Source organism: Vibrio sp. B1REV9, assembly GCF_905175395.2.
Classification (GTDB): Bacteria; Pseudomonadota; Gammaproteobacteria; order Enterobacterales; family Vibrionaceae; genus Vibrio; species Vibrio alfacsensis.
The window spans coordinates 1-57,671 of record NZ_CAJIMW020000663.1; the positions used below are offsets into that span (position 1 = coordinate 1).

46 protein-coding genes, 4 pseudogenes and 1 other annotated feature (1 of these 51 running past the window's edge) are annotated in these 57,671 nt (G+C 44.2%); of the genes and pseudogenes, 18 read left to right on the top strand and 32 right to left on the bottom strand.

Going from position 1 to position 57,671, the window contains the following annotated elements; all coding sequences use genetic code 11:
• Nucleotides 1-411: 411 nt before the first annotated feature.
• From clpB to rluD, 3 genes are all read right to left on the bottom strand, one after another.
• The gene (clpB, locus tag KHN78_RS04860; RefSeq protein ID WP_211920048.1) at nt 412-2,985 is read right to left on the bottom strand and encodes an ATP-dependent chaperone ClpB; all 2,574 of its coding nucleotides are present in this window, start codon (nt 2,983-2,985) and stop codon (nt 412-414) included.
• Between the two features lie 142 nt (nt 2,986-3,127).
• Nucleotides 3,128-3,856, bottom strand: coding sequence for a peptidoglycan editing factor PgeF (pgeF, locus tag KHN78_RS04865; protein WP_211920049.1), 729 nt, complete (start codon nt 3,854-3,856; stop codon nt 3,128-3,130).
• Between the two features lies 1 nt (nt 3,857).
• A complete protein-coding gene (gene rluD, locus KHN78_RS04870) occupies nt 3,858-4,835 on the bottom strand; it encodes a 23S rRNA pseudouridine(1911/1915/1917) synthase RluD (protein ID WP_128811585.1) in 978 nt (325 codons plus the stop codon).
• 136 nt (nt 4,836-4,971) lie between these two features.
• On the opposite strand from rluD, the gene bamD reads away from it, so the two are divergent.
• The 5 genes and pseudogenes from bamD (at nt 4,972) to yjjX (ending at nt 10,089) form a co-directional block, all read left to right on the top strand.
• A complete protein-coding gene (bamD, locus tag KHN78_RS04875; RefSeq protein ID WP_128811586.1) occupies nt 4,972-5,700 on the top strand; it encodes an outer membrane protein assembly factor BamD in 729 nt (242 codons plus the stop codon).
• A 118-nt stretch (nt 5,701-5,818) separates the two neighbouring features.
• Nucleotides 5,819-7,313, top strand: a pseudogene (locus KHN78_RS04880) (transglycosylase SLT domain-containing protein).
• A gap of 434 nt (nt 7,314-7,747) precedes the next feature.
• Nucleotides 7,748-8,074: a ribosome hibernation-promoting factor, HPF/YfiA family gene (gene hpf, locus KHN78_RS04885; RefSeq protein ID WP_128811587.1), complete on the top strand. Its 327-nt coding sequence runs from the start codon at nt 7,748-7,750 to the stop codon at nt 8,072-8,074.
• Nucleotides 8,075-8,181: 107 nt separating this feature from the next.
• Nucleotides 8,182-8,303 (top strand) — a sequence feature (Phe leader region).
• A 13-nt stretch (nt 8,304-8,316) separates the two neighbouring features.
• Nucleotides 8,317-9,495: a prephenate dehydratase gene (pheA, locus tag KHN78_RS04890; RefSeq protein WP_211920050.1), complete on the top strand. Its 1,179-nt coding sequence runs from the start codon at nt 8,317-8,319 to the stop codon at nt 9,493-9,495.
• A 60-nt stretch (nt 9,496-9,555) separates the two neighbouring features.
• The gene (gene yjjX / locus KHN78_RS04895) at nt 9,556-10,089 is read left to right on the top strand and encodes an inosine/xanthosine triphosphatase (RefSeq protein WP_211920051.1); all 534 of its coding nucleotides are present in this window, start codon (nt 9,556-9,558) and stop codon (nt 10,087-10,089) included.
• An 82-nt stretch (nt 10,090-10,171) separates the two neighbouring features.
• On the opposite strand, the gene trpR is transcribed toward yjjX, so the two are convergent.
• Nucleotides 10,172-10,474 carry a trp operon repressor gene (gene trpR / locus KHN78_RS04900; RefSeq protein WP_128811590.1) on the bottom strand — a complete coding sequence of 101 codons (303 nt, stop codon included), beginning with the start codon at nt 10,472-10,474 and terminating at the stop codon, nt 10,172-10,174.
• 13 nt (nt 10,475-10,487) lie between these two features.
• Nucleotides 10,488-12,434, bottom strand: a complete 1,947-nt coding sequence (sltY, locus tag KHN78_RS04905; RefSeq protein WP_211920052.1) for a murein transglycosylase — start codon at nt 12,432-12,434, stop codon at nt 10,488-10,490.
• A 383-nt stretch (nt 12,435-12,817) separates the two neighbouring features.
• On the opposite strand from sltY, the gene ettA reads away from it, so the two are divergent.
• From ettA to KHN78_RS04920, 3 genes are all read left to right on the top strand, one after another.
• Nucleotides 12,818-14,485 carry an energy-dependent translational throttle protein EttA gene (gene ettA / locus KHN78_RS04910; RefSeq protein WP_211920053.1) on the top strand — a complete coding sequence of 556 codons (1,668 nt, stop codon included), beginning with the start codon at nt 12,818-12,820 and terminating at the stop codon, nt 14,483-14,485.
• A gap of 256 nt (nt 14,486-14,741) precedes the next feature.
• Nucleotides 14,742-15,119 (top strand): PilZ domain-containing protein, encoded by a 378-nt coding sequence (locus KHN78_RS04915; RefSeq protein WP_211920054.1) that lies wholly within the window; start codon nt 14,742-14,744, stop codon nt 15,117-15,119.
• 19 nt (nt 15,120-15,138) lie between these two features.
• The gene (locus KHN78_RS04920; RefSeq protein ID WP_211920055.1) at nt 15,139-16,140 is read left to right on the top strand and encodes a M23 family metallopeptidase; all 1,002 of its coding nucleotides are present in this window, start codon (nt 15,139-15,141) and stop codon (nt 16,138-16,140) included.
• A gap of 85 nt (nt 16,141-16,225) precedes the next feature.
• On the opposite strand, the gene tyrA is transcribed toward KHN78_RS04920, so the two are convergent.
• The 3 genes from tyrA to nagZ form a co-directional block, all read right to left on the bottom strand.
• Nucleotides 16,226-17,353 (bottom strand): bifunctional chorismate mutase/prephenate dehydrogenase, encoded by a 1,128-nt coding sequence (gene tyrA / locus KHN78_RS04925; protein WP_128811594.1) that lies wholly within the window; start codon nt 17,351-17,353, stop codon nt 16,226-16,228.
• Nucleotides 17,354-17,377: 24 nt separating this feature from the next.
• Nucleotides 17,378-18,451, bottom strand: coding sequence for a 3-deoxy-7-phosphoheptulonate synthase (locus tag KHN78_RS04930; protein ID WP_211920056.1), 1,074 nt, complete (start codon nt 18,449-18,451; stop codon nt 17,378-17,380).
• Between the two features lie 238 nt (nt 18,452-18,689).
• On the bottom strand, nt 18,690-19,673 hold the full coding sequence (gene nagZ, locus KHN78_RS04935) for a beta-N-acetylhexosaminidase (protein ID WP_211920057.1): 984 nt from the start codon (nt 19,671-19,673) through the stop codon (nt 18,690-18,692).
• A 100-nt stretch (nt 19,674-19,773) separates the two neighbouring features.
• Between nagZ and KHN78_RS04940 the strand changes: the two genes are divergently transcribed.
• Nucleotides 19,774-20,886 (top strand): anhydro-N-acetylmuramic acid kinase, encoded by a 1,113-nt coding sequence (locus KHN78_RS04940; RefSeq protein ID WP_211920058.1) that lies wholly within the window; start codon nt 19,774-19,776, stop codon nt 20,884-20,886.
• A 64-nt stretch (nt 20,887-20,950) separates the two neighbouring features.
• On the top strand, nt 20,951-21,877 hold the full coding sequence (gene murQ, locus KHN78_RS04945; RefSeq protein ID WP_211920059.1) for an N-acetylmuramic acid 6-phosphate etherase: 927 nt from the start codon (nt 20,951-20,953) through the stop codon (nt 21,875-21,877).
• A 96-nt stretch (nt 21,878-21,973) separates the two neighbouring features.
• Here murQ and KHN78_RS04950 read toward each other — a convergent pair whose 3' ends face one another.
• Nucleotides 21,974-22,303: a hypothetical protein gene (locus KHN78_RS04950; RefSeq protein ID WP_211920060.1), complete on the bottom strand. Its 330-nt coding sequence runs from the start codon at nt 22,301-22,303 to the stop codon at nt 21,974-21,976.
• Between the two features lie 110 nt (nt 22,304-22,413).
• Nucleotides 22,414-22,755, bottom strand: coding sequence for a DUF2799 domain-containing protein (locus KHN78_RS04955; RefSeq protein WP_128811600.1), 342 nt, complete (start codon nt 22,753-22,755; stop codon nt 22,414-22,416).
• 302 nt (nt 22,756-23,057) lie between these two features.
• Here KHN78_RS04955 and KHN78_RS04960 point away from each other — a divergent pair, with 302 nt between their 5' ends.
• The 3 genes and pseudogenes from KHN78_RS04960 (at nt 23,058) to btsR (ending at nt 27,100) form a co-directional block, all read left to right on the top strand.
• The gene (locus KHN78_RS04960; RefSeq protein WP_211920061.1) at nt 23,058-24,542 is read left to right on the top strand and encodes a carbon starvation protein A; all 1,485 of its coding nucleotides are present in this window, start codon (nt 23,058-23,060) and stop codon (nt 24,540-24,542) included.
• A 127-nt stretch (nt 24,543-24,669) separates the two neighbouring features.
• Nucleotides 24,670-26,348: pseudogene (locus KHN78_RS04965) on the top strand (LytS/YhcK type 5TM receptor domain-containing protein).
• A 23-nt stretch (nt 26,349-26,371) separates the two neighbouring features.
• A complete protein-coding gene (gene btsR, locus KHN78_RS04970; RefSeq protein WP_211920062.1) occupies nt 26,372-27,100 on the top strand; it encodes a two-component system response regulator BtsR in 729 nt (242 codons plus the stop codon).
• A 136-nt stretch (nt 27,101-27,236) separates the two neighbouring features.
• Here btsR and ispH read toward each other — a convergent pair whose 3' ends face one another.
• The 6 genes and pseudogenes from ispH to murJ all read right to left on the bottom strand — a co-directional run bounded on the left by ispH (nt 27,237) and on the right by murJ (nt 34,847).
• Complete coding sequence (ispH, locus tag KHN78_RS04975; RefSeq protein WP_164837217.1) at nt 27,237-28,202, bottom strand: 4-hydroxy-3-methylbut-2-enyl diphosphate reductase; 966 nt, start codon at nt 28,200-28,202, stop codon at nt 27,237-27,239.
• Between the two features lie 24 nt (nt 28,203-28,226).
• Nucleotides 28,227-28,657: pseudogene (fkpB, locus tag KHN78_RS04980) on the bottom strand (FKBP-type peptidyl-prolyl cis-trans isomerase).
• 131 nt (nt 28,658-28,788) lie between these two features.
• Nucleotides 28,789-29,295, bottom strand: a complete 507-nt coding sequence (gene lspA / locus KHN78_RS04985) for a signal peptidase II (protein ID WP_128811606.1) — start codon at nt 29,293-29,295, stop codon at nt 28,789-28,791.
• A 73-nt stretch (nt 29,296-29,368) separates the two neighbouring features.
• A complete protein-coding gene (gene ileS / locus KHN78_RS04990) occupies nt 29,369-32,215 on the bottom strand; it encodes an isoleucine--tRNA ligase (protein ID WP_211920063.1) in 2,847 nt (948 codons plus the stop codon).
• Between the two features lie 64 nt (nt 32,216-32,279).
• The gene (ribF, locus tag KHN78_RS04995; RefSeq protein ID WP_211920064.1) at nt 32,280-33,215 is read right to left on the bottom strand and encodes a bifunctional riboflavin kinase/FAD synthetase; all 936 of its coding nucleotides are present in this window, start codon (nt 33,213-33,215) and stop codon (nt 32,280-32,282) included.
• Nucleotides 33,216-33,284: 69 nt separating this feature from the next.
• Nucleotides 33,285-34,847 (bottom strand): murein biosynthesis integral membrane protein MurJ, encoded by a 1,563-nt coding sequence (gene murJ / locus KHN78_RS05000; protein WP_211920065.1) that lies wholly within the window; start codon nt 34,845-34,847, stop codon nt 33,285-33,287.
• A gap of 293 nt (nt 34,848-35,140) precedes the next feature.
• On the opposite strand from murJ, the gene rpsT reads away from it, so the two are divergent.
• Nucleotides 35,141-35,401, top strand: a complete 261-nt coding sequence (rpsT, locus tag KHN78_RS05005; RefSeq protein ID WP_128811610.1) for a 30S ribosomal protein S20 — start codon at nt 35,141-35,143, stop codon at nt 35,399-35,401.
• Between the two features lie 163 nt (nt 35,402-35,564).
• Here the strand turns inward: rpsT and KHN78_RS05010 are convergent, their stop codons facing one another.
• Together KHN78_RS05010 and nhaR are read right to left on the bottom strand one after the other, a co-directional pair.
• Nucleotides 35,565-35,864 carry an ArsR/SmtB family transcription factor gene (locus KHN78_RS05010; protein WP_211920066.1) on the bottom strand — a complete coding sequence of 100 codons (300 nt, stop codon included), beginning with the start codon at nt 35,862-35,864 and terminating at the stop codon, nt 35,565-35,567.
• A gap of 112 nt (nt 35,865-35,976) precedes the next feature.
• Complete coding sequence (gene nhaR, locus KHN78_RS05015; RefSeq protein WP_211920067.1) at nt 35,977-36,867, bottom strand: transcriptional activator NhaR; 891 nt, start codon at nt 36,865-36,867, stop codon at nt 35,977-35,979.
• A 387-nt stretch (nt 36,868-37,254) separates the two neighbouring features.
• Here nhaR and KHN78_RS05020 point away from each other — a divergent pair, with 387 nt between their 5' ends.
• Nucleotides 37,255-38,400 (top strand): Na/Pi symporter, encoded by a 1,146-nt coding sequence (locus tag KHN78_RS05020; protein WP_211920082.1) that lies wholly within the window; start codon nt 37,255-37,257, stop codon nt 38,398-38,400.
• Nucleotides 38,401-38,623: 223 nt separating this feature from the next.
• Here the strand turns inward: KHN78_RS05020 and KHN78_RS05025 are convergent, their stop codons facing one another.
• The 5 genes and pseudogenes from KHN78_RS05025 to rppH all read right to left on the bottom strand — a co-directional run bounded on the left by KHN78_RS05025 (nt 38,624) and on the right by rppH (nt 43,990).
• Nucleotides 38,624-39,475, bottom strand: a complete 852-nt coding sequence (locus tag KHN78_RS05025; protein WP_211920068.1) for a thymidylate synthase — start codon at nt 39,473-39,475, stop codon at nt 38,624-38,626.
• Nucleotides 39,476-39,484: 9 nt separating this feature from the next.
• Nucleotides 39,485-40,306 carry a prolipoprotein diacylglyceryl transferase gene (gene lgt, locus KHN78_RS05030; RefSeq protein ID WP_128811615.1) on the bottom strand — a complete coding sequence of 274 codons (822 nt, stop codon included), beginning with the start codon at nt 40,304-40,306 and terminating at the stop codon, nt 39,485-39,487.
• A gap of 112 nt (nt 40,307-40,418) precedes the next feature.
• Entirely contained in the window at nt 40,419-41,210 is a 792-nt protein-coding gene (locus tag KHN78_RS05035; protein WP_211920069.1) for a sulfite exporter TauE/SafE family protein, read from the bottom strand.
• Nucleotides 41,211-41,216: 6 nt separating this feature from the next.
• Nucleotides 41,217-43,462, bottom strand: a pseudogene (gene ptsP, locus KHN78_RS05040) (phosphoenolpyruvate--protein phosphotransferase).
• Nucleotides 43,463-43,471: 9 nt separating this feature from the next.
• Nucleotides 43,472-43,990 carry an RNA pyrophosphohydrolase gene (gene rppH / locus KHN78_RS05045; RefSeq protein WP_128811618.1) on the bottom strand — a complete coding sequence of 173 codons (519 nt, stop codon included), beginning with the start codon at nt 43,988-43,990 and terminating at the stop codon, nt 43,472-43,474.
• Nucleotides 43,991-44,608: 618 nt separating this feature from the next.
• Between rppH and mutH the strand changes: the two genes are divergently transcribed.
• Nucleotides 44,609-45,289 carry a DNA mismatch repair endonuclease MutH gene (gene mutH / locus KHN78_RS05050; protein ID WP_211920070.1) on the top strand — a complete coding sequence of 227 codons (681 nt, stop codon included), beginning with the start codon at nt 44,609-44,611 and terminating at the stop codon, nt 45,287-45,289.
• Nucleotides 45,290-45,348: 59 nt separating this feature from the next.
• On the opposite strand, the gene KHN78_RS05055 is transcribed toward mutH, so the two are convergent.
• The gene (locus KHN78_RS05055) at nt 45,349-45,660 is read right to left on the bottom strand and encodes a DUF6482 family protein (protein WP_128811621.1); all 312 of its coding nucleotides are present in this window, start codon (nt 45,658-45,660) and stop codon (nt 45,349-45,351) included.
• 252 nt (nt 45,661-45,912) lie between these two features.
• Here KHN78_RS05055 and KHN78_RS05060 point away from each other — a divergent pair, with 252 nt between their 5' ends.
• Nucleotides 45,913-46,947 (top strand): NADP(H)-dependent aldo-keto reductase, encoded by a 1,035-nt coding sequence (locus tag KHN78_RS05060; protein WP_211920071.1) that lies wholly within the window; start codon nt 45,913-45,915, stop codon nt 46,945-46,947.
• A gap of 92 nt (nt 46,948-47,039) precedes the next feature.
• Here KHN78_RS05060 and KHN78_RS05065 read toward each other — a convergent pair whose 3' ends face one another.
• The 7 genes from KHN78_RS05065 to xerD all read right to left on the bottom strand — a co-directional run bounded on the left by KHN78_RS05065 (nt 47,040) and on the right by xerD (nt 56,032).
• On the bottom strand, nt 47,040-47,291 hold the full coding sequence (locus KHN78_RS05065; protein WP_211920072.1) for a DUF1127 domain-containing protein: 252 nt from the start codon (nt 47,289-47,291) through the stop codon (nt 47,040-47,042).
• 764 nt (nt 47,292-48,055) lie between these two features.
• A complete protein-coding gene (vpsR, locus tag KHN78_RS05070; protein WP_211920073.1) occupies nt 48,056-49,390 on the bottom strand; it encodes a sigma-54-dependent transcriptional regulator in 1,335 nt (444 codons plus the stop codon).
• A 247-nt stretch (nt 49,391-49,637) separates the two neighbouring features.
• Nucleotides 49,638-51,170, bottom strand: coding sequence for a lysine--tRNA ligase (lysS, locus tag KHN78_RS05075; protein WP_128811625.1), 1,533 nt, complete (start codon nt 51,168-51,170; stop codon nt 49,638-49,640).
• Between the two features lie 34 nt (nt 51,171-51,204).
• A protein-coding gene (prfB, locus tag KHN78_RS05080; protein WP_211920074.1) for a peptide chain release factor 2 occupies nt 51,205-52,303 on the bottom strand; the annotation gives its coding sequence in 2 pieces (ribosomal slippage) (nt 51,205-52,227 and nt 52,229-52,303; 1,098 coding nt in all).
• A gap of 171 nt (nt 52,304-52,474) precedes the next feature.
• Entirely contained in the window at nt 52,475-54,214 is a 1,740-nt protein-coding gene (gene recJ, locus KHN78_RS05085; RefSeq protein ID WP_211920075.1) for a single-stranded-DNA-specific exonuclease RecJ, read from the bottom strand.
• A gap of 46 nt (nt 54,215-54,260) precedes the next feature.
• On the bottom strand, nt 54,261-55,049 hold the full coding sequence (gene dsbC / locus KHN78_RS05090) for a bifunctional protein-disulfide isomerase/oxidoreductase DsbC (protein ID WP_211920076.1): 789 nt from the start codon (nt 55,047-55,049) through the stop codon (nt 54,261-54,263).
• Between the two features lie 65 nt (nt 55,050-55,114).
• Nucleotides 55,115-56,032: a site-specific tyrosine recombinase XerD gene (xerD, locus tag KHN78_RS05095; RefSeq protein ID WP_211920077.1), complete on the bottom strand. Its 918-nt coding sequence runs from the start codon at nt 56,030-56,032 to the stop codon at nt 55,115-55,117.
• A 157-nt stretch (nt 56,033-56,189) separates the two neighbouring features.
• Between xerD and fldB the strand changes: the two genes are divergently transcribed.
• Nucleotides 56,190-56,708 (top strand): flavodoxin FldB, encoded by a 519-nt coding sequence (gene fldB / locus KHN78_RS05100; protein WP_211920078.1) that lies wholly within the window; start codon nt 56,190-56,192, stop codon nt 56,706-56,708.
• A gap of 124 nt (nt 56,709-56,832) precedes the next feature.
• Here the strand turns inward: fldB and brnQ are convergent, their stop codons facing one another.
• Nucleotides 56,833-57,671, bottom strand: partial view of a branched-chain amino acid transport system II carrier protein gene (gene brnQ / locus KHN78_RS05105; RefSeq protein WP_211920079.1) — the 3' portion only. 475 nt of this gene lie beyond the right edge of the window; the window shows 839 of its 1,314 coding nt (coding positions 476-1,314); its start codon lies off the right edge, out of view — the gene reads right to left on this strand; its stop codon occupies nt 56,833-56,835.

Sequence of the window (57,671 nt, forward strand, 5' to 3'; positions counted from 1 at the left end):
TACTGCTTTCCGTTAAGAAAAGAAATATCTAATTGGATTATCATCAACGAGTGCCCACACAGATTGATAGGTCTATATTTTTAAAGAGCACACTCTGAAGTTCTCTTCAAAGTGGACGGCCATTTTAGCGAGATAACTTATCGTGTCAAACACTTTTTTAAGTTATTTCTCTGTGAGTTACTTCCTAACTCACTGACCTTGTTATCTCGGCTTCGCTTTGTTTGCTTTCCCGTGACAACGGAGGCGCATTATAGGGAGTTCGTTTAGGAACACAACCCTATTTTTCAAAAAAACTTATCTTTTTAGTTTGTTCGTATAGAAAACAATCAAAACCCGATAAAAGCGCATCAAAAAGGGGCTACCGCCCCCTAAACCTTGAACTTCGTCTCACTTTTCAGTGCATTGATACAATTACTGGTGAGCAATGATTTGGTCATTGTTCACAATCAACTGTACTTTCTTGTCTGGCAAGATTTGGCCAGCCAAGATTGATTTCGCTAATGGGTTCTCAACATTCTGTTGAATTGCACGTTTTAAAGGTCGCGCACCATACACGGGATCGAAACCAACTTGAGCAATCAAATCGAGTGCTTTCTCGGACACCTCTAACTGATAACCTTTTTCTTCTAGGCGTTTCGCTAGACGCTCTAGCTGAATAGAAGCAATCGACTTAATGTGCTCTTGGCCAAGAGGATGGAAGACCACGCTTTCATCAACACGATTTAAAAACTCTGGGCGGAAGTGTTTACTGACCACGTCCATCACTTCATTCTTAATACCTTGGTAATCCAGAGTAGCAAAGTTCTCTTGGATGCGAGCTGAACCTAAGTTCGATGTCATGATCACTACAGTATTACGGAAATCAACCGTTCTGCCCTGACCATCTGTTAGCCGACCATCATCCAATACTTGCAGCAGAATATTGAACACATCTGGATGTGCCTTCTCTACTTCATCTAATAGGATGACAGAATAAGGTTTACGGCGAACGGCTTCTGTTAAATAGCCACCTTCTTCATAGCCAACATACCCCGGAGGCGCACCAACCAATCTCGCCACAGAGTGTTTCTCCATGAACTCGGACATATCGATACGTACCATGGCATCTTCACTATCAAACATGAAGCTAGCGAGTGTCTTACATAGTTCAGTTTTACCCACGCCTGTTGGACCTAAGAATAAGAAGGAGCCAATCGGTTTGTTAGGATCGGATAAGCCAGCTCGACTACGACGAATTGCGTTAGACACCACTTCAACCGCTTCTGCCTGACCAATCACACGTTTGTGCAGCACCTCTTCCATGCGAAGCAGTTTTTCTTTTTCTGCTTCGAGCATTTTAGAGACGGGAATACCCGTTTGCTTAGAGAGTACTTCTGCAATCTCGTTGTCAGTAACCTTATTACGCAGTAGCGTCATCTCTTGCATTTCAGCTTGAGTAGCAAGATCGAGCTGTTTTTCAAGTTCAGGAATACGGCCATATTGCAGCTCCGACATGCGGTTTAGATCACCGGCTCGGCGTGCAAAATCCATATCCATTCGGGCTTGCTCTAACTCACTTTTAATATGTTGAGTGCCAGATAGTGCTGCTTTTTCAGCATTCCACACTTCTTCCAGCTCTGCATATTCACGTTCTTTCTCGTTCAACTCGTCGTTAAGCACGTCTAAGCGTTTTTCACTTGCTTCATCATGCTCGTTGCTCAGCGCTTGCTGCTCGATCTTAAGTTGGATGATTTTACGTTCGAGTTTGTCTAAAGACTCTGGCTTGGAGTCGATCTGTAGACGAATGCTAGAGGCTGCTTCATCAATAAGGTCGATCGCTTTATCGGGTAACTGGCGATCCGAAACATAACGATGCGACAAACTTGCGGCAGCAACGATCGCAGGATCGGTAATCTCTACATGATGGTGAAGCTCATAGCGCTCTTTCAAACCACGCAGAATGGCAATCGTGTCTTCTACTGTTGGTTCATCCACCAGCACTTTTTGGAAACGACGCTCAAGTGCGGCGTCTTTCTCTATATATTGACGGTATTCATCTAAGGTTGTTGCACCCACACAGTGAAGCTCACCACGAGCTAGTGCAGGTTTTAGCATGTTACCTGCATCCATAGAGCCCTCGCCCTTACCAGCACCAACCATGGTATGAAGCTCGTCGATAAACAGAATGACGTTACCTTCTTCTTTAGCGAGTTCATTCAATACCGATTTCAAACGCTCTTCAAACTCACCACGATACTTAGCTCCGGCAACAAGTGCCCCCATATCTAATGACAACACACGGCGACCACGCAGCCCCTCGGGAACTTCATTGTTGATAATGCGCTGAGCCAACCCCTCGACGATAGCGGTTTTACCCACACCTGGTTCACCAATGATCACAGGGTTGTTTTTCGTGCGGCGTTGCAACACTTGAATAGTACGACGGATTTCATCATCACGGCCGATTACCGGATCCAACTTCCCCTGCTCTGCGCGTTCGGTAAGGTCTATGGTGAATTTTTCCAATGCTTGGCGTAGCTCTTCTGCATTCGGGTCATTGACCTTTTGACCACCTCTGATCTTTTCGATCGCTTGGCTGACTTTTTGCTCGCTCAAGCCCATCTCTTTTAACAACTGACCAAGTGGGCCGCGATCTTCTAGTGCAGCCAGCAAAAAGACTTCAGACGAGATGTAGGAGTCCTGACGCTTTTGAGCTACTTTGTCACATAAATTGAAAAGTGTCCCCATAGAGCTAGACAACTGAACATCACCACCGATACCACTGACTTTAGGCAGTCGGTCTAGCATTTCGCTTAACTTAGAGCGTAAATGAGTCACGTCGACGTCTAACATCGTTAGCAGTGGACGAATTGGGCTACCGTTCTGATCAAGCAGTGCCACCATTAGGTGCACGGGTTCGATATATTGATGATCGCGCCCTAACGCTAGTGACTGAGCATCAGAGATAGCGATTTGAAACTTACTTGTAAATCTATCAAGACGCATATCTTCTTTCCTAACCTCAACTGGAGAAAATTCTTTTGACACTTAGAAAGATGGATACACAACGGAGGAATTTCAAGGGGAGAATAAATAAAGATAGCTTTGCAAAAATGACGCTATTCATCTCTGCCATTTTGCGGTGTAGTTAGTCTTCGATCCAAATAAAAGTCGCTTGTCGACCTGTCACCCCATCTCGACGATATGAGTAAAAGTCTTCTCTGTTTTGGAAAGTGCATAATCCGGAATCAAATACTTGAGTGACACCAGCTTTGTTAAGACGTTGAGTTGCAAGCTTAGACATATCAGCTAACCACTTACTTTCAACACCGCGGCTAGTGAATGCCTGATGAGCCTGAGAGTCGACATCCACAAAAGCTTGCAAAACATCCTCGCCAACTTCGAATGCGTACGGCCCAATTGCTGGACCAAGCCAAGCCATAACGTTACCTGAAAATAGATCTAACGCATTTTCTACAATACCATTTGCTAAACCTCGCCAACCTGCATGCACTGCCGCCACTTGAGTACCTTGAACGTTCGTCAGTAGCACTGGCAAGCAATCTGCTGTCATTGCAGAACACACCACATAACTTGACGAAGTGAACACCCCGTCAGCATCAAGTACTCGTTGAGTTGGAGCGTTCACTTGAGCAACAACAGTAGAATGGGTTTGGTTTAACCAAATTGGCGCAGTAGGCATATTAGCCTGTTGCACCAACCCGTCTCGGTTCTTTTCAACGATAGACAGATCATCCCCAACATGTGCACCAAGGTTTAACCCTTTATAAGGGCCACTCGAAAAACCTCCTACTCTTGTAGAGGAGAAGGCTTTTACGTGTTTCGGTGCAGACCAGTTAGGAACAATCGCTTTCATATTAGAACTCGTCAGGCAGACCGTATTCTTCTGTATCTTTACGCAATGCTTCTGTCATGATGACCATATCATCTGGAACTGGAGCGTGGAACTCTAGCTGCTCACCAGTAATTGGATGTTCAAAACGCAACATTACCGCGTGTAGAGCTTGACGATCAAAACCACGGATCATCGCCGTCAACTCTTCAGAAGCACCGGTAGGGATACGAGCGCGACCACCATATGCCGTATCACCTAGCAGCGGATGCTGTAGGTAAGACATGTGCACACGGATTTGGTGCGTACGACCCGTTTCGAGACGTAGACGAATACGCGTATGCTCACGGAAATGCTCCGCAACACGGTAATGCGTCACTGCTTCTTTCCCCATAGGGCTTACTGCCATCAAAGTACGTTTAGTAGAGTGACGACCAATAGGTTGCGCCACCTTACCACCCGCAGTCATACGACCGATCGCAATCGCTTCGTACTCACGCGTAATGTTACGCTTTTGCAACGCACGTACTAAACGAGTTTGAGCTGGTACTGTTTTCGCAACCACCATTAAACCGGTGGTGTCCTTATCCAAACGGTGTACGATACCTGCACGAGGCACTTCTGCAATGTCTGGGTAATGGTGCAATAATGCGTTAAGTACCGTACCGTCTGGCGTGCCTGCACCAGGGTGTACAACAAAATCACGAGGTTTATTGATGACGATGATGTCTTCATCTTCGTACACGATATCAAGAGGAATATCTTGCGCTTCCCAGCGCTGCTCATCTTCTAACTCGGCTTGCAAGGTAATTTCCTCGCCACCCATTACTTTGGTGCGAGGTTTAGTGACAATTTCACCATTCACTTGTACTTTCCCATCAAGCAACCATTCTTTCAGGCGCGAGCGAGAGAAGTCAGCGAATAATTCGGCGATAGCTTGGTCTAAACGTTGACCTAACTGGCTATCTTTTACTGTGTTGGTTAAAACAATCTGCTGAGCCATATCGAACTTTTTTAAAAACTGTGAGACTAATGCTCACGACTGTGGAAAAATAGACTATTACATCATTGTATCTGTTACTGGAAAGAAAGTAACGGCAGCTTAAGAAATATTTAGATTCAAGGAACAGACTCCTGATATGAAACGTCAGACTTTAATAGGCCTTTTAGCGGTATCCTTTCTGTTTGGTTGTGCAAGCAAAGAAGAAATCGTTCCTGATGTGCCACCATCTGAACTCTATGCAGATGCGCAAACTTCTCTGCAAAGCGGTAACTGGCTATCTGCCATTGAACAGTTGGAAGCACTAGACTCTCGCTACCCATTTGGTGCCTACTCTGAACAGGTACAACTTGATCTTATTTACGCGTACTACAAAAACGATGATCTTGCGTTAGGTTTAGCCACCATCTCTCGTTTTATGCGTTTAAACCCAACGCATTCTAAAATGGACTGGGTATTGTATATGCGCGGTTTAACCCACATGGCACAAGATCGCAATTTCATGCACGATCTATTCAGTGTCGATCGTAGTGACCGAGACCCTGAACCGGTAAAAAAAGCATTTGATGACTTCAAAAAGCTACTTGAGCGCTACCCGAATAGTCCATATGCAGAAGATTCACAAAAACGTATGGTGGCTTTGAAAAACCGTTTAGCAGAATACGACCTTGCAACCGCAGACTTTTACCTGCGTCGCGAAGCATGGATTGCTGCAATAAACCGCACGCAAGAGCTTCAAAAGGCATACCCTAATACTGAAGCCGCTCGCAAGTCTCTAAAAATCCAACTTGAAGCTTATAAACAACTTAAGCTCGATGATGCCATTGCTCACACAGAAGAGCTCATCAAGTTAAACCCTGTAAAATAAGCCTTACCGCCGCAGCTCAAACTGCGGCGGTTTCATTTTGTCTCCGCATTCAATTCCCCCGATAACTTGATGGTTTTTAAAGCACTACTTATGCTTAAAGTTCTCATTCACCGCCAACATGGACGTGAGCGTGGCACTATCAAAGTTATGGGTAAGTCTGATACTTCTCCTCTCCGCAACGGCTTTTTCATTAGAGCTGTCTCCTTTGAGACAACCGCCATACACCGGCGATCTCGATGTCATTAAAGAAAAAAATGTATTGCGGGTGTTAGTCTCTGCCGATTTAGGTTTTTATTATATTGAGGGTGGTGAACCAAAAGGCATTGGTGCCGAACTCTTAGCTCATTTTGAAAAAGAGTTACGCAAGATAAAGCCAAAACTCAACGTTCAAATTATCCCTGTATCAAGAGATGAATTACTTCCGTCATTGGAACAAGGTTTAGGGGATCTTGTCGTTGCAAATCTAACCATAACAAATGCACGTAAAGATAAAGTCGATTTTAGTGACCCTATTATGACGGGTATTGATGAATGGATCATCACGAATAAAGCAACTCCTGTCATGACTAATATAGACCAACTCAGTGGGAAAGAAATTTGGTTACGTGCCAGCTCCAGTTACTTCGAGAGTATTCAGGCTTTAAATAAGAAGCTCAACAAAAAGGGGTTAGCGCCTGTTGTTGTTCATTTCATCGAAGAAACACTCCAAGACTATGAGCTTGTCGGAATGCTCAATAATGGCTACGTAAAAGCCATCGTTCTCGACAGTCACAAAGCAAAGCTATGGATGAACGTCATGAATGACATACGTGCCCAAACAAAAATCCCGATCCGTACCGGAGGCAAAATTGCATGGGCAATGCGTCACGATAGCCCAGAGCTAATGAAAATAGTGAACAAATTCATTCGAACGTCTAAATCTGGCACGCTACTTGGCAACGTCATTTACGGTAAGTACATCAGCAACACAAACTGGCTCAATAAAGCGCTTAACCCTAAAAAAATCGCCCAGCTTGAAAAGCTCTCTTCACTATTCTCTCGCTATGCCGACAAATATGATTTTGATTATTTAATGGTTGCGGCGGTTGCTTATCAAGAATCAGGATTTGATAACAGTCTTGTTTCAAGTCGAGGTGCTGTGGGGGTCATGCAGATTCTGCCGAGCACTGCCAGTGATCCTAACGTCAATATAAAAAAATGTTCGTAACTTAGAAAATAATGTCCATGCAGGTGTGAAATACATGGCTTTTCTACGTCGATATTATTTTAGCGATGACGCCATCACTAAGCAGAACAAAATGTACTTTACGCTTGCGGCATACAACGCGGGGCCGGGTAATGTCGAAAGGATGCGTAAGCGCGCCGCGCAACGAGGGTATGATCCCAACATATGGTTTCACAATGTAGAAGTAGTCATGCGAAGTGGCTTAGGTGAAACAGTGAGGTACGTAACTAACGTAAATCGATATTACGTGATCTACAAACAGCTTGAGAGCCTAGATTTGGCTAAAAGCTTGGATAACGTACTGCTCGTACCTGACGATCCTGTTTTTATGACACCGTTGCGCAGGATTAGTCAAACGCCAAATACAAAAACATCGCTCTCTAATTGAGCGGCATCAAAAATGCTAATTTTCACAGAGACTTGGTTTCAAAGAAAATCTGTTTCAAAGAGAATGTGTTTCAAAGGGACTGAACTTCAAAAAACTATGCTTTGATATTAGCAGCCTTGGTATTAGCAACTACCCGAACAGATCGAGATGTGCATCACATTTTTATACTGGTCATTTTTTAACTAACGAAAATAACAGGTCGTATAAAGTCCCTAAAAACGGGGGAGTTTTCAGCTAAGTACTCTACTCAATGTAATGATTCTGCACTCGATAACAAGTACTTTTCACATTAATCACAATAGTTCTTGAGTGAGATCACATTCATTTTTTAACTCAAAAAATCAAACCAAAATAGTGATGCAGATCACATTATTTTCCTCTCAGAGCGGTAATCTGAATTCAACCCATGAGGGATGAAACAGAGGAAAATATTTATGACAATGAACATTACTGGTAAAAACATCGAAATCACCTCTGCAATCCGCGCTCATATTGAGAGCAAATTTAAAAAGCTGGAGAAATGGCAAGTCGACATCATCGGATGCCAAGCAACATTCAGTGAGGAACCAAATAAACAGAAGAAATTCGAAGCGGTTATTAAAGTACCTAAAGGACAACTAATCGCCTCAGCGACTCATGAAGACCTTTACGCAGCGATCAACGAAGTGGAGCAAAAATTAGAACGACAGCTAAACAAGCTAACCCACAAACCTGAAGCTCGCCGCGCAAGCAAACCTGAGCTAGTGGAAGAAGAAGAGTAAACTGACCAGATTGAGGAAATAGCGCCGAAAGGCGCTATTTTTTTGCTTGACGCTCTTCATCGGCTTGCTTATTGTGTTTAAACACTCACAAACTAAGCACTATTTATGCTATCAACCAACCTGTTTATTTTTGACTTCTTTTTCCTCCCATAGTTGGAGGGGCGAACTCGTTTGTGAAAGAAAAGTCAAAAACAAACAGAAAGCCTCCCGAAATGGGGGGCTTTTTTATAAGGAAAGAATTGATGACTGACCAACCTATTTCCCTAGAAGAAATTCGTTTACGTTTGAATGAACTTGATGACCAACTTCTTAGCTTATTATCAGAACGCCGCAAGCTCAGTATTGAGGTCGCCAAAAGCAAAGTTCAAACATCAAAACCGGTTCGTGATGCTGTTCGTGAACAGCAGCTTCTAGTAAAACTGATCACCAATGGCCGTGATAAATACGAACTCGACGCACAGTACATCACCAAACTTTTCCATACGATTATTGAAGATTCCGTTCTTCTACAACAAAGCTACTTACAAAACCTTGTTAATCCTCAGCAAAGTCGAAAGCCATTAGCTCGTGTCGCTTTCCTAGGGGCAAAAGGCTCATATTCTCATCTCGCAAGCCGTGAATATTTCAGTCGTAAAAACACCGAACTGATTGAACTCAACTGTGACCACTTCAAAGAAGTCACCCAAACGGTGGAGTCGGGTCATGCCGACTACGGCGTTCTGCCAATTGAAAACACCAGCTCAGGCTCTATCAATGAAGTCTACGACCTACTACAGCACACTACGCTATACATCGTTGGTGAGTTGACTCAACCAATCGAGCACTGCCTCGTGGCAACCAAAGACATTCGGCTTGAGAACATCAAAACGCTTTACTCACACCCTCAACCCCACCAGCAATGCAGCGAGTTTTTAAGCCGCATGAAAGGAGTGAAGCTCGAGTCTTGCGCAAGTACTGCAGATGCGATGCAAAAAGTCCAAGAATTGAATCGAGATGATGTTGCAGCCATTGGAAATGCGTCTAGTGGTAAGCTTTATGGACTACAAGCCATACAAGGTAACATTGCAAACCAGACCGAAAACCATACGCGTTTTATCGTGGTTGCCCGTAAACCGGTAGAAGTGTCAACGCAAATTCCAGCCAAGACGACACTTATCATGTCGACTTCGCAAGAGGCAGGCTCGTTGGTTCAAACACTATTAGTGCTTCAGCGCTACGGCATCAACATGACCAAGCTAGAATCACGTCCAATCATGGGTAACCCATGGGAGGAAATGTTCTATGTGGATCTCGAATCACACCTCGGTTCTACTGAAATGCAGCACGTTTTAGATGAGTTAACCAAGATCACTAAGCACTTGAAAGTATTGGGTTGTTACCCTAGTGAAAACATCAAACCAACCCAAGTAAAACTGAGTTAATTTACGGTGGTCGGTAAAAAGGACAAGCTAAGCAAAAAGAACATAGTAGGTAAAAAGATCATGGCAACCCAAAAAGTCGTAATTGCTTCCTTAAACCCTGCAAAAATCAAAGCGGTAGAAAGTGCTTTTCAAAGCGCTTTTCCAGAGCAAAGCTTTGAGTTTGTTGGTGTCAGTGTACCTAGTGAAGTCGCCGATCAGCCGATGTCGAATGAGGACACTCACCTTGGCGCATTGAATCGAGTTCGCAATGCCAAAGCTAAAATGCCAAATGCTGACTTCTATGTAGGCTTGGAAGCTGGGATTGAGGAAAACGTTACTTTTGCTTGGATGGTGATAGAGTCTGAAACTCATCGCGGAGAATCTCGATCTGCAAGCCTGATGTTGCCACCAGAAGTACTACAGAAGCTTAAGCATGCCAATGAACTTGGGGATGTGATGGATGAGGTATTTGGCACCGACAACATCAAACAAAAAGGTGGGGCGATTAGCCTGCTGACTCAAAACCAACTGACGCGCAGTTCGGTGTATCATCAAGCTTTGATTTTAGCGTTGATTCCATTTACGAACCCAGAGCACTTCCCTACCAACCTGTAACGAAACTAAAAAGAAAGTATTAAAAAGGGCGGAAAACTCCGCCCTTTCTGCTGTCTGTAACTCAGAAAGTTCGACTCAAAAATTATTGAGCGCCCTGCTCTAATAATGTCTTGAGTTTGTCTTTGTCGTCATCGGACTTCGACTTTAACTCATTCGAACCACGAGTGATGGTAGCAATCCCCACTCCAAGCATTTGACTGATTTGACGCTGAGAAAGCTCACCCTTTAGCAATTCACTAAGAATATTCACGCGTGCAATTAATGATTCTCTTTCATCCGGCGTCATTAGCATGGTCAACAACATCTCATGCTGATGATCGTTGGCACTAGAACGGATTAATTCGACAATCTGTTGCCAGTCTTTGTACTCTGGTTCGTGTGACATCAAGTTACCTCTTTCAATACTTGGTATTGATCTCTTGTTGGGTCAGAAACGAACCATCGACGCCCAAAAGATCACGGTAGTAGGTTTCAAACATCAAAATGTTTTGTACATAACCCCGCGTCTCTTTAAATGGAATGGCCTCAATAAAGGAATAAGCATCCACTTTTCCTTGCGTTCGCTCTCGCCATGTTTTTACTCTGTTTGGTCCTGCATTATAAGCAGCAAGCGCAAAAATACGATTATTATCGTAATCTTCCATCAAACCTTGCAGATAGTGACTTCCAATTTCTATGTTCTTACCCACATTATAGAGTTCTTCGGTACCTTGATATTTCAGCTTGTATTTACGCGCAGTATATTTCGCCGTTGCAGGCATGATTTGCATAAGGCCTCTCGCCCCTACGGGTGAACGCGCTTCTGAATCTAACGCACTTTCTTGTCTTGCTAACGACATCATCGTGATTGGATCAATATCATGTTTCTCCGCATAGAAGTTAAACCACCAACGGTGCGCTATTGGGAATCGCAGTGGAATATTGTCCCACATTTTAGCTTGAATACTCGCCGTTACCGTCAGATTGTGCCAACGCTTTGAAGAAGCATAAGCGGCCAACATAGCTTTTTCTTCTTTTGACACGCGTCTTAGTAAATGCGCCCACTCACTTTTAGCTGCGGCAATTTTGTCCGTTTCGATCAACTCCTCAATACGTCCTAACGACCGTTGATAGGGTTGGATAACGTTCTTATCTAACTTAAGAGTACTGGATGGGTATTTTATGGATTGACCAATTGCATTTGCCGCAGCCACGCTGTAAAAATTCCGCTCACCAACCAATTTAGCGAGGCGTTGTTTACCCGTAACCTCATCCCCCAAAGCTATCTCGCTTCGTCCTTGCCAATATTGCCATTTCAATGATGCTTGATGTTTATCATCGAGCACTTCGATCCACTTCTGTACACCACGCCAATCCCCATTTTGAATCGACAGACGAATACGGCTTTCAACTAATGGTAAATGTTGGCTCGTTTTGATTTTGTCATCACGCCATTTCGCCAATGAATCAGACTCGGTACGAATCAAACGAATTGCGATGTAATCGGCCAGTGCTTGTGCTTTCTCAGGGGAAAACTTCTGACCTTTCACAACATCAGCGTAAGCTTCTTGCGCCCTTTTGGTATCCTTACGCGCTAATTTTTCTAACGCGTATTCACTCTGAGCACGGTTGAATTCATTCGCTGGTTGCTTCTTGGCAAATGCAGCGACCGTTTCTGGCTTATCGAACAGCGCTTTCATTGCCTTGGCCTGCTGTTTCGCTTTAGCTGATTCGGGTAATTTCTGCAGATAACTCATCAAACCGCCGTTACGCGCATCAAACGCCAGCAACATTCGTTGAAGAATCAATTCGTCAGTGCGTTCACCCGCTTTGTCCCACGCGGAAAACAACGGGTCACATTCGTCAGCAATGCTCTTGCCACGTAACCACATGTGCTCAGCCCCTTTAAAGGCCGCAACTTGTTTCCCTTGTTCTAGCTGAGCGACATAAAAGATACATTGATAACGCTCACCACTAGGTTCCACTTTCTGGAACTCTGTAATGGTTTCCCAGTCTTTTTGACGATAGAGATTATTTAAGTAAGGAGCGCGAATCCGGCGAGAGAATGGAAACGCGTCATGCTCACTGATAAATTCATCAACTTGTTGTGGTGATTTACTCGAGAGTTGCCTCAGAAATACCCGATAGTCCACATAAGGCGTCAGTGGGTAATTGGCGATTTGAGATCGAATGGATAAATAACCATCGATATCATTCTTATCTAATAGGCTTTGTGCTTGCTCATACACTTGGCGTTGTTTTTCCAAACTTGGCGCAGCATTCGTTGTCACGCTAACCGCACACAAAGCGGCTGCATAACATACTTTCTTAGCCAATTCAGGGACGTTGAATTTCATGTGCGTCATTTTCCTCAGACGTTATTTTATATCTCTATTACAGGCTTTACTAAAAAGGCGGTGTAAGCCAGATAGATAATTCCTTATATGCATCTATTTACATCGTATCTGCCTCTGATTGTAAAGCGACTTGATGTAATAAATGTTGTACTCGTAAAACTTTAGAGCCCTTAAACTCAAATAGATTCCCATCAATTCAACCATCAAAATGAACGATTGGCTTTGATTTAAAGGCGAACAAGAAAAGTGTATACCCTAACGTTGTGAGTTTCCGGTCAGCAATGAATAAGAAATCACACTCGGTAGGAATTTCTTGCAATGCGGTAACAAAACTCAGGGAGTTGGTATAAAATGGTGGCTTTGATTGACAGTTAATTTAGGAACGATCGGCAATGGCTGAATACGTATATACCATGTCGCGGGTGAGCAAAATCGTGCCACCTAAGCGTCAAATTCTTAAAGACATCTCTCTAAGCTTTTTCCCTGGTGCAAAAATCGGTGTTCTAGGTCTGAACGGCGCAGGTAAATCAACGCTGCTACGAATCATGGCGGGTATCGACACTGATATCGATGGTGAAGCACGCCCACAACCAGGTCTTAACGTCGGTTACCTTCCACAAGAACCGGTTCTCGATGAGTCTAAAACGGTTCGTGAAGTGGTTGAAGAAGCCGTTGCGGATGTTGCTGGCGCACTTAAGCGTTTAGATGCGGTATATGCGGCATACGCTGAGCCTGACGCTGACTTCGATGCTCTTGCAAAAGAGCAAGGCGAGCTAGAAGCGCTGATCCAAGTAAAAGATGGCCACAATCTAGACAACGCGCTAGAGCGCGCGGCTGATGCTCTTCGTCTTCCTGAATGGGATCAAAAAATCGCGAACCTTTCAGGTGGTGAACGTCGCCGTGTAGCAATCTGTCGTCTTCTTCTAGAAAAGCCAGATATGCTACTACTCGACGAACCAACCAACCACTTGGATGCGGAATCTGTTGCATGGCTAGAGCGCTTCTTGGTGGACTACACTGGTACTGTCGTTGCGATTACCCACGACCGTTACTTCCTAGATAACGCAGCAGGTTGGATCCTAGAACTTGACCGTGGTGAGGGTATTCCATGGGAAGGTAACTACACCTCATGGCTAGAGCAAAAAGATGCGCGTCTACAACAAGAAGCGTCTCAAGAAAAAGCTCGTCAGAAAACTATCGAGAAAGAACTTGAGTGGGTTCGTCAAAACCCTAAAGGTCGCCAAGCAAAATCTAAAGCTCGTATGGCACGCTTTGAAGAGCTGCAAAATACTGAGCACCAGAAACGTAACGAAACCAACGAGCTGTTCATCCCGCCAGGTGAGCGTTTAGGTGATAAAGTTATCGAAGTGAAGAACCTAACTAAGTCATTCGACGGCCGCGTTCTTATTGATGACCTATCATTCAACATGCCTAAAGGTGCGATCGTGGGTATCATCGGTGCCAACGGTGCGGGTAAGTCTACGCTATTCAAGATGCTAAGTGGCACTGAGCAACCAGATTCAGGTACGATTGAACTGGGTGAAACAGTGAAACTGGCGTCTGTTGAGCAGTTCCGTGACTCAATGAACGACAAAAACACCGTATTCCAAGAGATTTCTGAAGGCGCTGACATCATCAAGATCAACAACTTCGAAATCCCAGCTCGTGCTTACTGTTCACGCTTCAACTTCAAGGGCTCAGATCAACAGAAGATCATCGGTGAGCTATCTGGTGGTGAGCGTAACCGTGTGCACCTTGCTAAACTGCTTAAAGCTGGCGGTAACGTACTGTTACTCGATGAGCCAACCAACGACCTTGACGTTGAAACACTGCGTGCACTAGAAGAAGCTCTACTAGAATTCCCTGGCTGTGCAATGGTTATCTCGCATGACCGCTGGTTCCTAGACCGAATTGCTACGCACATCATCGACTACCGCGATGAAGGTCAAGTTAACTTCTACGAAGGTAACTACAACGAGTACATGGAATGGCTGAAGAAGACCCTTGGTCCTGAAGCCGCTGAACCACACCGCATCAAATACAAGCGCGTATCGAAGTAATATCGTTTATACGGTAGGTGTGCGGTATATCACCTTACACTTACCTGTGCTTGTAATTCGTACAAAGGTCGCTATCATAGCGACCTTTGTTGTATATGTTGCATAAATGACTCAGATTGATATTTTTTCAATATTAAATTTGACCTTTCGCGAACGTTACCTTGTGCTTCCTCGACATTTTCAGAACAATAATTGAACAATTTTTATTCTGTTTGATATAGTCTTCAGCTTCTTTGATGACTTATGAGATAGCTCTATGACAGAGAAACGACGCTTTTCACGTATTATCTATCAAGTTCCTGCTCTCATAGAGCAAAATGACTTAGCTCTAGAGGCGACGATTCAAGACCTTTCATTGCACGGCTTACTGCTAAAAGTGACAAAGGTAACTGAACTTGATACGTCTCATCCGGTAGGTATTCGTTTCTCATTTATTCAATCTGAACAAGTAATTCAACTGATTGCTAGTATCGTTTCAATAAATAGTCATGAAGTTCGATTAAAGATTATCAACATAGACATCAATAGTATTAGCCAATTAAAACGATTTATAGAATTGAATATAGGCAATAACGAGCTCCTGAATCGAGAGTTAGAGCATCTTTCAGATTTAGGGGAAACAATAAAAAATTGAATGCCTAGTAACAATAACCATGTCTAAACAAAATACCACGCAAACCCCAACCACAGACGGGCGTAAGCAATTTAAATTGGGTCGCCTTTCGACCCTTACAATTTGTGTCTCTTTCATTGCATTACCTGCCGTTATTGGTGGGGCTTGGCATATGAACCAACAGCAAGTTCAAAATGCAGAAACACTCAATCAAGCAATAGCAAAACTTGAAAGCGAAAAAGCACAAATCACTGCGCTGTATGAGGAGCAATTGGATACCAACCACACGCTTTCTCAATCTCTCACTGACAAGAACAATCAAATTCAATTACTTGGGAAGCGAGTTTTTGATGTGGAATCCGTTCTAGGTTTAGCTGATGAAGAATTAGCCAGTGAAGAAAATAGCCTCGCATTGGAAGAACGCATTGATGCCGCAGCGATAGATTCAGCAGTTCGTGCGACCATGTTCCGATTAATTCCAAACGATAGCCCGATGACTTACCAACGAATTTCATCTTCCTATGGCAGTCGTGTCAATCCAATATCAGGGAAGCGCCATGTCCATACTGGTATTGACCTCACCTGTAAACGTGGTGAACAGATCCTTGCTCCTGCAGATGGCGTAATCGAGACCGTTCGTCCTAGCAACAAAGGTTATGGTAACTATTTAACTCTGCGTCATTCATTCGGATTTTCAAGCTCTTACGCACATTTGAGCAAGTTTAACGTTAAGAGTGGACAGTTTGTTAGTAAAGGGGATGTGATCGCACAATGTGGTAACTCTGGAAATTCAACTGGTCCACACCTTCACTATGAAGTCCGTTTTTTAGGGCGAGCTCTAAATCCTCAATATTTGATGGATTGGACGCCAGAAAACTTTAACTACGTGTTTGAAAAAGAAAAGAAAGTGAAATGGGGTCCATTGGTGCAGTTGATTGATAATGTCGTTCGCCTGCAAATCAGCCTAACCAATTCACCTTACCGTGATACCAGCATCAGCACAGTATCCAGCGAAGAGAAGACCGAAACCGCGACCAACTGAGTCCGCTCTTTGGTGCTTTTTACTAAACCTCAAACATAAAAAAGAGCAGCGAATAAGCTGCTCTTTTTACATTCAAAATCTGTTCTTATCCACGATGGATATTGTCATTTGCCTGTTTGAGCAAGTTCTGACTTTCGTTCATGAATTGCTGCGAGTAATCACCAAACCAGTCACTCACTTGTTCGAAACTTTCGACAAACTCAGCCTTATCTTGACTGTCTAAAACAGACAAAGCTTCACCAAAGCGTTGGTGGAACCGCTTAATCATGTCGATGTTCTCTTGCGATGAAAGAATGATATCACCGTAAAGATTGGGATCCTGACCGAACAGACGCCCTACCATTGCTAGCTCCAAACGATAAATCGGCGAGCTCAGCTTTAATAGTTGTTCGATGTTCGGATTCTCTTTGCTTAGGTGCATGCCGTAAGCAAAGGAAGTAAAGTGACGCAGCGCCTGAATCAAAGTCATACCATGATCGTGCTCTTGCGCATCGATTTGGCACAAGCTTGCGCCCCAAATTCCAAACTGTTGCAGTAGCCATTGGTATTGCTCGCTACCACGACCGTCACAGTAGACAATCACCTGCTTAGCTAGGCTCGGTACATCTGGGCCAAACATTGGGTGCAAACCAACAACCGGACCTTGGTGCACATTCAACATTGCTTGCAGCGGCTTAGACTTGATAGAAGTCAGGTCACACAAAATGCAGTCTTTTGGCAGGTTACCGAGCTTCTCAATCACACCTTCTGTTAGGTGAATCGGCACAGTAACCACTACCAGACCCGCATCTTTTAGAATGTCATCAGCATGATCCCAGTCTTTGCTGCCTAGCACTTTGACTTGGTAGCCAGATAGTTTGAACATTCGGCCAAACAGACCACCTAATTGACCATTACCACCAATAATGACCACAGAGCGCAATTCTGGGTTCAAACACTTAAAACCGGAATCTTTCTCGCTGGCATAAGACTCACGCATTGTTCGACGAAGAATGTCTTCAATCAGCTGTGGAGGGATCCCCATCTTTTCAGCTTCAGCTCGTCGTGATGCCAGCATTGCTGCTTCACGATCTGGGGCATAAATTGGCAAACCGTGTTCGCTTTTTACTTCACCCACTTTCTCTACTAGCGCTAAACGCTGAGCGAGTAGCTCTAGCATTTGCTTGTCGACTGCATCAATCTGATCGCGTAATGCGTTAAGTTCAACTGCCATTGATGTTCCTTAAATCCCGTGTTGTTAGCCTTTTAGACGATTCTCTAAGAAAGGCACCAGCTCTTCGTGTGCATGACGTAATAGTGCCTCAGTTGAATCCCAATTGATACATGCGTCGGTGATCGATACGCCGTATTTCATCTCTTCAAGAGCTAGGTCAGAAGATTGATTACCTTCATTGATATGGCTCTCAATCATCAAGCCGATAATCGACTTATTACCTTCACGAATTTGATGAATCACGTCTTCTGCAACTAATGGCTGGCGGCGGTAATCTTTACGTGAGTTTGCGTGGCTACAGTCCACCATCAATGAAGCGTCAAGACCAGACTTCGCCATCTCTTGTTCACACTCATTAACCGATACTGAATCGTAGTTAGTTTGTTTACCGCCACGCAGAATCACGTGACCATTCGGGTTACCTTGCGTTGTCAGAAGCGCAACTTGGCCTTCACGGTTAATACCCATGAAACGGTGGCTAGAAGAAGCCGCTTGCATCGCGTTGACAGCGGTTGCCAAACTGCCGTCCGTACCATTCTTAAAGCCGATAGGCATAGAAAGACCACTTGCCATCTCACGGTGTGTTTGTGACTCAGTCGTACGAGCACCGATCGCAGCCCAGCTAAAGGTATCCGCAAGGTATTGCGGGCTGATTGGATCAAGCGCTTCTGTTGCCAGCGGGATTTCCATCTCTGCCAATTCAACCAGCAGTTCACGACCAACATGCAGGCCGTGTTCAATGTCGAAGCTGCCATCTAGGTGTGGGTCATTGATCAGGCCTTTCCAACCAACCGTGGTTCGAGGTTTCTCAAAGTAAACACGCATTACAATATACAGTTGATCGCTTAGTTGTTCTGAAAGCGCTTTTAGACGCTTAGCGTAATCCTTCGCTGCCTCTACGTCATGGATAGAACATGGTCCACATACAATGAGTAGACGATGATCTTTTTTGTGAATGATGTCAGCGATGGTTTGACGAGACTCTTGAATAAAACGACGCGCTTTTTCACTAAGAGGAAGCTTCACTTTTAGCTCCTCTGGTGTGATCAGAACTTGTTCTTCGCTGATGTTGATGTTGCTCAATTCACTTCTTTGCATAACTTTGACCTGTATATTTATGTTTACGACCAACCAATCCCTTGGTGAGACAACTAAGCCTTATCAACAAGATAACAGGCCATAAAAGAATTACAACCGTACACAATAAAAAACATTTACTGTAAATTTAAATTTACACACAAAGAAAAACCGAAATGCAGAGCACTTCGGCTTTAAATGGATGTTTTAGAAAGTTTACGTCTCACCCTGAACAAACCATTATTCAGGGGTGAGATAACTAGCCAATCAATCGCTTCATAGCTTCAGAGGCATCTTTCCACTCTTGCGAAAGTTTTAGCTCGCTTAGAGAAAAGCTCTGTTTCTTCAACAAGGCATCAGCTAGGGGAACAGAAGTGATTGGTAGATTATCAAGCACCTCAACTTGCGCATCGCGCTTATTACAAACCAACAGCATATCGCAGCCAGCGTTTAATGCTTGTGCGCCACGTTCGGCAGGGCCACCCATAATTGCAGCCCCTTCCATGGTCAAATCATCAGAGAAGATCAAGCCTTTAAAACCCAGTTGCTGGCGCAGGATTTGTTTGAGCCAGTATTCAGATCCACTCGCTGGTTGGTCATCATAGTTTGGAAAAATGACATGAGCAGGCATCATCGCATCCAAGATGCCGGCTTCAATTTGCGCTTTGAAGATAGCCATGTCTTGCTCAAAGATATCGCTACGCTCGTCGTATGGTGTTTCTAAGTGTGAATCAGCAATCACACCACCATGACCTGGGAAATGTTTGCCCGTAGTCGCCATGCCGACACTCTTCATGCCCTGCATGTAAGCGGAACTGTGACGCAAAATTGTGTCCATATCCTCACCAAAAGCTCGGCTGCCGATCGCTTTGCATTGATGACCTTTATCCAGCACTGGTGCGAAGCTCAGGTCAATGTCATGAGCAATCAGCTCTGCTGCCATCAACCAACCGCCCATGCGTGCTAACTCTTCACTATTTTGATGTTTGGCATATTCGTCTGCCGCTGGAATAAGTGAGAAGCCATCACGGAAACGCTGAACACGTCCACCTTCTTGGTCAACACCAATCAAAATCGGACGTTTCGCCGCTTTACGGATCGATTGGGTGAGGGCTTGAAGCTGCTTACTGTCGTGGTAGTTGCGTGTAAATAAAATCAAGCCACCAACCGTTGGATGTTCCAAAATTTCTCTGTCTTCTGCAGTCAGTTCGTAGCCTGCAACATCAACCCATAACGGTCCCATTGTTTCTCCTCAAAATCGGCTGAATATCTCGTATTCGATGAGGTTATTCGCTTCAGAATTGCTTTACAATAAGTGAATCGAAGAATTGACGGAATCGGCTGTGAATCTTAACAATCTGTACATTGGCGTGATGTCTGGAACCAGCATGGATGGCGTAGATACCGCACTAGTTGAAATTGAAAATAACCATGTTCGCTTGATCGCACACGATGATTACCCAATGCCCGCTCATATTAAGCAAACTCTATTATCGGTTTGTACTGGGCAAGACACGAACCTTAAAGCCATTGGTGAACTCGACCACCAACTTGGGCACCTGTTTGCTGATGCAGTCTTACAACTATTAGATAAATCTGGCTATTCCGCTGAGCAAATCCGAGCCATTGGCAATCATGGTCAAACCGTGTTCCACCAGCCAACTGGCGATCTTCCCTTCACCACCCAACTGGGCGATGCCAACATCATTGCGGCTAAGACTAGCATTGATACCGTGGCAGATTTTCGTCGTAAAGACATGGCATTGGGCGGTCAAGGCGCACCACTCGTCCCTGCTTTCCATAAAAGCATTTTTGCCATGCAAGATTCCACCACCGTGGTGCTTAACATCGGTGGTATTGCCAACATCTCAGTACTGCACCCGGAACAAGCAGTGATTGGCTACGATACTGGTCCAGGTAATATGTTGATGGACGCATGGTGTGAACGACACACTGGACAAAGCTTCGACAAAGACGCGCTATTTGCTCTGCAAGGCAATATTGATGCGGCTTTACTGGCTCAATTCTTAACAGAACCTTACCTTACCATGCCGGCACCAAAGAGCACTGGCCGAGAGCTGTTCAATACCGATTGGTTGAATAAACAGATAGCACTTCACAATGCCTCTGCGCAAGATGTACAACGCACACTTTGTGAGTATTCGGCGGTGACTATTGCAAACGAGGTTGAAAAGTTCACTCATGGTCAAACGCCTCAGCTATTAGTGTGTGGTGGTGGTGCGAGAAACCCACTACTCATGCAACGCTTGATAGAACTCCTACCTCAGTGGCAAGTCGCAACAACGAACGACAAAGGTGTGGATAGCGACTATATGGAAGCCATGGCGTTTGCTTGGCTTGCTCAGCGACACATCAACGGATTGCCGAGCAATTTACCGGAAGTGACTGGTGCAAGCCGTCTTGCTTCCCTCGGTGTGCTTTATCCTAAAAACTAAATGCGTTGTTCCAGATACAGCGACAAAAATAATCGAAATCAGTATTCAAAAGGCTTAAACCACTATGACAAATGACGCGCTTATTGCTGCTCTTGCCCACCTTGTATCAGAGGGGCGTAACCCAGATACAATGGACATCGACTTGCTGCCATCTTTAGACATTGTTCAACGTCTTAACCAACAAGATAAACTCGTTCCGCTCGCGGTGGAAAAAGTGCTGCCAGAAATCGCCCTCGCGGTGGACAACATTACCGACGCATTTAAAGCTGGAGGTCGTTTGGTTTATATGGGAGCTGGTACCAGTGGCCGCTTAGGCGTGCTCGATGCATCGGAATGCCCGCCAACGTTTGGCGTGTCTGACAAAATGGTGATTGGTCTAATCGCTGGCGGACCAGAGGCCATCCTCAAAGCGAAAGAGGGCGCGGAAGACTCTCCGATGTTAGGCGAGCAAGATTTGAAAGACATCGAGTTCACCAATCGCGACGTCGTGGTCGGCATTGCCGCCAGTGGTCGCACACCTTATGTAATTGGCGGTTTGGAGTACGCCAATGAGATTGGCGCGACAACGGTAGCGCTATCTTGTAATCCAGATTCTCCAATTGCAGACATTGCTAAAATCGCTATTTGCCCAGTAGTCGGGCCTGAAGCATTGACGGGCTCAACACGTTTGAAATCAGGCACTGCGCAAAAACTGGTTCTGAACATGCTGACCACAGCAAGTATGATCCGTTTAGGTAAGAGCTATCAAAACCTGATGGTGGATGTCAAAGCAACCAACAACAAGCTCGTCGCACGAGCAGCGCGTATTGTGATGCAAGCGACCGATTGCAGCAAAGAGCAAGCAACTGAAGTACTTAAACAGACTGATTACGAAGTGAAGTTAGCGATTTTAATGATCCTGACCGATCTTGATATCGATTCCGCTCGGACACATCTACATCATCAAGACGGTTTCCTACGTAAAGCGGTAGAAAGCCACCAGCCCAAATAACTGAGTCGAACTTATCTAACCTCAACTTGGGATAACCTAAGCCATTCAAAACCAAAAGGAGACAACAAGGTCTCCTTTTTCATTTAATATCAATCATTAGTCTTCATACAACCACTCATCAAACTCTTGATTGAGCTTGTCATTCGCTTTACGTTTGATGCGATCGGGATTGGTCATGTTCTTAACATTGTCGACTTTATTGGTGTACTTGCGCGTAGTTTGGTTCACTTCACGCTTCACCTGATTTTCCACATAAGTGCCATCGGTGATCTCCTTGATATTGCGCTTCGTGTGATTAATTGTGTTGGTAATACGATGCTTGTTGTGGTCGTAATTCCGCTTCATTTTTATCGACTCTTTCAGCACATTCGTCGCACCAACGGTTAAAGGGAGCAATGCCAATCCGACCAATAAGACTTTCTTCATGTTTTCATTTCACTTGCGATTCAATCTCATACCATTAGTACATCAAATCAATAAAATTCAAATGTCAGAAGATTAACAAAGCCTAACGTTGTCTTGATTATGAAACAGCACTAATTATTGTACTCGTTCCAACCACGCTGCCATTCCATACGGAACTTTTGCGCTTGGGGCGTACCTTCACATACTCCCTCGTAATACTGACCGGAGAGGCCCATTTGATAAGCAAAATCGGGATTACAATATTCCGCAACACCCTCAAGGTAACCTTGATCATAATCGCCTTGTTTAACATCCCCCAATGCACGTAGTTCTTTCACTGAACGTGACGTGTGGCCTGCAACGCCATCTTGGTAACCGACTTGATACCAATCACCAGACTGCGCCAATTCTTCCGTTGTTGCCGCACACCCAGCAAGTAAAACTAACGCCAACCCTAACGCTGCTTTTTTCATTGTTATTCCTTAACTGATTGTTTTAAAAACAAGCTTACCACTATTCTATTATCTTTACCGCTTATCTCATTGAAACAACCGTTGAGCATCAGCCACAACCACTAAATATCGAATACCACCACTCATACAGGGCACCTCTCCACTCAAGCAAACGTTAAAACCACTTAATCACCATAGCGACCACTCGTTTCTCTATTCGACCACTCACCCACTAAGCAAATGCACAGAACAACAGAGGCGAATACCATGCACCTTGAGATTTTAAAATTACTCTTTCAAACCATAACCCAAGGACTATTGTTATGATGTGGTTTTTAACCTGTGTCGCGGCCCTCATCGGCGGATACTTCATCTACGGCGCTTTCGTTGAGAAAGTTTTTGGCATCAACGAGAATCGTAAAACACCTGCGCATACTAAAGCGGATGGTGTTGATTACGTTCGCATGCCAACTAAAAAAGTTTACCTTGTTCAGCTACTTAACATTGCTGGTGTCGGCCCAATCTTCGGCCCAATCATGGGTGCGCTATACGGTCCTGCGGCAATGCTTTGGATTGTAGTTGGCTGTATCTTTGCAGGTGCCGTCCACGATTATTTCTCGGGCATGCTTTCTATTCGTAATGGCGGTGCTTCTGTACCAACTATTACGGGTCGCTACTTAGGTAATGGCGCAAAACACTTTATGAACATCTTTGCCATTGTCCTACTGCTTCTTGTTGGTGTGGTTTTTGTTTCTGCTCCTGCAGGCATGATCACGAACCTAATCAACGAACAAACCAGCCTAACCGTTAGTATGACGACGATGGTTGTATTAATTTTTGGTTACTACATTCTGGCGACTATCGTTCCTGTCGATAAAATCATTGGCCGTTTCTACCCTCTATTTGGTGCGCTACTGATCTTTATGTCTGTCGGCCTAATGACAGCGGTTGCTTTCTCTGGCGAGCATACGGTAATGAGTGATTTCCAAGTGAGTGATATGTTCACTAACTTGAACCCGAACGATATGCCTCTATGGCCTGCCCTGTTTATCACTATTGCATGTGGTGCGATCTCTGGCTTCCACGCGACTCAATCTCCTTTGATGGCACGTTGTATGGAAAACGAAAAAAATGGCCGTTTCGTTTTCTACGGAGCAATGATTGGTGAGGGTGTTATTGCCCTAATCTGGTGTGCTATCGCTCTGTCTTTCTTCGGTTCACTAGACGCGTTATCTGAAGCGGTGAAAAATGGTGGTCCTGGTAACGTGGTATACAGTGCATCATTTGGACTTCTTGGTACGTTTGGTGGCGTACTGGCTTTCCTTGGCGTAGTTATCTTACCAATCACATCGGGTGATACCGCGTTCCGCTCTAGCCGCTTGATCCTAGCTGAATACTTCAACATGGAACAAAAAACACTGCGTAACCGTCTACTTATGGCAGTACCTCTGTTCGTTATCGGCGGCATTCTCACACAAGTTGATTTCGGAATTATCTGGCGTTACTTCGGCTTTGCTAACCAAACTACAGCCGTCATGATGCTTTGGACTGCTTCAGCTTACCTACTACGTCATAACAAACTGCACTGGATTACAACAGTACCTGCAGTATTTATGACAACGGTGTGTGTGACGTTTATCCTCAACAACAGCACGCTAGGTTTTGGTCTGCCAATTCAAGTTTCAACTATCGCTGGGATCTTGTTCTCACTTGCAGTAGCAGGCTATGTAATCAAGACTTCTAAAGGTAAAGGGGAAACTGATCTGGCCGATGAAGACAAACCACAAGCAGCCTCAGAAACCGCATAATGCATATCGTTGCTCGCTAACCCATTCATTATTATGACTGGAAGAAACCAAGAGCCTGCACATCGCAGGCTCTTTTTGTTTCTCTTCTACGTTACAATAACCGCATCATTTTTAGGTTAGGTTCACTATGGAACTGGTCATTTCCCTATTACAGCAAATGTGTGTTTACTTAGTGCTGGCTTACATGCTGAGTAAAACACCGATCATTTTGCCACTACTGAGCATCTCTTCTCGTCTTAGTCATCGGCTTATTTGCTACGTACTCTTTTCTGGATTTTGTATCTTAGGCACCTACTTTGGCTTACAAATCAACGATGCAATCGCCAATACACGAGCCATTGGCGCGGTGATGGGCGGGCTGTTTGGAGGACCGGTTGTTGGCTTTGCCGTTGGTTTAACTGGCGGGATTCATCGCTATACCTTGGGTGGATTTACTGACCTAGCCTGCGCGATCTCTACAACCGCAGAGGGGTTAATTGGCGGCTTATTACATGTCTACTTAATCAAGCGCAACAAAGGAGCGATGCTGTTTAACCCTAGCGTGGTATTCAGCATTACCTTTATCGCCGAAATCGTACAAATGGCATTATTGCTCGCAGTAGCAAAACCATTCAGCCAAGCTTATGAACTTGTTTCAGCCATTGCAGCACCAATGATCATCGCCAACTCGGTCGGCGCCGCTTTGTTTATGAGTATCCTACAAGATCGTAAAACCATCTTTGAAAAGTACTCCGCCACATTCTCTCGACGAGCTCTGAGTATTGCTGATCGCTCAGTCGGTATTTTAAGTACCGGATTTAATAGTGAAAACGCCGATAAAATCGCTCGTATTATTTATGAAGAAACCAAGGTTGGTGCTGTTGCGATCACCGATCAACAAAAGATACTCGCATTCGTTGGTATTGGGGATGACCACCATAAGCCAAATACGCCGATCTCCTCGCAAAGTACGTTAGATTCAATGGAAAAAATGACATCATTTATCTCGATGGCAGCGAACATCCATATCAATGCTCTCTCGCAAAAGACTGTAAATTGGGCTCAGCGTTGATCATCCCATTACGCGCAGGCAAAGAGGTGGTGGGCACTATTAAGCTTTACGAGCCAAAACGAAAGCTTTTCTCAACCGCAAATATGTCCATGGCTGAGGGGATCGCTCAATTATTATCGAGCCAAATCCTATATGGGGATTACCAGCAACAGCAAGCATTGTTAGCTCAAGCAGAAATCAAACTACTGCACGCTCAGGTGAATCCGCACTTTCTGTTCAATGCGCTCAACACCATCAGTGCGATCACACGCCGTGACCCTGATAAAGCGCGAGAGTTGATTCAGAGCTTATCGCACTTCTTTCGCAGTAACTTGAAGCAAAATATCAATACCGTCACGCTCAAAGAGGAACTTGCGCATGTCAACGCTTACTTGAGCATAGAAAAAGCCCGCTTTACCGACCGCTTAGAAGTAGATATTAATATTGACCCAGAATTACTTGATATCAAGTTACCCAGCTTTACGTTACAACCTCTGGTAGAGAACGCGATAAAACATGGTATCTCCAATATGCTCGAGGGGGGGAAAGTGCAAATCTATAGCCGCACTCACCCACAAGGTTACCTCATTACCGTAGAAGACAACGCGGGCAGTTATAAAGCACCGCAAGAGAATCATTCTGGTTTGGGGATGGAAATTGTCGATAAACGGTTATCAAATCAATTTGGGCGTGATTCAGCGCTAAAAATTACTCATCAGCAGGACCAATTTACCAGAATGAGCTTTATCATTCCGTCTTTAAGCCGCGTACAATAAATTGAACACTAAGGTAGCCCTGGATGTTAACCGCCCTCATCATTGATGATGAACAATTTGCTCGTGAAGAGCTGGCAGAATTATTAAATGAAACTGGTCAAATTGATGTCATTGGCGATGCAGCTAACGCCATTGTCGGACTAAAAAAAATCAATGAACTAAAACCGGACGTAGTATTTCTCGACATACAAATGCCACAGGTTACTGGTATTGAGCTTTTAGGTATGCTTGATCCTGACACCATGCCATACGTGGTATTCGTCACTGCCTATGACCAATACGCAGTTCAGGCGTTTGAAGATAATGCCTTTGATTACCTGCTTAAACCCGTCGATCCATGTCGCCTCAATAAGACGGTGGCACGCCTCCACAAAGCTTTCAACCAATCGTCACTGACTCAACAACTCTCCAGTATTGCGCCTAATAGCTTGGATCAAATCCCTTGCATTGGACATAACCGCATTGTGATCATGTCTACCGAAACGGTCGAGTGTGCCTACAGTGACATCAGTGGTGTACATGTACGCTCTTTAAGCCAAACGGCCAGTACACAACTCACCCTCAAAACCATAGAAGAGAAAACTCCGCTAGTACGCTGTCATCGCCAGTACTTAGTCAGTATCAAGGCCATCAGTGAGATTAAGCTACTAGAAAATGGACTGGCAGAAATCATTACCAAAACAGGCTTTGAGATCCCTGTGAGCCGTCGTTACCTCAAAGTGCTTAAAGAAATGCTTGGCATTAGCCATTAATACCGTACGATAATCATTACTATTCGCTCATGAATGCTGTGCGATCATCAATACTGTCACTCTCATCAACACCAAGAACCAACCGAACAAAAAAGGCGACACCATGGTCGCCTCTCTTCTATTTAATTAAGCTGTATTAATCAACTTGCTTGATTTGTAGCTCTTTTGGTACTTCGAAGAACATGTTCTCTTCGCGGCCAAGAACTTCATCCACTGAGCGAGCACCGACCAACTCTTTGATGCGCTCAAGGATCTGATTTACCAACTCTTCAGGTGCCGATGCTCCAGCGGTCACTCCCACTTTAGATTTGCTTTCAAACCATTCTGGCTTAATGTCTTCAGGGCAATCCGTTAGGTAACCTGGCGTACCTAGCTTTTCAGCCAACTCTTTTAAGCGCGTTGAGTTTGAGGAATTCTTAGAGCCCACAACAATCATGACATCCACATCACTAGAAAGCTCACGCACGGCATCTTGACGATTTTGCGTTGCATAGCAGATGTCGTCTTTACGCGGGCCTTGAATGCCTGGAAATACACGGCGTAGCTCTTCAATCACATCCGCCGTTTCATCAACAGACAAAGTCGTTTGGCTTACATAGTGCAGATCCGATGGATCTTTCACGATCGATTTGAGCTTCTCGACATCGGCTGGCGTTTCCACAAGGTACATGCCACCCGTCTCGCTGGAGTACTGGCCCATAGTACCCTCCACTTCTGGGTGACCAGCATGACCAATCAGCACCACTTCCATATTACGACGGCTCGCACGCGCGACTTCCATATGTACTTTGGTTACCAGCGGACAGGTCGCATCAAACACCGTTAGATCACGAGACTTCGCTTCTTGGCGAACGGCTTGTGACACACCATGAGCGGAGAAAATCACAATGTTGTTGTCTGGCACTTCGCTTAACTCTTCAACAAAGATTGCCCCACGCTGCTTTAAGCCCTCGACGACAAAACGATTGTGCACGACTTCATGACGAACATAGATTGGTGGCTGATACATCTCTAGCGCACGTTCTACGATGCTAATCGCACGGTCAACACCAGCACAAAAACCACGTGGGTTAGCTAACAGGATTTTCATTTCATTGCTCATGGAAGTTATCTTTTATTTGGTTCGCTATTCTACTGACAAAATTTCGACTTCGAAAGTCACGTCTTGCCCCGCGAGTGGATGGTTAAAGTCCACCGTTACTGAATCTCCGGCAATTTCAGTAATGATCCCTGGAATTTCCATACCATCTGGGCCACTAAACGCCATGATCGTACCCACTTCCACTTCTGCATCGCCGACAAACTTGGTGCGTTCCATATGATGAATATGATCAGGGTTAGGCATGCCAAATGCATCTTCCGCTTTTAGTTCAATTGCCTTTTGCTCACCAGATTTCAAACCTAACAAACACTGCTCAAAGTTTACACTTAGGCTGCCATCCCCATCGCGAACTTCGCTGGTTTCCCCATATTATGCGTGCTGTCTGCAACCGACCCATCTTTCATCTTGATGGTGAAATGCAAAGTTACTGCCGAATCACTCTTTATTATTGTCACGTTACTGCTTCCTTGTTCTCGGGTTATCCAACGTTCTATTTAAAGTACACGCTGATTGGCTCCAACATAATAAAAAGCGCCGCCCGAATCAACGGACGGCGCCTAGGGTTATTCGCTATATCGCAAAAAGATTATGACTCAGCATCCTTTTTACGGAAACCATCAAGGATGATCATTGCCGCGCCGATAACAATTGCCATATCCGCTAAATTAAACGCAGGCCAGTGATAACTGCCCCAGAAAAAGTCTAGATAATCAACGACAAAACCATGTACAACACGGTCAAATACGTTACCGACAGCGCCACCAATGATCATAGCATACGCAATGTTATTCCACTTTTCTTTCGCAGGCAGTTTGCTCATCCAGTAAGTTAACAGGCCAGTCACGACAAAAGCAATGCCTGTAAAGAGCCATCGCTGCCAGCCCGCTTGATCGCTCAGAAAACTAAATGCTGCACCATAATTATGAACATACAATAAGTTAAAGAATGGCAGTACCTCAATACGGTTTGCCCACCCATAACCCATGTTATCCATCACTACCAACTTGATACTAATATCAGCAATAAAGATCAGAATCGCAAGCCATAACCAGCGAACTCCAGATTGCTTTAACGTCAGTGCTTTTTCACTCATTACTTTACCTACAAACAGCCCCAGTAAATACTGGGGCTGTCAATTTTAATAAAAGTTCAATCGCTCTAGGCAATTATGCGAATTTACGCTGTTCGCCTTCACCATCAACGTTAGACACACAACGACCACAAACTTTCTCGTGACCTTCGATTGTGCCTACATCAGCGGTATGGTGCCAACAACGGTCACACTTCTCGCCTTCTGCTGCTGTCACTTCAACGAACAAACCTTCAATGTCCGTTGCTTGTGCTGCGTCAGACTTCTCGCTTAGTGATTTCACTTTCGCGCCAGAAGTTAGCAATACGAAACGTAGTTCGTCTTCTAGTTTGTTGATTTTCGCAGCAAGTGCATCATCAGCAAATAGCGTCACTTCCGCTTGAAGGGCACCACCAATGATTTTCTCTTTACGAGCATCTTCTAGAAGTTTGTTCACTGCACCACGAACTGCTTGGATTTCAGTCCAGAATTCGTTGTTTAGCTCTTCGCCTTCAGCAAGACCAAATAGCCCATCGAACCATTCACCCGTAAATACAAACTTGTCACGGTTCTCTCCAGATGGAAGCAACGCTGGCATTTCGTTCCAAATTTCGTCTGCAGTAAACGACATAATTGGCGCCATCCAACGCACTAGTGCTTCTACAATGTAGTAAAGCGCAGTTTGACAGCTACGTTGAGCGTGGCCACCACGTTTTGCTGTGTACTGACGGTCTTTAATTACATCTAGGTAGAAAGAACCCATTTCGATTGAACAGAATTGCATCAAACGTTGAGTTACCGCGTGAATGTTGTATTCACCGTATGCTTTTACAATTTCTTCTTGTGCTGCTAGTGCACGACCAACTGCCCAGCGATCTAGTGCCACCATTTCCTCTGCAGGAACGATGTCTGTTGCAGGATTGAAGCCACTTAGGTTCGCAAGGAAGAAACGTGCTGTGTTACGGATACGACGGTACGCATCTGCGCTGCGTTTTAGGATTTCATCAGAAACCGCAACTTCACCAGTGTAGTCTGTAGAAGCAACCCATAGACGAAGAATGTCAGCACCTAGCTTGTTGGTTACGTCTTTTGGCGCAACCACGTTACCGATAGATTTCGACATCTTACGGCCGTGACCATCAACCACGAAACCGTGTGTTAGTACTTGTTTATAAGGCGCTTCGTCTTTCATCGCGATAGATGAAATGAGAGAAGACTGGAACCAACCACGGTGTTGGTCAGAACCTTCTAGGTATAGATCTGCACTATTGCCGTTGTACTCTTCACGAGCATCAACAACAGAGAAGTGTGTTACACCTGAATCGAACCATACATCTAACGTATCAAGTACTTTTTCGTACTGTTCTGCGTCGTCACCTAGCAATTCGACAGAATCAATATCCCACCATGCTTGGATGCCTTTTTCTTCCACTACCTGAGCCACTTTCTCGATGAGCTCTAGTGTATTTGGATGAAGTTCTGCTGTTTCTTTGTGAACAAACAGAGCAATTGGCACACCCCAAGTACGCTGGCGAGAGATACACCACTCAGGGCGACCTTCGATCATACCCTCGATACGGCTTTGACCCCACTCAGGCATCCACTCAACACTCTTGATAGACTCTAGTGCTTTAGCACGCAGGCCTGCTTGGTCCATCGATACGAACCATTGAGGTGTTGCACGGAAGATGATTGGAGTCTTATGACGCCAACAGTGTGGGTAGCTGTGCTCGTATGCGTGATGGTGTAGCAGTGCACCTTTTTCTTTTAGCACTTCTACGACTGCATCGTTCGCTTTAAATACGTGCTGACCAGCAAATAGCTCTGTATCAGGTAGGTAAACGCCGTTTGAGCCAACTGGGTTAGCTACTTCTAGGTTGTACTTGTTACCAACCGCGAAGTCTTCTTGACCGTGACCAGGTGCAGTGTGAACAACACCAGTACCTGAATCAGTCGTAACGTGATCACCAAGGATCGCCGGTACCGTGAAATCGTAGAATGGATGTTGGAACTGACAAAGTTCAAGATCCGCACCTTTCGCAAAACCTAGGTTGTGGAAGTGCTCAATACCTGCGCGATCCATTACGTCTTTCGCCAATTCAGCAGCAACGATGATGCGCTCAGCGTTGTCACCTTCTGTCTGGATAAGTACGTACTCTAGATCATCACGTAGACATACCGCACGGTTTGCTGGCAGTGTCCAAGGTGTTGTTGTCCAGATAACGATAGATACGTCACCTTGACCTTCATGACCTTCTGTCAGTTCAAACTTAGATAGCAGCGCTGCTTCGTCAGCCGCTTTAAAGCGAACGTCGATAGACGGTGATACTTTATCTTTGTATTCAACTTCCGCTTCAGCCAGTGCTGAACCACAATCTGTACACCAGTGAACAGGTTTGAAACCTTTCAATAGGTGGCCTTTGCTTGCGATCTTACCAAGTGCGCGAATGATGTTTGCTTCTGTTGCGAAATCCATAGTGCGGTATGGTTTGTCCCACTCGCCCATGATGCCAAGACGCTTAAAGCTCTCTTTTTGACCTTCAACTTGACCTGCCGCGTATTCACGACATTTTTCACGGAATTCAGCTGCCGTCACTTTTTGACCCGGCTTACCGACTTTCTTTTCTACCATCAATTCGATTGGTAGACCGTGACAGTCCCAGCCTGGGATGTATGGTGCGTCAAAACCTGAAAGTGTTTTGGATTTAATAATAATGTCTTTAAGAATCTTGTTTAGTGCGTGACCAATGTGAATGTCACCGTTCGCATAAGGAGGGCCATCGTGCAGTACGAATGACTTTTTGCCTTTCTTAGCTTTACGGATTTCACCGTAAAGATCTTCTTTGTACCAACGCTCAAGCATTTCTGGCTCACGATTGGCCAGGTTGCCGCGCATTGGAAACCCTGTTTCAGGTAAATTCAGGGTATCTTTATACTCACTCATCGATTCTTAATTCCGTTATATTGGGCGAAAATTAGACATTATGTTTCACGGTGGAATAAACCGCTCAACGCTTAAGCTGACGCAGCCACACCCTTGCTGCTTCAGCATCCAATTCAATCTGTTGTTTAAGTGCTTCAAACGACTCAAACTTTTGCTCATTTCTAAGTTTATGCAAAAGTTTTACTTCTAGCTGCTTGCCATACAAATTAGCATGAAAGTCGAATAAGTGTACTTCTAACTGCTGACGAACGCCATTTACTGTTGGTCTTTGACCAATGTTAGCGACGCCACCAATCGGCTTATCTCCTAAACCAAGCGCTTGAACAACATAAACTCCGGAAACCGGAGATACACAGCGCTTCAACGGAATATTTGCTGTCGGGAACCCTATGGTTCGACCTAACTTTCTTCCGTGTGAAACGCGCCCGCTGATGCTGTAATCTCTTCCAAGCATCTCTTGGGCAGAATGCAAATCATCACAAGCCAATGCTTTTCGAATAGCCGTGCTACTGACTCGTAATTGTTGCAAACAAAAGCTTTGGGTACTGACGACTTTAAAACCGTACTTTTCCCCCGCCTCTTGTAACATAGAAAAGCTTCCTGAGCGGCCCTTGCCGAAACAGAAATCATCACCTACGACAAGAAACTTAACACCCAATCGAACCACCAACAAGTCACGGATAAATTCCTCCGCGGTCAAATCGGCAAAATGACGATTGAAGTTAACGCAAAGCAAGCGATCTATGTCGAGCTTACTCAGCTGAACAAACTTATCTCGCAAGCGAGTCAACCTTGCTGGCGCTTTTTTTCGAGCAAACAGCTCCATTGGCTGAGGTTCAAAGGTCATCACAACCGATGGTAACGCAAGTTTCTTCGCTTGGTCAGACACTTGCTGCAATACTTGTTGATGGCCTCTATGTACGCCATCGAAATTGCCAATAGTCAACACACAACCATGATGCTGTGTCTTGATATTGTGAATGCCTCTGATCAGTTCCATTGGATACTGCTTTATGCCTCTGTTTAACTTTGCACTGTGTGAAACTGACGGATTATATACCAATCAACCTTATTCTGTCCCAGCTTTTAGGTCTTTAAAACGTATACCGAGTAAAAACACGACCGCGAGATAGACCGCAGCGCCCAGCGCAACCAGCATTCCTAATACGCCACTGCGATGAGCAAAACTCCAGTTTAACCATACGGACATGTCTTCAAGCTGCCACAAGATCGCAGCGACCATTGCGCCCCCAGCAATCACAAGGCGAGCAATAAATAAGACTGTACGTTTAGAGACTTGATACACACCAGCAATATGCAGCCCACGATACAACAGGGCCATATTCACAAATGCCGATAACGCCGTCGCGATAGCCAATCCAACATAACCGTAGAAATAGGCAAAAATAGCGTTAAAAACCATATTTGTTACCATCGCAACAATGCCGTACTTCACTGGTGTTTTGGTGTCTTGTCGTGAGTAGTAACCCGGCGCAAGCACTTTAATCAACATAAAGTTGAGCAAACCTGATGCATAGGCTAGTAACGAGAGAGACGCTTGATGAACATCTTGTGGTGAAAACTCACCACGCATAAACAGCACCATCAACATTGGTTTCGCAAGCACCATCAAACCAAGCATCGCTGGGATGCCTAGCAAAGTGACCATTCGCACCCCCCAATCCATCGTATCGGAGAAACCCTCACTGTGTGCATCTACGTGTTTACGTGACAATGCTGGCAAAATAACCGTCGCGATAGCAATACCAAAAAGACCTAATGGGAATTCCAACAAGCGATCTGAATAATACAACCAACTGATCGAACCGGTTTGTAGAAAGCTGGCAATAAAGGTATCGAACAACAAGTTGATTTGGCTGACCGAAACACCAAATAAAGCAGGAATCATTAGGGTACGGATCTTAACTACACCAGGATCGCGCCAACCCCATTTCGGTTTCACCATCACTCCCGCTTTAATAAGGAAAGGAATTTGGAATAGAAACTGAACCAAACCTCCAAGGAATACCCCTATCGCAAGGCCGATCTCAGGTTGTGACATTTGCGGTGAAATAAACCAAGCCGCAAAGATGATCATCACGTTGAGGAAAACAGGTGTAAAAGAAGAGACGGCAAACTTACCTAAAGTATTAAGAATGGCTCCGGATAACGCGACAAAAGTAATGAACCATAAATAAGGAAAGGTAATTTTTAGCATAACGCTGGCAAGCTCGAACTTCTCAGCCGATGGACCACCATTCATCCAATCAAGGAACCAACCAAAACCAAATAGCGCCGTAACCACACCTGAGCCAAGAACACCAAACAAAGTAACAATAGAGACAATGACCCCTAGTGTACCTGCGGCGCGAGCAATCAGTTCACGGGTTTTATCCATGTCACCTTGAGCATGACTTTCCGTTAATACGGGTACAAACGCTTGAGAAAATGCACCTTCTGCAAACAGTCGGCGTAGAAAGTTAGGGATCTTATTTGCAAAAAAGAAGACATCAGCACTCGCGCCTGCGCCCATTAAATTTGCAACCACTACATCACGAACTAAGCCTAGAACGCGAGATATTAATGTCATAGCACTGACGATCATGCCAGACTTGAGCAGTCGTTTACTCACTTTAACCTCGGTATATCACCATTAGATAACCAACCCTATTCCTCTAAGCCTTTGAAAGCTCCAAATCGGAGTTAAAAATATATCCGCTTATTGTTAGATCTAGCGGATAATTATTAGCATTGGTCTAAAAATACTGTTAGAATCCCCGCCATCTTAACCGCGATAACCTTTCTTACCAAAACTTGTTTTGGTTTCGATGGGTTTTTGCACAAATCATTTGACATTTAAGCGCAAATAGGGGATATTCCTCGCCCTTAAATTGTCATAGAAATAAGTTTTTGGGAGTTAGACCCTTGGCAAATAGTAAATCTGCTAAGAAGCGCGCTATCCAAGCTGAGAAACGTCGTCAGCACAATGCTAGCCGTCGCTCAATGATGCGTACTTACATGAAGAAAACTGTTGCTGCTATCGAAGCAGGCGACAAAGAAGCTGCAACTGCTGCATTCGCTGTAGTTACACCTATCCTAGACCGCATGGCGACTAAAGGCCTTGTTCACAAGAACAAAGCTGCACGTCATAAGTCTCGTTTCGCTGCACAAATCAAAGCTCTATAATAGAAATTTGATTTTACAGTGAAGAAAAAACCGGCTTTTGCCGGTTTTTTTATATCCAAATTTCACTCAACCTCAAACGTTCGGCACTAAAAAAGCCAGCAGTGCCAGCTTTTCACATTTCTCGAAGTCAAACATCTGCGTTTTCGCTTCAGTTTCTTTCCTATTAATTTTCTTTACAATAAAGCGCATGAAGCGTTTTAATGAGCGCTTTTACTTCATCACTTTTCAATGTGTAGTAGACCGTTTGTGCTTCTTTTCTTGTTGCAACTAACTCATCACGACGAAGCCATGCTAGATGCTGAGATAATGCAGACTGACTCAACGCTAACTTTGTACATAACTCCCCAACAGACAGCTCTTGGTTATGCAACATGCAAAGAATTTGTAAACGTCTTTCGTTCGCCATCGCTTTAAGTAATACGACAGCTTTCGCGGAGTTCTGCTCCATATCTTGTAAATTCATAGTTAGGCCTCTAGCGACAACGTACTTACCTTATTACTGGCTAGCTTGTTGTGTTGCAAGAATTTTATAATTTTGCCGATAGTAATCTATTTAAATAAGCAACGGAACGTGCTCATTCAAACATTTGACCAAAATCTGCATCACATACGTTCTTCACTGCGGGGTGTTGGATCATTCGTTCGGCAAAGATCACGTAATACTCTTCTTTTAAATCCTCGACATGTCCAAGTAGCTGCAAGCTGCAATCATCTTCTATCTCTGACATATAAACCGTTGGTGCTAAAAAGATCACGTCATCACGATAACGTGCAAATGCTTTCATTAACGCGACATCATCAAACTCGCCTAATACGTCCGGCTGTAAACCCTGTCTATCAAACCATTGCAGAACCTTACGTCCCATTGCCGTTCGGCTTCCTGGGATCAAGAGCTTCTTCTTCTCTAAAACTTCAGGAAATTTAGCATCGGGAACGTCTGAAGAGGCAAAAAAACTCATGCTACATTCACCTAACTTTTTGCTGTACAAGCCTGGGCTTTGTGTTGAATCGACAGGGCAATCAGAAAGGATCATATCCAACTTATGCTGAGAAAGTCGTTCTAAAAGTAATTCATGCGTCGACTCATAACAGCGCAAGTGAATGCTATTGTCTTCTGGAACCGTTGTCATGAGAACTTTACTGACCAAACGCTTTGAGAGTGCATCCGCGACACCCACTTCAAATAGGATATTAGAATGCTGACTATAATTGACGATATCGAGCATTTCATAGCTCAAACCAAACATACGATCTGCGTATTTAAAAACCAATTGCCCTAACTCTGTTGGCTCTACACTACGACCATTTCGCTTCGTCAACTTGCCTTTCATACGTTCTTCAAACGCTTTAATTTGTCCAGTCACCGTTTGTGGTGTCAAAAACAATGCTTCTGCAGCTTTAGTGACCGACCCTTGCTTGCAGACCATCCAGAAGTAATAGAGGTGATTATAATTTAAATGCGACATCGCCAATCCCTAAAAAGAAGATGACACTTTTTATATCAAATGTGACACCGACAAACAATAACCTCGGAAAAACCTTACACTTTTCACAAAAGAAACAATTTTTACCGAAAAAACAATTTTCAAGCTGTCATAAAACTTGAAGCAAAGCGCAGTTTTTTACTCTCAAAAAGAAAAACAACAATATTCAAATCAATAGTTAAACCCATTAAAAATCAACAATTTAACTTGCAAGTCTTTTTCAATAACGAATAACTATCAAAAAGAATAATAAAAATGTTCTATAGAAAGTGGACTGTAATATTACTGAAATATTTGTTCTCTAACATCGCCCTCAGTTTCAACAACAGACCAAATAAACGAACTGAAAGGTCCACGGAGAAAATTATGATGAACCAAGCTACTTCTACAGCAGCGCCGATTTCGAGTACGACTCGCTGGTTACGCTGGGCTAACTTGGCATTCATGTTATATCTGCTTCTTCTAGCAGTATCTATGGTTGGTAGCGGCTTTAAATGGGCGACTGGCGATCAAGCTAAAGTACTATTTGAATTTGCCTCTCACCCAATCGCAGGTCTAATGATCGGCTTGGTGGCGACGGCACTGATCCAATCGTCAAGTACCGTTACTTCTATTATTGTAGGTTTGGTTGCAGGTGGCTTACCTGTAGAAACCGCTATCCCTATGGTAATGGGCGCAAACATCGGTACAACAGTAACGAATACTCTTGTTTCGCTTGGCCACGTACGTTGTAAAGATGAATTCAAACGTGCATTTGCCAGCGCAACAATTCACGACTTCTTTAACCTACTTGCTGTTGCGATCTTCCTTCCTTTGGAAATGATGTTCGGCATTCTAGAAAAAGTATCTCATTGGCTGGTATCACCACTACTAAAAACAGGTGATATGAGCATGGGCGGTTTTGACTTCATCAAGCCAATCACGAAACCAGTAGTAAGCGCAATTAAAGAGCCACTATCTACGTTTGGTGACACTATGGGTGGTGTTGCACTAATCGCTCTAGGTATCGGTACTATCTTCGTCGCTATCACTGTAATGGGTAAGCTGATGAAGAGCCTAATGGTTGGTCGTGCACGTGACATCCTTAAGAACGCTATCGGTCGTGGTCCTATCCACGGTATCGTATCAGGCTCGGTAGTAACGGTACTTGTTCAGTCTTCTTCTACGACAACAAGTCTAATGGTTCCACTCGTTGGTTCAGGTGTTCTAAAAGTACGTGACATCTACCCGTTCACTCTAGGTGCAAACATCGGTACATGTATTACGGCTCTACTAGCAGCAACAGCGGTATCTGGCGAGTTCGCAGTATTCGCACTACAGATTGCTCTTGTACACCTAACGTTCAACATCTTAGCGACATTACTCATTTTTGGTATCCCGTTCTTACGTGAGATTCCAGTAAAATGCGCAGAGCTTATTTCTGAGATGGCAGTAAAGAACAAAGCCGTTGTAGCAGCTTACCTGCTAACGATTTTCCTAGTACTTCCTGGTTCAATCCTTGCGCTAACTGTATAACAGAAAGATTACCATCGCTTTACTCAAAAGCTCGCAACCTCGGTTGCGGGCTTTTTCTTTTTTGCACCTTCCACACCGTAACTCGGATCAACCAATCACCGTAAGTGAGCACATGTTCATCATTCATTAAAAACAACTACACCAATTTAGATATAAAAAAATGGGCTGCCCATTAAGGTCAGCCCATTCACTATTTTCGTGTTCGTTATACGGAAAACACTCGTTACACTGAAAACGGATATTGAATTGGATCGTGATGCTCGTAACCATCAACCCAAAAATCATCCAGTGTGACCCATGTTTCCAAATCTTCTAGCGATTTGATTTCCGGGTTGATATGGAACGTTGCGGCTTTCAAAGGCTCACGCTTCAACTGGATATCTCGCATTGGCGCTAACTGATCTTCATAGATGTGCGCATTAACAATCTTATGGTACGCCTGACCAGGTTTCTTACCCGTGATCTGCGCCATGATCGCTAAAAACACATAAACTTGAACCATATTAAAGTTCAGACCTAGTGGCACATCACAAGAGCGCTGCGTGCTGTTTAGGTACAGCGTGTCACCTAACAGTGAGAAGTGATGGCTGTACATACATGGACGTAAACACCCCATGTGGAATTCACCAGGGTTGTAGAAGTTTAGGATTTCACCACGGTCATCCACACCGCGCGTTAAATCATCCACAATCTTGCGCAGTTGATCGATGTGACCACCATCTGGCTTCGCCCATGAACGACCTTGAACGCCGTATACACGCCCCATATCGTCTTCACCTTTACGATGTGGATTGTTCAGCCATGCGTCATTTAAGTTTGCGTTCGCATCCCACGTTTTCGTACCAAGCTTACGGAAATCTTCTGCGTTATCGTAGCCACGAATGTAACCAAGCAACTCAGCGACTGCCGCTTTCCAAAAGCTCTTACGTGTCGTCACTAATGGGAATTGGTTGTTAGCAACATCGTAGGTCAAGTCAGCATTAACAACCGTAAGACAACGCTTACCTGTACGCTCGTTCTCAACCCAAATACCTTGGTCAACGATACGCTGACACAAATCTAAATACTGTTTCACACCAATTCCTTACTTCGTTTCTACTTTCGCTTTGTCTTGGTAAAGACCACGTTTGTATGCCCAAACCATCATCAAAATACCCAAAATGATCATTGGTGAAGATAGGATTTGTCCCATCGAAATATAACCACCAAATAAACCAAGTTGCGCATCAGGTTCACGGACAAACTCAATTAGGAAACGGAATGTACCATACCCAGCGAGGAATAACCCTGACACCGCCCCTAATGGGCGAGGCTTTTTGATAAACCAGTTCAAGATAAAGAATAGAACAATGCCCTCAAGGAACATCTCGTATAGTTGTGATGGGTGACGAGGAAGTGGACCACCGTTAGGGAAAATAATGGCCCATGGCACATCCGTCACGCGTCCCCATAGTTCACTGTTCATGAAGTTACCCAAACGGCCCATACCCAGCCCGAATGGCACGAGCGGAGCAACAAAATCGGCCACGCCAAAGAACGTACGACCGTTCTTATGTGCATACCAGAACATGGCAGTAATAACACCAAGTAACCCACCATGGAAAGACATGCCGCCGGTCCATACTTTAAACAGGTACAAAGGATCTGCTAAGAACAAATCAAAATTATAGAAAATGACATAGCCAACGCGGCCACCAATCACAACCCCTAGAAACCCTGCAAACAACAAGTCAGATACTTGCTCACGAGTCCAACCACTACCAGGCTTATCAGCACGTCGGTTTGCTAACCATAATGCAAACATAAAACCAATAAGGTACATCAAACCATACCAACGAACAGAAACAGGACCAATAGAGACTAAAACCGGGTCAATATTGGGAAATTCAAAGTATCCCTGAGACATAAATCATTCTCTTCTAATTACTAGTAAAACCAATATATCTAAGTAAGCTCAAGGTGCTTAATTCAGCAACAAAACCCTGAACCCTGCATCTTGAAGTCACTTAGCTACAAACTTAAAGCAGCATACTCGCTGCAACAAATATCAAGAATAGTGCGAATATCTTTTTCAATACCGCAGTTGGAAGGGTCGTCGCCAACTTTGCCCCCACTTTTGTCGTGAGCATTGAGGTCATTGCGATCGCGACAAGAGCAGGAAGATAGACATAACCGATACTGTACTCTGGCAAATTTTCTACGTTATAGCCGTGTAAAATGAAACCAATCATACCGGATATCGCAATCACACACCCACAGACAGAAGAAGACCCCACAGCTTTACGCATTTCAATACCATGCTTGTTCAAAAAAGGGACCGATAATGACCCGCCCCCAATTCCTGCAAGACTCGATACAACACCAATTCCCGTGCCATACATCATAGTAACTGGACTGCTCGGCATTGGCTTCGTACTTTTGGAGCGAATAGAACGAAACATTTGTAGCGCCAAAAACAGCACGATCACACCAAACACTTTCGGTAAATAATGGGTAGGAATAAACTCAGCAACGTTTGCGCCAACAAACCCGCCAATAATAACGCCAGGCATGAGCCATTTCACAACAAACATATCAACATTGCCGAGTTTAAGGTGATTCATCGCTGAAGAGCCTGAAGTCACAATAATGCTCGCAAGTGACGTTGCAAGAGCGATATGCATACTCATTTCGGTAGGGATGCCAGCAAAAGGCAGAAGATAAAGTAATGCAGGTACAACAATGAGACCACCGCCAATACCTAATAGGCCAGCCATGACACCAACAAAAGCGCCTAGCGCTAGCAACAACAAAAATAAAGAGATGGTCACGATTATTTACTTCTTACCAGCACGGATAAAGCCAGCAAAGCCTTGTTGAACAAAGAAATCATGCATCATCTGATGAATTTCTTCGCCATAAGAACATGACAGTGCTTGCTCGACGAGTTTTTCCAATTCTTCTTGTTGGCTATGGCGAATCAAGTATTTCACCTTAGCCACGTTTGCGGTATTCATACTCAAGCTGCGATAGCCCAAGCCCAATAGCAAGAGAGCGCCAAATGGATCGCCAGCTAACTCCCCACAAATACAAACGGGGACTTGATATTGTTCGCACACATCATGAATTTGCTTTAACGCCAACAGTACAGCGGGATGCATAGATTCATAGACATCGGCAACGCGAGAGTTGTTCCGATCGACCGCTAACAAATATTGTGTTAAATCGTTGGTGCCGACCGACACAAAGTCAACTCGATGTGCGATTGACGGCAGCAAATATATCATGGATGGGACTTCTATCATTACCCCAACCTTTGGTGCCTGAATACGAGCATCCAATAGCACGACTTCACTATAAGCCTGATTAATTAGTGTAACGGCATCATCAAGCTCTTTAATCCCCGAATCATAGGAAGCAGAATGCTCAAATTACCGCTGTCTGCGCTCGCTCTTAGCATCGCTCGCAATTGGATAAGAAAAATATCCGGATGATCCAAAGTAAAACGGATACCACGCCAACCAAGAAATGGGTTGTCTTCCTCTATTGGTAAGTAGGGTAACGGCTTATCACCACCAATATCCAAAGTGCGCATCACCACACGTTGTTCTGGGTAGCTATTCAATATGGCTTGGTACTGATGATACTGCTCATCTTCGGATGGAAAGTGATGCTGAAGTAAAAAAGCAATTTCAGTTCGATATAGCCCTACTCCATCAACGCCCTGGTTGATGGCAATATTGCTATCGGCACTTAAACCTGCATTCAGTAATATTTCAATATGACGCCGGTCTTGGGTTACTGCCGGTAACGCAAGGTCTTTATTGACCATCGCAAACAGCTCTGATTCTTCATTGACTAAGCTGCGGTATTCTCGCAAAAGTTGACGATTCGGTTCGAGAAACACCTCACCTGTATAGCCATCAACAATCCCTAGTTTACCCACGACGGCTTCAGTATTGAGAGGGGCTCCCATAATGGCAGGAACGCCTAACGCACGCGACAAAATAGCGGCGTGGGAATTTGCGGCCCCCTCTAACGAAACAACAGCAAGTAAATATTGCTTTGGAATAGAAGCTAATAGCGTTGCGGTGAGTTCATTCGCAACTAAAATCACAGGACGATCAATTGCGGAATGTTCTTGTTCACTATTGTGCAAAAAATACAACAGTCGCTGACCAAGTTCTTTGATGTCTTGTGCCCGTTCACGAAGATACACATCCGACATACGCGCAAAACGATTGGAGTACGTTTCAACGACTTGACGCAGCGCCCAGTCGGCTCGGTCACCTTTCTCTATCTGCTTTTTAAGATCGCCACGAAGCATTGGGTCATTGAGCAAGTGAGTAAACAGATCAAAGATTGCCAACGCATCTTTATTAATTTCACTATCCAGCTTTTTTCTCATGCGTCGAAAATCATTCAACGCTCGTTCCACGGCAACAGCTAGGAGCTCATGTTCGCGTTCTTTATCCAACGTAGATGCAGGAAATACATCATGCAAACAAGGCTGAGTATTATCAAACCAAAACTCACCAATGGCGACACCTGTTGATGCAGGCAAACCTTTTATAACGCGAGGCTTAGATGCTAATTGCCAATGACCTAGGTTTTGAGCATGTGCAATCAAAACGGCAAGCTGAGCAGATAAAGTCACAAGGAAAGACTCTTCCATCTCGCTAAACAAGCGCGGTGTTTTTTGTTGGATGACAAGAACACCTAACACTTTTTTACGGTAAATAATGGGCGTACCAAGGAATGAGTGATAGGCCTGCTCACCAAGTTGAGGGAAGAACTTAAAATCAGGGTGGGTGAAAGCTTCTGCAAGATTTAGTGGTTCTGCACTGCGCTTAACCAACCCCACTAAACCCTCATTAAAATCAATATGAATGCTCTTGCCTTCAAAAATAAGGCCTTGAGTTGCCATTAACTCAAGGCGCTGCATTTCTTCATTCGCAAGATAAATAGTACAACACTCAGTACAAAGGGCCGAGCAGGTCTCCTTTACTAAGATATCAAGAGCCAAGTGTACATCATCGACTCGGGAAACTTTTTCAACTATATCCCTTAGCTGACTAAGCATGTTAATCCTCTATCTACGCAGCTTTTTTCTTTTACCTTTCGTTTTGCGTTCGCGAAAAGGCATAGCTAAAGATGCAAATTCTTTCATTGCACGGCGATAGACATCTCTTTTAAAAGAAACAACTTGCCTAACTGGATACCAATAACTCACCCAGCGCCAACCATCAAATTCAGGGGATTTCCCTCGCTGCATATTGATTTGAGATTCATCGCTCTCTAATCGCAGCAGAAACCATTTCTGTTTTTGGCCGATACAAACAGGCTTAGAGTCCCAACGCACGAGTCGCTTTGGTAGTTTATATCTTAACCAATGACGACTTGTTGCAATGATCTTGACGTCTTTTTTCGTCAAACCGACTTCTTCATATAACTCTCTGAACATGGCTTGTTCAGGAGTTTCACCTTCGTCAATCCCACCTTGTGGAAATTGCCATGAGTGTTGCCCGTATCGTTTAGCCCAGAAGACCTGACCATGGTTATTACAGATTACAATACCAACGTTCAGTCGGTAACCATCGCCATCTATCACCGGCTAACCTCTATGAATAATTTTATATTACCGTGATTTTTCCACATATCCCCATTACTAGCAAACTTACTGATGTGATATGAGCAAGATTTATTACCATTTCACCGATTCTGGATATCTTTTAACCAAAGCGGACTTTATCAACACCAGTTTGAGACCTAGTCCACATTTATTCACCTTTTCTGTGAATAACTTTGTGAAGAAAAGCCTATCCATAAATATTTTTGGTCATAACAATTACTTCAACCATTACTACTAAATTCCGAATTTAAACTTAAATAACTGATATTAAATGCAAAAACTTATAATTAGGTAAGTAAAAAGAACAAATCATACTGATGATCTTTTCGCCAAATCCAGATCGGTCAAAGATCGCTCAATAGACTATTTATCCACATTCAACTGGTATGAGTTCATTAAAACAACGGAAAATCAAGTCTCAATCGGAGCAGTAACCCCTGTTAATTTATCCAGCTCAAGAAAGGATCTTTTATGACTTACACCAAACTGTGGATAAGTTATGGATGGATCGATATTTGTCCCGTTCGTTGAAATCTTAGGCAGTGCCAATACGCGTAATTTGTTAGAATCCAATTTTGTCTTACCACTACAAGAGTTATGAAACCAGAACCACAATCTGAAGCGGAACTAATGGAACGCGCGCATGACATCGCAGGCCTAAGCTTTGCAGAACTTGCAGAGGAAGCTGGTATGAAAGTACCTGATAACCTTAAACGCGATAAAGGCTGGGTGGGACAATTACTGGAATGGCACCTAGGGGCTGTGGCTGGCAGTAAACCACAGCAAGATTTTACCAAGCTAGGTATTGAGCTTAAAAGCATTCCGATCAGTTACACTGGAAAACCATTAGAGACCACCTTTGTTTGCGTCGCACCACTCACTGGTGTGCACGGCCTAACATGGGAAACCAGTCACGTACGTAACAAATTGTCTCGCGTACTTTGGGTTCCTGTTGAAGGTGAGCGTGAGATTCCCCTATCAGAGCGACGTGTTGGCAGCCCCTTAATCTGGTCTCCTAATCAAGAAGAAGAGCACATTTTAAGAAGTGATTGGGAGGAGCTCATGGAATTGATCGTGTTAGGAAAGTTTGATCAAATATCTGCAAGACACGGAGAGGCGCTACACCTCCGTCCAAAAGCAGCAAACGCTAAAGCATTAACGGAAGCATACAGCGCCAATGGTAAACCGATCAAAACATTACCTCGTGGATTCTATCTCAGAACACAATTTACTGAGCAGATCCTGCTTAGACACTATATTAGTGTTCAGCAAACTTGAGTTGAATAACTTTCGTTAAACAATCTTAAGCTAAACAAGCTTAAGTTAAACGAACTTAGTTAATGAGTAACGAGAGATAACTCAATATCGCAATATGAAGCCGCCCCTTCATTGCCAAACTCTTCATAAGCGTTACGTAATCTCAGATAGGCTTTATCAATCCCTAACCTAAGCAGCTGTTCTTTCACCAACTCTAGCGATCCGAAATGCATCGGATCTTCGCCGTCCTTAATCGGCTCTAGTTGATGCTTATATTCCACTGCTAGTAGATAGTCAGAGACATCAGAACAACCGATCACAAAAACCTTAGGTGTCTTGTAGGAGTCTTTGTGGTGGCCATGCACCCACATGTCCAGTTGATGTATCTGCATAATGCACCTCCTTTAAGATTTAAGTGTAGCTCTACAATTCTGAGCTTTCGAGCCATCTCAATTCAGAACGGAAAGCATTTGCGGTGGCGTGTAGAAATCCCCTATATTGAAATGACTTATACCAATCACAGTAAGTGAGTGGCAGAGGTAGCGCAGGTAAAACGACTTTATCGAGCGTTATCACAAGCTAGAGTGACTCGTGATTTACGACGATTGGTTATTATTCAGTCAATGATTATTCAAGGACGTGAAATGCAATACACTAAACTTCCGCACTCCTCACTCGAAATAAGCAAGATCTGCCTTGGTACAATGACGTTTGGTGAACAAAATACCGAGCATGACGCATTTCAACAAATAGACTTCGCTCTCGATCATGGGGTGAACTTTATTGATACTGCAGAGATGTATCCTGTACCACCCGATACCAATACCCAAGGTTTGACTGAGCAATACATTGGTAACTGGTTGACGAAAAGTGGTAAACGCGAGAAAGTCATCCTCGCCACTAAGATCGCAGGTCCGCGCAATGTGCCTTATATTCGAGAGAATATGAGCCTCAATCGTCGCCATATTCACACCGCAATCAATGACAGCTTAAAACGCTTACAAACCGACTATGTGGATCTATACCAATTGCATTGGCCTCAGCGTCAAACCAACTGCTTTGGTCAACTCAACTACCCTTATCCTGAATCTCAAGAAGACGTTACCTTAATCGAGACCTTGGATGCTCTAACTGAATTAGTGAAAGCAGGAAAAGTAAGGTATATCGGTGTTTCTAATGACACGCCTTGGGGAGTGATGTCGTTGTTACGCCTTGCAGAAAAACACGATTTACCACGCATTGTGTCCATTCAAAATCCATACAACTTGCTCAACCGGAGCTTTGAAATTGGTTTATCGGAAATAAGCCATTACGAAGGTGTTCAGTTATTAGCGTACTCTCCTCTCGCTTTCGGTTGTTTAAGTGGTAAGTACCTCCATGGAGAAAAACCAGTAGGCGCTCGCTGTACAAAATGGGAACGTTTCGCTCGCTACTTTACACCTCAAGGTATAAAAGCAACGGAAGCCTATGTGAACCTAGCAAATGAATACGACTTAGACCCCGCTCAAATGGCTCTCGCGTTTGTCAATCAACGTCCATTTATCGCTTCCAACATCATTGGTGCGACCAACCTAAAACAGCTAAAAGCCAACATTGACAGTATCGACATCAATTTAAGCGATGAATTGCTGATAAAAATCCAATCAATCAGCACAATTTACTCCAATCCTTGCCCATAAAACAAAAAAGCGGCTGACCATCAAGATCAGCCAATTAACGGAGCCCATCATTGAGTCCAGCGAATTACGCAGGTTTCAACTTGGGCTTTTGCTTACGTCAGTATTCGCGAAGTTAACACACGACGAAGATGGCGAACTCTGCGATCGACTTGAACTTCATCCGGTGTGCGAGTCAAAATAGCTCGACCCTCAGCATCCAATCCCATGTCTCTTAGCATGTGAGCATTCAACCATGGAATATTTTTGCTACTACGACGAACGGCGCGCTGCCACTGCTTCTCTTCACGGATCAAATCCGCTTTTACTAATAAAGTGGCGAGCTTTAAATATATAGAATGACGCATAACTTTTCTCCAAATTGCTTTAAACAAGCGACTGGGAAAAGTAGCGCGGATACAAACAGATCGATTCTTTCGATACTAAGCTGCTACTTTCCCGCAGCCTAGTCAAAATAGGTAGGTTACGGACTAATTTTTGTCTCGAGTGCTAATAACGTCCAGCTTGTTCGCCTTAAAGGTGGTTCGAACAATCGGCATACGATCAGCGCAAGCAATGTGGTTAACAACGTAATGTTTCATCTTGCGCCTCCTAGCTAAAAATTAATCCGTGGTTGATAAGGTATAGCTCTTTGAGCTACGGTTAAATTGTAAGCAATAGAGATTAATAATCAATCATTTCACTCATAATTATTCAAAAACAAAGCAATGCGCTAAAACTTAGTTGCATATTGTTTTTGATATGACATATTCAGCAAATGAATATGTTAAATGCAAAATTTTATAAATAGATTCGATAACGATAAAACTAACACCTCAAAAGATGGCCTGCTATTGACTAGCATTGGTATAGCTCTCTATTAGTGTAACTATCTATTGGCGTAACTACCTATTGGTGTAACTACCTATTGGTGTAACTACCTATTGGTGTAACTACCTATTGGAGTAACGGTGTACCACGATATGACAAATATCAGATACCACACCTTAGATTTATAGATGGCGAGCTTATAGATAGTAGATTCATAAACGATTAATGTATAACGTTAGATATATAAAAGGAGCGTAATGACGCTCCTTTTTAAACTTTAAGATATCTCAATGCCAAAGCTTTATACGGTATGCTCTGAAATCAAGTTGTGTTTATTTAACAATCGATACATAGTTGCACGAGACACACCCAATTCTTTCGCCGCATTTGATACTTGACCTGAGTGCGATTCCAACACCACCATCAGTGCATCACGCTCACTCTTTTCTCGTATTGATTTCAAACTGCGTTTTACTTCATTGCGCTGCGGTAAATCTAGATGATGCTCTTCAATCAAGACGCTATCCGACATTAATACTGCGCGCTTCACTTGATTCATTAACTCACGTACATTACCAGGCCAGAAATAACGCGTTAAAGACTTAATTGCATCCTCTGAAAAACTTTTTGCTTGGGAGTTATACTCTTTCGAAAACTCTTGCAGGTAATAGCAAGCCAACAATGCAATATCACTTGCTCTCTCTTTCAAACTAGGAACATTGATACGTAAAACATTGATGTAATGGTAAAGCTCTTCGTTAAAATCACCGTCTATGAGTGCTTTCTCCACATCCGATGAATTTGCAGCAAGAATGCGTACATCCACACTCTTAATACCATCAATTGTCTCTATCGTTCCCTCTTGAAGAAACCTTAAGAGGTTCATTTGCTGATCTTTTGAAATGGTGAGAATGTCATTGAGTAGCACGGTCCCACCATCCGCTTGCTCTAGTAAGCAAGGGCCAATACTTTCGTCCGCACCAATACCAAAGACCTCTGCCTGAAAGCGCTGCTCATTGAGAGCACGACAGTTAATCGATAAGAATGTCTTATGAGAACGGGAAGAGACTTTATGAATCGCTCGAGCAACGGCCTCTTTACCAGTACCGCTTTCGCCATAAATGAGAATGCTGACATCCGTTGGCCCAATTCGCTTTACTTGATCGCGCAAGCGCTTCATTGGAATTGAATCGCCAATCAAGCCCATATCTAAGCTATTACCAAAACTTGGCCATACTTTCTTTTCAAGTTTAAGCATACCCAGTTGGTGACCAATGGTACTTAGAAGTTGTGCGTCGGGAATTGGCGCGGTAAAAAAATCAATGCAGAAGTTAACGATGAATTGGCAAATCGTATCCACACCAAGCTGGGATTCGCGAATAAACGCCAACCAACGCACATGTTTATGAGAACTCACTAAGTTTGCTAAACCATTAAGGCTGAACTCATCATGGCTGAGGTCAACTATACCGATACATGGTCCAATATCTTCCAACAGCGTGTTAGCTTTACGTAGATCACCGACTTGGTGACACTTCCATCCCACTTGTTCTAGAACCGATAACCAAGGTTCATAGTTACCACCCACTACAACCAGTGAGCCCGGAATGGAATCCATCTTAAACTGCCCAGCCATTCACTAACCCTTATTCTTTATTGAAAATTCGTATCCCCACAAAGCACCCTTGTGAGCGGGTTACATTATCGAGACAAAGGTCACGCTCGTCTGTCTCAATATTAAGACTATGCAATAGATTGAGAATTTGCGAAAAAGGAATCACATAAACTCTCACTATGTTGGATTAATTATTTGAAATTGCTCGAATTTTAAAAACAAAAAAACCACCCGAAGGTGGTTTTAAAATTCTATGCTGAAACAGAAATTACGCTTGTGGACGCATTGCTGGGAACAGAATTACGTCACGGATAGTGTGCGTGTTAGTCAATAGCATAACTAAACGGTCGATACCGATACCTTGACCTGCTGTTGGCGGTAGGCCGTGCTCTAGTGCAGTGATGTAGTCTGCATCGTAGAACATTGCTTCATCATCGCCAGACTCTTTCGCTTCAACCTGTGCTTTAAAGCGCGCATCTTGGTCTTCTGCATCGTTAAGCTCTGAGAAACCATTTGCTACTTCACGGCCACCGATGAAGAATTCAAAACGGTCTGTGAAGAATGGGTTGTCATCGCTACGACGAGCCAGTGGAGAGATGTCCGCTGGGTAGCCAGTGATGAACGTTGGCTGCATTAGCTTAGGTTCAGCAGTTTCACCGAAGATTTCTTCAAGAAGCTGACCACATGTCCAGAAAGATTCTACTTCAACGTGAACAGATTTCGCGATAGAAACCATTAGGTCACGGTTTTGAATATCTTCTTCTGTTAGCGCTTGGATTTGCGCATGGTCAGGGTTGTAGTGTTTGATTGCTTCAAACATGCTCATACGCGTGTAAGTGCCGCCAAATTCTACAGTATCTTCACCGTAAGGCATTGATGTAGAACCAAGCACTTCTAGAGCGACTGAACTTAGTAGTTCTTCAGTTAGATCCATCAGATCTTTGTAATCCGCGTACGCCATGTAGAATTCCATCATAGTGAATTCAGGGTTATGACGTGGAGAAAGACCTTCGTTACGGAAGTTACGGTTAATTTCGAATACGCGGTCGAAACCACCAACAACTAGACGTTTTAGGTATAGCTCTGGTGCGATACGTAAGTACATTGGCATGTCTAGCGCATTGTGGTGCGTGATAAATGGACGCGCACTCGCACCGCCAGGGATAACGTGCATCATTGGCGTTTCAACTTCCATGAACTGTTTAGAGATCATGAAGTTACGGATTGCAGACATCACTTTAGAACGAACTACGAATGCATTACGAGAATCTTCGTTAACAATAAGATCTACGTAACGTTGACGGTAACGCATTTCTTGGTCTGTTAGGCCGTGGAACTTCTCTGGCAGTGGACGAAGTGCTTTGGTTAGCAACTCGTACTCTTCCATGTTCACGTATAGGTCACCCTTACCAGACTTGTGTAGCGCACCTTTAACACCGATGATGTCACCGATATCTAGACCTTGATATTGATCTTTCAGTACTTTCTGCACTTCTTTGTCAGCGTAAGCTTGGATGCGGCCAGACGTTTCTTGAATCACTAGGAATGGACCACGCTTAGCCATAATACGGCCAGCAATTGCTACTACGTGGTTAAGCTCTTCTAGCTCTTCCTTAGTCTTTTCACCGAACTCTTTTTGAAGGTCGCCCGCTAGTGCGTCACGACGGAAGTCGTTTGGGTGGCCGTTCGCTTTGCAGCTCTTTCGGATTGCATCCAGTTTAGCGCGGCGCTCAGCAATCAGCTTATTCTCTTCTTGTGTAGAGGCTTCTTGTACAGTTTCGTTTTGAACAGCATCAGTCATTTTCGATGTATCCTGTTTTTGTCGGTGAAAAGCTTTATAGGCCTGATTTCAGGCTAGCTTCAATAAATTTGTCCAGATCGCCGTCAAGAACCGCTTGAGTATTGCGGTTTTCAACGCCCGTACGGAGGTCTTTAATGCGAGAGTCATCCAGTACATAAGAACGGATCTGGCTACCCCAGCCAATGTCAGACTTAGCGTCTTCATTAGCTTGTTTTTCCGCGTTTTGCTTTTGCAATTCAAGCTCAAATAGCTTCGCTCGAAGCTGTTTCATTGCCTGATCTTTGTTCTTGTGTTGAGAACGGTCATTCTGACACTGCACCACTGTATTGGTAGGAACGTGTGTAATACGAACCGCAGATTCCGTGGTGTTAACGTGCTGACCACCTGCACCTGATGCACGATATACATCGATACGTAGGTCTGCAGGGTTAATGTCGATAGCAATGTTTTCATCAACCTCAGGGTAGATAAACGCAGATGCAAATGACGTATGACGACGGCCGCCAGAATCGAATGGTGATTTACGAACTAGGCGGTGAACGCCCGTTTCTGTGCGTAGCCAGCCATAAGCGTACTCACCAGAGATCTTCACTGTCGCGCCTTTCAGACCAGCAACTTCACCTTCAGAGACTTCGATCACCTCAGACTTAAAGCCTTTTGCTTCAGCCCAACGAAGGTACATACGTAGCATCATGTTGGTCCAGTCTTGTGCCTCTGTACCACCAGAGCCTGCTTGCAAGTCAATGTAGCAATCAGAGCTGTCGTGATCACCAGAGAACATACGACGGAATTCAAGCTGACCTAGCTTTTCTTCAAGCTCAGCAAGTTCTGGTTCGATTTCGTCAAACGTTTCTTGATCTTCTTCTTCAACAGCCAGCTCAAGAAGACCTTCAACGTCCTCTACACCTTGCTCTAGTTGATCGATGGTTTCAACCACCGCTTCTAGAGATGCACGTTCTTTACCTAATGCTTGTGCGCGCTCAGGTTCATTCCATACATCTGGTTGTTCAAGTTCTGCGTTTACTTCTTCTAGACGCTCTTTCTTCGCGTCATAGTCAAAGATACCCCCTCAGGACATTCGTGCGCTCAGACACGTCCTGTAGACGGTTTTTAATAGGATTGATTTCAAACATGTTGGCTCAACATTTTAGAATAGAATTTAACCGAGAAATTCTACTCAAAAATGTGACGGAGATACAGGAAAATTTAGAGTGGGAAATCAGATTGCAATTAGAGTGAGCGCGGTTAGGGTATTTTTACCCCACTTTACGACAACCGCGCCCATAATCTGTCACAAACCGGCGTTACTTAGCTTCAATATAATCAATCATCAGCTGCAAAGATTGATTGCCACGAAACTCATTCACATCCAGCTTATAAGCTAAACGTACCGTTTTCACTGACGCATCCGGCCAACGGCGCAAATCGATATTAAACGCAATGCCATCAATCATCACATTGGTTGGATGACCTTTATAAAGAGGCTCTAGCATCAATTTGAGGTGTTTCTCCCCCACCAGTTTTTGATGTAATACTTTAAATTCACCATCAAATACAGGCTCTGGAAACGCTTGCCCAAATGGCCCCCCCGAACGCAACTGCTCCGCAATGTGCATCGAGAATTCTTCTGGCTTTAGTTCACCATCTGAGAGAATCACGCCTTTCAGTGCGGCGTCATCGAGCTCTTTTTTCACCACATCATCAAACAAACGACTAAAACGCTCAAAATCTTGCTCTTTAATGGTTAAACCCGCCGCCATTGCATGACCACCAAACTTGATGATTAAACCTGGATTCTGAGTATCAATAAAATCTAACGCATCACGCATGTGCAAGCCAGGAATCGAACGGCAAGAACCTTTAATTGTCCCCTCGCCACCATCCGCAAAGGCGATGACCGGGCGATGGTATTTCTCTTTAATACGCGATGCCAGAATCCCAATTACGCCTTGGTGCCAATCACGTTGAAACAAAGCCAAGCCATGCGGAAGCTGGGTATTTTCACCAAACTGAAGACGTTCACAAAAAGCCATTGCCTCTTGCTTCATGCCCTCTTCGATCTCTTTACGCGTCTGATTAAGTCCGTCTAATTCACTGGCCATACGGCGTGCTGCGTGGATGTTGTTGCACATCAACAGCTCAACACCGAAAGACATATCATCCAAACGGCCCGCAGCATTAATTCGAGGTCCAAGAGCAAAACCAAAATCAGATGCCACCAAACGACGCGCATCGCGTTTCGCGACTTCGATCAAAGCTTGAATCCCAGGACGAGCTTTACCTGCACGAATACGCTGCAAGCCTTGGTGCACGAGAATACGGTTGTTTTCATCAAGCGGTACTACATCAGCAACGGTGCCAAGTGCAACGAGATCAATCAGCTCCATCAGTTTTGGTTCTTGCATTCCTTGTTGTGCGAACCAATTTTGTTTGCGCATGTATACACATAGCGCCATCATGAGATAGAACGCGACGCCAACCCCCGCCAATGCTTTCGATGGAAAAGCACAACTGTCTAAGTTCGGGTTTACCATTGCATCCACTTCAGGAAGCACTTGGCCCGGCAAGTGATGATCGGTCACCAGTACTGTAATACCATTCTCTTTGGCGTAGCGCACGCCATCAATCGACGACACGCCGTTGTCGACAGTCATGATCATCTCAGCGCCCAATTCGATCGCTTGGTCGACCACTTCTGGGCTCAAACCATAGCCATCTTCAAAACGGTTCGGAACAAGATAATCGACGTTATTACTGCCTAGCATACGCAGTGCAAGGACCGATAGCGCAGAGCTCGTTGCACCATCGGCATCGAAATCTCCCACAACGATAATGCGCTTTTGCTTATTGATTGCTTGAAAGAGCAGTTCCACCGCTTGATCAATGCCACCTAACTGCTGGTATGAATGCAACCCACGGGCTGAGGTCTCTAATTGTGCGACATCCGTAATACCACGATTGATGTAGATGCGCTTAAGAATTTGAGGAATAGAATCAGGAAGAAGAGAAAGATCTGGTTCGGGACGTCGTTGAATTTCTATCATATTTGAAAAGAGCCAGCGAACACTGCTGGCTCTACTCCTTAGAGGATTATTGTTGCTCTAAACGTTTTAGCAATTCTGCTGGCGGAACGTATCCACCGACTAACTCACCGTTTGGCAAGAAAATAGCTGGCGTGCCAGAAATACCAAGCTCACGACCTAGGTTATAGTGAGATTTGATCGTTTCTTTACACTGCTTAAGGTCTTTTGCTGGATTATCAAAAGTACGGTCAACTTTTGCATTGTGCATTGCTGATTTAGGATCTTCTGCACACCAAATGGTCGCCATTTGATCGGCAACAGAGCCCGTTGCGCCTTGGCGAGGGTAAGCCATGTAGCGAACCGTGATGCCTAGATCGTTATAACCTTGCATTTGGCTATGTAGACGCACACAGTAGCCACATGTGATATCAGTAAATACCGTTACAACATATTTTTCATTCTCGGCTTTGTATTCAATAGCACTGTCAGAAAGCTTAGCAATTTTTTCAGCATTGATTGGAGCTTGACGCTCAGCAATCACATCTTTGTAACCACCATTATCATCGATGGCGTAAAGTGTACCAGCAATAAAGTAGTCACCATCATTTGATGCGAACAGCACACCACCATTGGTTTGAATTTCTAACAATCCAGGGATATCAGCCGGCTGAATGTTAAGAATCGACACACCCAATTTCGAGAATTTCGCGATTAGCGCTGCTTCATCAAAGTTGTGTTTTGCCGCTGGCGCGACTTGTTGTGCTGGAGTTTCCGTTTTTGCCTGACTTTCTTCAGCACCACAAGCGGTTACGAAAAACGGTAAAGTCAGCAGAGTTAGTTGGCGTAATACACGCATTAAGTTCACCTTAAAATAAAATCGTTTCATCCAATAAGATCATGAATAAATGAAACAAACCATCATTATGCTCTTGGGTGGTGTTGACTGTGAATTTGCTTTAATCGCTCAGTCGCCACGTGAGTATAAATTTGCGTAGTCGATAAGTCACTATGCCCTAAGAGCATCTGTACGACCCTGAGATCTGCACCATAGTTCAATAAATGCGTTGCGAACGCATGGCGCAATACGTGCGGCGACAACAGGTCTGTGTCAATCCCGGCAATCACCGCATAGTATTTAATACGATGCCAAAAGGTTTGGCGAGTCATTTGTCTCGCTCGCTTACTTGGAAAAACAACATCCGACGTGGTATCACCCAATAGTGCAGACCGGCCTTGCTTAATAAATGTTTCAATCCAATCGACCGCGTTCTCCCCCATAGGCACAAGACGCTCTTTCCCACCTTTACCTGTTACACGCACTACGCCTTGACGTAAGCTAACATTTTCCATTGTCAGACTTACAAGCTCTGTGACACGTAGCCCCGTAGCGTAAAGCAACTCTAGCATGGCTTTATCGCGAAGCTCTATGGGATCATTCGGATCCGGCGCATCTAATAATGCATCCACTTGCTCTTCACTGATGTCTTTTGGCAAGCGTTGTGGCAATTTCGGACTCACTAACAAAGCACTTGGATCATCCGATCGCACTTTCTCTCTGTGAATATATTGAAACAAACGACGAATTGCCGACAGCATACGTGCGCGAGACGTCTGTTTATACTCCAAATCTACAAGATATGCCTGATATTCTTGAAGCCCTGAAAAGCTAATAAAATCGAGACGATAGTTATTTTTCGCCATCCATGTAAGCAATTTCATCAAATCATTTCGATAAGAAGCCAACGTATTTTCTGATAAACCACGCTCCATCCACATCGCATCTAAAAATTGCTCAACAAGCCCAAAATCTTGTTGATTGACAGTCTGTTGTGCTGTCATGAACGCACCTTTATCTGTTTATATTTACAGTACTGAGAGTAAGACACCTGCCCAACCAATACCATAAAAAAATCATCCCCTTAAGGATATTCGCTGCAATCTTCCCCAGTTTATGGTTAGAATCGACGATAACAGCAACATAAAAACGATGAATATCATGAAAATCGGACTGTTTTACGGCTCAACTACCTGCTACACCGAAATGGCAGCAGAAAAAATTCGCAACATCATTGGTGCTGACCTTGTCGACATTCATAACGTGAAAGAGACACCGCTATCACTGATGGCAGACTACGACTTGCTACTAATTGGCATATCCACTTGGGACTTTGGTGAAATCCAAGAAGACTGGAGTGCGATTTGGCAAGACATTGCAACCACGCCACTGAAAGGAAAAGTCATCGCTCTATTCGGTTTAGGTGACCAAGAGGGCTATGGCGAATGGTACCTTGATGCAATGGGTTTACTTCATGATGAGCTCAAAGCAACGGGCGCACATTTCATCGGTTACTGGCCAAATGAAGGTTACGAGTTCGAAGCATCAAAAGCGCTGACAGAAGATAGCAGTCAATTTGTTGGCCTCGCACTGGATGAAGACTCCCAATACGAACTCAGCGATGAGCGCATCGAGAAATGGTGTGAACAAGTGTTAGTGGAGTTTCACGACACACTATAGTCATCACGACACACTACAGTCAGCACCAACGTTGACAAAACAGAAGACAAACAAAAAGCCCGGTGAATTTCTTCACCGGGCTTTTTTATTCAACGTATTTTAGGACGAGACCACGTGTTAGCAATTATGCTGCTTCTTCCGTTAGTTCTTGCTGAGCAGATTTTGCCAAGAAAAAAGAACATGCAATTGCAGCAGTAGTTGGTAACAACCAGCCCATACCGATACTAAATAGTGGCAGCATATTAAATGCAGAAACATCCACACCCGCAACTTTCGCTGCATCAATCAATGCAAATAGAAGCGATACAAGTAGAACCATACGATAAGCCGTGCGTGGATTTGGTAGACGGTTACGAACAAACGTCAATGCAATTAGCGCTACAGCCACTGGGTACAATGCAAATAGAACAGGAACAGAAAGCGCGATCAACTGAGCAAGGCCAACGTTAGCAACAATCGCACAAGCCACACCATTGATTACAACCCACTGCTTGTAAGACACAGAAGTCTTTGAGCTAAAGAAATCTGCACACGCAGAGATCAAGCCAATCGCTGTTGTTAGACACGCAAGAAGCACGATAATCGAAAGAACGATCTGACCGTAAGGACCAAACAATGCTTGAACGTACTGGCTTAAAACAATACCACCGTTATCAGCGCCCGCCGCCACAGTTGCACTCGTCGCACCAAGGTAGAACAGTGAGATGTAAACAAATGCCAAACCAGCTGCAGCAATACAGCCAGCAAAGATTAGGTACTTCGTCGTTGCTGCATGTTCTGTAATACCTTTGCTGCGCAATGCGTCAACAATCAGCATACCAAACATAAGTGCACCAAACGTATCCATTGTATTGTAGCCTTCAAGGAAACCTTTCGTTAAAGGCTGCGTCAGGTACTCACCTTGTGCTGCAATCATCTCGCCTTGCGGGTCAGCGAATACCGCAACCGCTAGAATGATAAGAC

Coding starts and splice junctions, on each gene's coding strand:
- clpB (WP_211920048.1), bottom strand. CDS start 2,985: ATGCGTCTTGATAGATTTACAAGTAAGTTTCAAATCGCTATCTCTGAT.
- pgeF (WP_211920049.1), bottom strand. CDS start 3,856: ATGAAAGCGATTGTTCCTAACTGGTCTGCACCGAAACACGTAAAAGCC.
- rluD (WP_128811585.1), bottom strand. CDS start 4,835: ATGGCTCAGCAGATTGTTTTAACCAACACAGTAAAAGATAGCCAGTTA.
- bamD (WP_128811586.1), top strand. CDS start 4,972: ATGAAACGTCAGACTTTAATAGGCCTTTTAGCGGTATCCTTTCTGTTT.
- hpf (WP_128811587.1), top strand. CDS start 7,748: ATGACAATGAACATTACTGGTAAAAACATCGAAATCACCTCTGCAATC.
- pheA (WP_211920050.1), top strand. CDS start 8,317: ATGACTGACCAACCTATTTCCCTAGAAGAAATTCGTTTACGTTTGAAT.
- yjjX (WP_211920051.1), top strand. CDS start 9,556: ATGGCAACCCAAAAAGTCGTAATTGCTTCCTTAAACCCTGCAAAAATC.
- trpR (WP_128811590.1), bottom strand. CDS start 10,474: ATGTCACACGAACCAGAGTACAAAGACTGGCAACAGATTGTCGAATTA.
- sltY (WP_211920052.1), bottom strand. CDS start 12,434: ATGACGCACATGAAATTCAACGTCCCTGAATTGGCTAAGAAAGTATGT.
- ettA (WP_211920053.1), top strand. CDS start 12,818: ATGGCTGAATACGTATATACCATGTCGCGGGTGAGCAAAATCGTGCCA.
- KHN78_RS04915 (WP_211920054.1), top strand. CDS start 14,742: ATGACAGAGAAACGACGCTTTTCACGTATTATCTATCAAGTTCCTGCT.
- KHN78_RS04920 (WP_211920055.1), top strand. CDS start 15,139: ATGTCTAAACAAAATACCACGCAAACCCCAACCACAGACGGGCGTAAG.
- tyrA (WP_128811594.1), bottom strand. CDS start 17,353: ATGGCAGTTGAACTTAACGCATTACGCGATCAGATTGATGCAGTCGAC.
- KHN78_RS04930 (WP_211920056.1), bottom strand. CDS start 18,451: ATGCAAAGAAGTGAATTGAGCAACATCAACATCAGCGAAGAACAAGTT.
- nagZ (WP_211920057.1), bottom strand. CDS start 19,673: ATGGGACCGTTATGGGTTGATGTTGCAGGCTACGAACTGACTGCAGAA.
- murQ (WP_211920059.1), top strand. CDS start 20,951: ATGACAAATGACGCGCTTATTGCTGCTCTTGCCCACCTTGTATCAGAG.
- KHN78_RS04950 (WP_211920060.1), bottom strand. CDS start 22,303: ATGAAGAAAGTCTTATTGGTCGGATTGGCATTGCTCCCTTTAACCGTT.
- KHN78_RS04955 (WP_128811600.1), bottom strand. CDS start 22,755: ATGAAAAAAGCAGCGTTAGGGTTGGCGTTAGTTTTACTTGCTGGGTGT.
- KHN78_RS04960 (WP_211920061.1), top strand. CDS start 23,058: ATGATGTGGTTTTTAACCTGTGTCGCGGCCCTCATCGGCGGATACTTC.
- btsR (WP_211920062.1), top strand. CDS start 26,372: ATGTTAACCGCCCTCATCATTGATGATGAACAATTTGCTCGTGAAGAG.
- ispH (WP_164837217.1), bottom strand. CDS start 28,202: ATGAGCAATGAAATGAAAATCCTGTTAGCTAACCCACGTGGTTTTTGT.
- lspA (WP_128811606.1), bottom strand. CDS start 29,295: ATGAGTGAAAAAGCACTGACGTTAAAGCAATCTGGAGTTCGCTGGTTA.
- ileS (WP_211920063.1), bottom strand. CDS start 32,215: ATGAGTGAGTATAAAGATACCCTGAATTTACCTGAAACAGGGTTTCCA.
- ribF (WP_211920064.1), bottom strand. CDS start 33,215: ATGGAACTGATCAGAGGCATTCACAATATCAAGACACAGCATCATGGT.
- KHN78_RS05010 (WP_211920066.1), bottom strand. CDS start 35,864: ATGAATTTACAAGATATGGAGCAGAACTCCGCGAAAGCTGTCGTATTA.
- nhaR (WP_211920067.1), bottom strand. CDS start 36,867: ATGTCGCATTTAAATTATAATCACCTCTATTACTTCTGGATGGTCTGC.
- KHN78_RS05020 (WP_211920082.1), top strand. CDS start 37,255: ATGAACCAAGCTACTTCTACAGCAGCGCCGATTTCGAGTACGACTCGC.
- lgt (WP_128811615.1), bottom strand. CDS start 40,306: ATGTCTCAGGGATACTTTGAATTTCCCAATATTGACCCGGTTTTAGTC.
- mutH (WP_211920070.1), top strand. CDS start 44,609: ATGAAACCAGAACCACAATCTGAAGCGGAACTAATGGAACGCGCGCAT.
- KHN78_RS05055 (WP_128811621.1), bottom strand. CDS start 45,660: ATGCAGATACATCAACTGGACATGTGGGTGCATGGCCACCACAAAGAC.
- KHN78_RS05060 (WP_211920071.1), top strand. CDS start 45,913: ATGCAATACACTAAACTTCCGCACTCCTCACTCGAAATAAGCAAGATC.
- KHN78_RS05065 (WP_211920072.1), bottom strand. CDS start 47,291: ATGCGTCATTCTATATATTTAAAGCTCGCCACTTTATTAGTAAAAGCG.
- vpsR (WP_211920073.1), bottom strand. CDS start 49,390: ATGGCTGGGCAGTTTAAGATGGATTCCATTCCGGGCTCACTGGTTGTA.
- lysS (WP_128811625.1), bottom strand. CDS start 51,170: ATGACTGATGCTGTTCAAAACGAAACTGTACAAGAAGCCTCTACACAA.
- recJ (WP_211920075.1), bottom strand. CDS start 54,214: ATGATAGAAATTCAACGACGTCCCGAACCAGATCTTTCTCTTCTTCCT.
- dsbC (WP_211920076.1), bottom strand. CDS start 55,049: ATGCGTGTATTACGCCAACTAACTCTGCTGACTTTACCGTTTTTCGTA.
- xerD (WP_211920077.1), bottom strand. CDS start 56,032: ATGACAGCACAACAGACTGTCAATCAACAAGATTTTGGGCTTGTTGAG.
- fldB (WP_211920078.1), top strand. CDS start 56,190: ATGAAAATCGGACTGTTTTACGGCTCAACTACCTGCTACACCGAAATG.